Origin of the sequence: Winogradskyella eximia (assembly GCF_003386165.1) — a bacterium.
Lineage (GTDB): Bacteria > Bacteroidota > Bacteroidia > Flavobacteriales > Flavobacteriaceae > Winogradskyella > Winogradskyella eximia.
Map to the genome: position 1 here is coordinate 1 of NZ_QRDV01000010.1, position 57,671 is coordinate 57,671.

Here is a 57,671-nt window from a genome sequence, read left to right on the forward strand (position 1 = left end):
CACACGCTAAAAGAGCTGCAAAAAGTGCAATTAATTTATACAACGAAATAAGATTACATTTATCTTTAGACTATAAAACACCTAATATGGTATATCAATTATCAGCGTAAATTCAATTTTAACCTGTATCCATATTTCAGGACTAGATATTTTAAAAGAACTCACGAAACAAGAAATATTTTCAGCTACAACTATAAAGGATTTGGATACATTAATCATAAATAACACGGATAAATTTGTCTCATTATTTAATTAAAAAAATAAAATATGAATTTATCAGGTAAAACAGCAATCGTAACAGGTTCAAACACAGGTATTGGATATGAAACCGCCTTGGATTTGTTCAAAAAAGGAGCAAAAGTATATATTGCTTGTCGTAATCAAGACAAAGCACTTAAAGCTATCCAAAAAATGGAGATTAACGGAGGAACAGGCGAATTAGTTTATGAACAGTTAGATTTGGCAAGTTTGAGTTCTGTGAAAGCATTTGCGGACAATGTGATACAAGCTGAATCAAGTCTCGATTTGTTGATTAACAATGCAGGAATAATGATTCCACCACAATCAAAAACTGAAGATGGTTTTGAAACTCAGTTCGGAGTAAACTTCGTTGGTCATTTTGCCCTTACGGGTCATCTTTTTAATTTATTAGAATCAACAAAGGGTTCGAGAGTTGTCACATTAAGTAGTATTGCTCATAGAGGTGCTGCTATCGATTTTGATAATTTCCGATTAGAGAAAGAGTATAATAATTGGAGAGAGTACGGACAAAGCAAATTTGCAGATATCATTTTTGCGCTAGAATTTAACAAACGATTGAAACTAAATGGGAGTCAAATCACATCTTTAGCTGCACACCCAGGATTTAGTAAAACAGATTTACAAGTACACATGGATAAGGATATGCTTGCGTCACTTGAACTAATGACTGCCAAAGAAGGTGCTCAACCTACATTAGCCGCTTGCTTGCGTGAAGATGTAAAGGGAGGACAATATTGGGGACCAGATGGTCATAATGAACAAAAAGGAAAACCAGCTATAGCAAAAATTGATGCAGCAGCTTTAGATGAAACCTTAAATGCTAAGCTATGGGATTGGGCTAAAGAAACAACAAAAGCAGATTTTCCTTTTTAAATAGTTTATACAACTAAATTGTATGATAAAAAAGCGCTAATAACCCTAATACTATTAAAAATGCCTATTCCAACAAGGTTAAAAACAATAAGCGAACTTCATCGATTCAACAACATATCTTCACCTAAACATCCATTGATTAGTCTGATAGATTATAGCGAAATAAAACCAACACCTATAAACAATGAATTAAAATGGGTTCAAGAATTTTATACGATTTCAGTAAAACGAAATGTTGTTGGTAAATATCGTTATGGTCAAGAATCATATGATTTTGATGAGGGATTAATGACTTTTTTTTCACCAGAGCAAGTAATTTCAGTCCAATTGATAGAAGAAGATTTGAATAATAGACCTTCAGGATGGATTTTAGCAATCCATCCTGATTTTCTATTTGGCACTTCTCTAGCGAAAGACATAAAAAAATATACGTTTTTGAATTATTCCGTTCGGGAAGCGCTTTTTTTATCTGAAAAGGAAGAAAATACAATCTTTGAAATACTTCAAAATATAAAGAGCGAATATCAAGCGAACCTAGACCAGTTCAGTCAACAAATCATAATAAGTCAATTAGAATTATTACTTAACTATGCTGAGAGATTTTATCAGCGTCAATTTTTGACACGTAAAAAATCCAATCACCAAATATTGGATAAATTGGAAATTCTATTGGAAGAATATTTTAAAGAAGATAGTGTTTTTGACAAAGGCTTGCCTACTGTTCAAGAAGTATCACAAAACTTAAATCTTACAACAGATTATTTAAGTACTATGCTAAAAAATTTAACAGGACAAACAACACAACAACATATTCACAATAAATTAATTGAAAAAGCCAAGATAAAGTTATCTACCACAAATTTGTCTGTAAGTGAAATTGCGTATGAATTGGGTTATGAACATTCACAATCATTCAACAAATTATTTAAATCCAAGACCAATCAAACGCCATTGGAATTTAGAGCTTCATTCAATTGAAGAAAAAAAACGAACGCACAACAACGTATATAATTTATTGCAAGTTCTAGCCTACTGACGAAAATCCTCGCGGATTTTCTATTCAGTTTTTATTTGCTAAATTACGTGCTAAACCACGCAACAAACCATATACAAAACCGCTGTGTACAAGTACAAAACAATAAATTTAATTATTATGAAAAATAGAATTTTAATAATTCTAGGGCTATTACTTTTGATTCAAAAAACACAAAGCCAAGATATTAAAATCACACTAGGAAAAACTGATTTTGATAATGCGAGCGTTTTATTAACAAATGGCAAAACTCTGCTTGGTGAAGTTCAAGATTTTAAATCACCAAATACTATTGAAATTGTTGGTAACCCGTTTAGCTTTACAATGTCAGCAACAGAAGAACTTGAAAAAGACTTAAATCTAAATCGTAAACAAATAAAATTCAGAAAAAGCAAGGATGATCAATATCAACTAATTCCTGCTGACTCTATCGATACGGTCCACTTTTTTGACGATGAACTCAACAAAAACCTCGAATTTAAGAGATTACAAATTGTAAGAAGCATTAACGGTAAAATTAATGAAACTAAACGCACAATATTCTTACCTGTTTTCAAAAAAGATTCTATTAATTTATATGGATACCATTTATATTCAAGTGGACAATATGCAACTACAATTTTCTACCTAAATAATCCAAAAGATAATCTTGCGGTTGCACCATACGATATGAGATTTAACGAAATATTTTCTGCACGAAAAAAACTTATTGAACGAATTGTTAGTTCGTACAAATTTGTTTCTGGGAATTGCCCAACTTTTCATAATTGGCTCGATAAAAAGTTTTATTCCCAAACAAGTGAAATTAATAGAGACGATTACAAAAAACTTCAAAAAGAAATAAAAAAGGGTAAAAAAAGTTTCAAATCCAAAGAAAAAAAACTAGAATTTGAAAGAGAAAAATGGACCGAATTTTATATTAAATCTTTTTCACCTGCCATAAAAAAATATAAGGAATTGTGTAAGTGATGACACCAGCAAACAACAAACGTGTAAAATTAGTTGCTTATCGCATATTCTATCAGTGATCTAATAGCTAAATTAGTAACTGAGCCAAATTATCATTAATGCAAGAAACCAAGAGAATCATAAGAAAAAAAGACGAAAACTATTTAGTTTTCGTCTTTAGGTTTAATGAATTCTGACTGGTACTTTTCTAAGAATTGCTTTTGTCTTGCAAGCATTTGTTGTCGTACTTTGTCAATATCCATAAAGTCTTTTCCAAAACTACTTCCAAAAAAATCATCATTAAAAAAGCGTTTGCTAAAAAGTGAATCTTGAGAGAAAATATCATTAAACCCTTCATTTTCAAAATGCGAAAAATTTCTAAAAAATCTTGATTTAAAAGTTTGCATTATACTATCTCTATCTGAAGGTGATAAATTATCAAACTTACTTTCGGAAGACCACGAATAAATGCTATCGTACCTTATTAGGTTTCCGTTTTCATCAAATTCTTTATCAACTTTCCAACTGCCTTTAGGCTCTTCTACAATATTACTTTCTGAATTTTTTAATTCTTCTTTCTGTGCTTTACCTTCTTGTCCGTTGCAACTAATACAGAATAAAGCAAACATTAATGATAACATTTGTTTTTTCATCATTTGACGTTTTAAGTTAAACTATTTAAAAATTATGTTTTAAACAACCCACCAGTTTCAGTCAGCTTTATTAACTTATTTTGGTGAATCACTTCTAAATTTCGTACACCACTTTTATACCAAACACATTCTAAATAACTATCATTATTAACCAAGCCAAAAAATGAATCTTTTTTGGGAACGTATCTCAGAACTTCCATTTTTGGTGCAGAAATTTTACCTTTTACTTTTACCCAATCACCAGGTTTAAATTTTCTTGGCATAACCATATCTATTTAAACAATTACTATAAACCATAGAGCAACAAGGCTGAAAAAATCAGCCTCGTTACTAGTGTTTTCATAAAAAGTGGTACAATTATTTGATTTCGATGCTTCTTACTGGCTTATTCTTTGCGTCTTCTCTCTTTGGCAGAAGAATACTTAAAATACCATCTTTATAAGTTGCATTAATATCTTCATCATTTACCGTTTCTGGTAAAGTGAACGTTCTTTTAAACGAAGAATAACCAAACTCCCTTCTTGTATATTTTTCGTCCTTTTTTTCACTTTCCTCTTTAGTCTCTAAAGAAATCGATAAAATTTCATTATCAAGATCGAGATGAAAATCTGATTTATTTAAACCAGGAACTGCCATATCTACTATAAAGGCGTCCGCTGTTTCCTTAATATTTACTTTTGGCAGCGTTATTCCTGTATTAAAATTTGAAGTAAATACAGATGGGAGATCTCTATTAAAAATATCATCTAACCACGTGGATAAAGTTGGGAAATTTGCATTTGAATTTGTGTTTGCTAAACTTCCGTTTTTAGGAACATTTACTAAATTGCTCATAATTAAAAAATTTAAATTAAACATTATTTCAAATTTGAAATCTTTGATGATTTCGTTATTAAAGTTTGCAAAAAAAATACCAAAATTAATAACTCATATTTTTAAACCATAAATTCCTAATAAGCATTAAAATTTCTGTCATATTTAAGAATAATTGTCATATTTTTCACTAATTAAGTGTCATCTTGACATTTTTATGATAGAAAGATCACTATAAAAACGGTAGTAAAGCTTGGCCTAAATTAAGATTACAATTAAAAATAAATCAGACTTTATTTTTTATTAAAAAATATACTAAATCATGATACAAAACATTAAACATGAAGTTATTGAACAATTAGAAAAAGAAATTCTTTTTGGATTTTACAATGCAAATGATTTATTAGAGACTATAAGTGATATGTTTTATAATGAGGAAAATTTTGATGAAAATTGGCTTAAAGATGAAATTGACACAAGATTAAAAAAGCATCAAAAAGAAAGTTTGAATTGGGCAAAACCAACAGATTTTGATCGACTAGTACTTGCTTTTGACTCCCTTATTAAAGACAAAATTATTGCGCTTCATAAAGCAGGATACACCAGACAAGATGGCGAAGGTGACTGTGCTGAAATTATAGAAGAACTAAATAACAACGGCATAAAAGTACTGGGATATTGCTATTATCACACCCAAGATTTAGAAAGAGCAATTGGAGATGAGCCAACACTTTTTATTGGTTATGATAGCTACAACCATAATGATGAACTCGCCATGGATGTTGCCAATAAAATTGTAAAGACTTTAGAGACTAATGGATTTAAAGTTAATTGGAATGGTTCATTAGAGACTAGAATTCAAATTTCAGCCATAAATTGGCAAAAAACGGTTGATAATATAGATTATAACTATTCTAGAGTTTTAGATATTTTGCAACCCAACATACCAATTGAAGATGATACAATACTGAATAGAAAGCGAAAACCTTTCTGGAAATTTTGGTAGATAACTGTCTATCTTCAAAAGAATTAAAGCTATATTACTTCTAACCTAAAACCTTTACTAACAATTCTTTAAGCAAGTCGCCTTGAGGCACTGCATTAGATCCAACACCTTTACTTTTTACATCAAATTCACGTAAAACGCCAATTACATAACTCACTTTTTTCATTGGATAATTTCTGGCTGCTTCTAAATACTCATTTACAAAATAAGGATTCACTTTTAAAGCAGACGCCACACTTCTAGGGTTTTTATCAGACATACCATGAAGATGCAATAATTGAGAAAAGAAACCGAATAGCAGTGAAACCGTAACAACCATAGGATTGTCCTTAGGGTTATCTGCAAAATACTTAGCAATTTGATGCGCTTTTACCACATTACGTTGTCCTACAGCTTTGCGTAACTCAAAATTGTTATAATCTTTACTAATCCCAATATTTTCTTCAATATGCTCTGGAGTAATTTGTGTGCCTTCTGGTAAAACAATTTTAAGCTTACTGAGCTCATTATCAATTTTACCTAAATCAGTTCCCAAAAACTCTACTAACATTTGTGCTGCTTTTGGTGAGATATTATAGTTCTGTCCTGCTAAAACCCGTCTAATCCAATCAGAGACTTGGTTTTCGTACATTTTTTTGCTTTCATAAACTACACCAACTTTATTAATGGCCTTATATAAAGCTTTTCGTTTATCTAGTTTTTTGTACTTATAATTAATAACTAAAACTGTTGAAGGTTGCGGATTAGTAGCATATTGTGCCAATTTTTCAATGGTTCTGCTTAAATCTTGGGCTTCTTTTACAATCACAACCTGGCGTTCTGCCATCATTGGGTAACGCTTGGCATTGCTCACAATATCATCGATGGTTACATCTCTTCCGTATAATACCATTTGGTTAAAGCCCTTCTCAGCCTCGTCGAGCACGTTGTCTTCAATATAATCTGAAACTTTATCAATATAATAAGCCTCCTCACCCATTAAAAAATAGATAGGTTTAAGGTCGCCTTTTTTTATCGCAGCTACTAATTGTTTTACTTCGTCCAAAAAATATATAAGTTCTAAGTTAATACCATAATTTCAGAACCAAATTCTAAAAGTGAATTTAAATATTTGGAATTTGAAATTTGTTCTTTGGATATTGGGTCTATGTGCTTAAATTTGACTAAAATTAGCTATTTAAGTGTTCCAAGAACTCAACTTTCCAAAGTTTGAATACCGTTTCAAAAGTACAGAAAATAAAGTTTCTATTTTTGATGTCATTCGGAAAAAATTCATCATTCTTCAACCTGAAGAATGGGTAAGACAACATTGTGTTCATTATTTAATTAATGACAAAAAATTCCCTAAATCATTGATTAATGTTGAAAAAGAATTGACTATAAACGGATTAAAGAAACGATACGATATTGTGATTTTTAATTCGGATGGAAGTATTTTTTTAATTGTAGAATGTAAATCGCACAATATAAAAATTGACCAAACCACTTTCGATCAAATTGCACGTTATAACTTAGTACTAAATGCAACGTATTTAATGGTTACTAATGGTTTAAATCATTATTATTGTGAAATGGATATGGAAAATGAACGCTATTCTTTTTTAAAAACGATTCCAGATTATAAATCTAATTAAATGCTTCAAAATAAAGATCTTGCTGTTGTAATTTTAAACTGGAATGGAAAAGCATTACTTGAGCAATTTCTTCCTTCTGTTATAAAGTATTCTGCTGATGCCGTTATTTATATGGCTGATAATAGTTCTACTGATGATTCTGTTGCTTTTGTTACAAAACAATTTCCTACAGTAAAAATAATTCAGAATTCAGAAAACGGTGGCTATGCTAAAGGTTATAATGATGCACTTAAACATGTTACCGAGCCTCTACTCTGCTTACTTAATAGTGATATAGAGGTGACGGAAAATTGGCTTCAACCTATTATTTCTGAATTTAATCGTGATATTAATACAGCCATTATTCAACCTAAAATATTAGATTATAAAAACAAATCTTATTTTGAATATGCTGGTGCAGCTGGTGGCTTTATAGATAAGTTTGGGTATCCTTATTGTCGAGGACGCATTTTTGACACTATTGAAGAAGATAACAATCAATATAACGACACTACAACTATATTTTGGGCATCTGGAGCATGTTTATTTATTAAAAATTCAGTTTTTAAAGAATTAAAGGGATTTGATGAATCTTATTTTGCACATGTAGAAGAGATTGATTTGTGTTGGCGTGCATTTAATAAAAATTATAAAACAAAATATGTTGGTACCTCAACCATTTATCATGTAGGTGGTGCAACTTTGAGTAATACTAACCCAAAAAAAACTTATCTCAATTTTAGAAATAGTTTGTTTACACTAGTAAAAAACACAGACTCTAATTTAGTTTTCAAAATTTTGTTTAGAATGCTACTGGATGGTGTTGCTGCTATTCGTTTTTTGTTTCAGCTAAAACCTTTATTTTTAGTAGCCATCTTTAAGGCACATATGTCTTTTTACTACAATTTACCTCATCTTTTAAAGCAGCGTAAACAACTCAATCAACGCTCAAATTATTACGAATGCAACTCAATTGTTTGGTCTTATTTTATAAAAAAAAGAACTCAGTTTTAATTCTTTGTAAAACTGTTAAAATTTATGTTAATCCATGTTCAACGCGCTTTAGTTTTCCATAATTTTGCTATGTTATAATTAACAATTAAAACTAAAATTCAATTATGAAAAAATTAATGTTATTAAGTGTATTTTCATTGGTATTTTTGGCATCTTGCGTGTCTAAGAAAGAGCATGTTGCACTACAAGAAAAATATCAAGAAACTCAAGATTTACTAAATACTGCGACCGTTAAATTAAATAGCTGTCTATCTGATAAGGCTGCTTCTATGGCTCGTGTAGAAACCATGAAAGATCAATTGGCTGATTTAAGAAAGTCAAATCAAGATTTAATTGATACCAAAGGAGATTTAACTATTTTAACTAAAAAAGGATCTGAAAACCTTGAAAAGTCTTTAGAGAGCTTAAAAGAACGTGATTTAAAAATTACGAGATTGCAAGACGCTTTAACTAAAAAGGATAGCGTTACACTTGCTATTGTTACCAGTCTTAAGAAAGCTGTAGGTATTAACGATCCAGACATTGAAATTAACGTTGAAAAAGGTGTAGTATTTATTTCTATCGCAGATAAATTATTATTTCAAAGTGGAAGCTATAACGTAACTACTAGAGCTAATGAAATTTTAGCTAAAGTGGCTAAAGTTATTAATAGCAAACCAGACTTTGAAGCTATGGTAGAATCTCATACAGATAACGTACCTTATAATAAACCTCCATTATTAGACAACTGGGATTTAAGTGTAAAACGTGCAACATCAGTTGTTAGAGTTTTAGAAAGCTTAAATGTTAATCCGCAACAATTAATCGCTGCTGGTCGTAGTTCTTATGTACCATTGGTAGAAAATGATACTGCGGAAAATAAAGCAAAAAACAGACGTACTCGTATTGTTGTAATGCCTAAAATTGACCAATTCTACGAAATGGTTGAAAATGAAATGAAAAACTTATCTGAAGGAAAATAATCCTTTTAGATTTTTTAAATAAGAAAACCCAATGCAAATGCATTGGGTTTTTTACTTGTTATTATTTTTTTACTTCAAATTATCATAAGACTTCACTAATCTAATAAACTCTGCTCTGTAACCGTCTACATCTTTACCTCTACCTTTTTCAGCTAGTTCAATGACTTTAGTTGTCGTTGCATTGTTGTAATATTTAGAATTTCTTAATTGCATACCAAATAATGCCACAGCTGCAGTAAAATTACTATCTATTGATGCTGCTGTAATTGTATCTTTCTGAATATGGACCATTTCAATGCTAGTATCTTCTTTTGGCTTTTTATATCTAAACTTTACAGTAAATAGTTCATCATCATAATTTTCTGTAGCTTTTGATGTTGTGTATTTCAAATCTGGTTTATTTTTTAGATAATCACTTTTAATACCAAGCGGAATAATTTCATATAAAGCAGTTACTGTATGTCCACTACCTAATTCACCAGCATCTTTGGTGTCATCAACAAAATCGGCGTCAGCCATTAATCTATTTTCATAACCAATAAGGCGATAAGCTTGTACTTTTTTAGGATTAAATTCTACTTGAATTTTTACATCCTTAGCAATTGTATAAAGTGTTCCACCAAATTCTTTTCCAAAGACTTTCTGTGCTTCTTGCATATTATCAATATAAGCATGGTTTCCGTTGCCTTTATCTGCTAAGGTTTCTAATTTTGAATCTTTATAATTACCATAACCAAAGCCTAAAACGGATAAAAACACACCAGATTTACGTTTCTCTTCTATTAAAGATTGCATATCATCGTCACTTGAAGCACCTACGTTAAAATCGCCATCGGTTGCTAAAATCACACGGTTGTTTCCATTATTTTTAAAATGCTTTTCAGCTAGTTTATAGGCCAATTTAATTCCTGCACCTCCAGCTGTAGAACCTCCTGAATTTAAATGATCTAAAGCTTCTAATATTTTCTCTTTTTGGTCCCCAGAAGTTGGTTCTAAAACCACACCTGCAGCACCAGCATAGACTACTATGGATACTTTATCTTTTTCGCGCAATTGATTTACCAATAGTTTAAAAGCACTTTTTAGCAGTGGTAATTTATTCTGAGAACCCATGGAGCCAGATACATCTATTAAAAAAGTTAAATTGGAAGCAGGAAGGATATCATTAGCATATGTTTTTCCCTGAAGACCTATTCTAACCAATTGTGTTTCTTTATACCAAGGTGTTTCTACAACTTCTGTATTTATAGAAAACGGATGCTCATCTATAGGTTGTGGATAATTATAGTTAAAATAATTCACCATTTCTTCAAGTTTCACCGCATTTGGCGGAACAGTTTCTCCATTATTAATCATGCGTCTTACGTTAGAATAACTTGCTTTATCTACATCAATTGAAAATGTAGATAATGGAGTTTGACTTGAATACTTAAATGGATTTTCATGAATTTTAGCGTAGTGTTCTTGATTAACAGGATTGTGATTTCCTTTTTTTGTGGTAATTAGTATTACACCTCCAGCACCTCTGTTACCGTAAATAGAAGTCGCACCAGCATCTTTTAAAACAGACATTTTAGCAATATCTCTTTTTTTTAAACTTCGGAAATTTGCTTCATCTACTGGTACACCATCTATAATGAATAATGGCTCAACATCTTTAGTAAGTGAATTTCTGCCTCGAATGATAATTGTGGCGCTCTGACCTGGCTGACCAGAACCAGTAGCTACATTTACTCCTGCTGCTTGCCCTGATAAAATTTGAGAATAATTATCTTTTTTCTTAGTTTTTGTTTTTTCGGAATTAACAACTGAAACAGAACCTGTTGAAATCCTTCGATTATGAGTACCATAGCCAACTGTTACCACCTCGTCTAAAGTAGAATTATCAATTTGCATTATCACATCAATGACTAAGGCATCATTAACTTTTTTAGATATTTTTTTATATCCTAAGTAGCTAAATAGTAAAACATCGTCTGCACTAACCTTTATAGAATATTTACCTTCTAGATTGGTTAAAGTCCCTTGAGAAGTGCCTTTAATAATTACATTGACTCCTTGTAATGGTATACCGTCAAAATCTGCGGTTACAGTTCCTGTAATAGTTTTTTCTTGAGCCTGTATCTGCCAAGACGACAATACAAGACATAGCATAAGTACTAGATTTTTCATAATAGTTGATTTATAAGTTTGTGTAAACCTATAAACAAATACTATGATTTAAAATCTATAATGAGTAAAGCATGTCGTTGAATGAGTTAACGACCTAAAACTACTTTAATCGTTTTTTTACGTTGAATTTTACCATTTACTGTTTCAGAAAATTTATCTATTGTATAGATTTTCTTTGGAATTTCAAATTTATTTAATGTCTTTAAGTCCTGTATTACCTTGAGAATATCAGAAGTAGAATCTGTTGGATTTTCAACTATAAGAATTAGTTTTTCTCCAAGAGTAGCATCCTCTTCGCCTCCAATAATAAAACGTTGTTTAATAACGGGTTGTAACTTATCTTCAATTTGTTCTGGAAATAATTTTACACCTCCAGAATTGACAACATTATCAAAACGACCTAATAGTTCAAAACTTGTAGCAGATTTTAATTCTACTATATCATTAGTAATTAGTGTCTCTTTAACTAATTTTGGCGCCTTAATCACTAAACATTTTCTATCGTCTTGAGCAAAAGTTACATGCTCTAAGGCATTAAAAAACTGCTCTCTTTTTCCTGATTTAGATTCTAAAGCTCTTACGGCAACATGCGTTACGGTTTCAGTCATACCATATGTTTCATAGAACTTAGCATCACACTCTTTAATTTTTTCTATTAAAGGTTTTGTTACTTTAGATCCACCAACAATAATGGTTTTTATATTATGAATATAATTAATAGAATGCTTTAATTGCAATGGAATCATAGCACAGAAATCATACGTTTTCTCATAATCGAAAGCAGGATAAGCAGCTGGCTCAACAAAGTCTATTTCTAAACCCAAAACTAAAGCACGTATAAACATCATTTTACCTGCAATAAAATGACTCGGCAAACAATGTAAAGCCGTATTTCCTGGCTCTAAACCAAAGAAATTACCTGTTGCAATAGCAGAATTAACCATCGCTTGTTTCTTTAATTTTATTTGCTTTGGTTTCCCAGTAGATCCAGAAGTTGTAACATACAAATGATCTTCTTTATTTAACCAATCGATTAAAAAATCGCCTGTTACTTTTTCGTAGGCTTTGCCTTCTTTTATTAAACTATAAGCTACTTCCTTTAATTCATCATGATTAAAATGAAGTCCATTAAACTTAAAACGATTATGTACTTTGTCGTATGTTGGTGTCATATTACTACTCTATTATTTTATAATCTTCTTTTGGTGGCTCTGTTACTTTTCCAAATAATTTATCTTTCCAATTGCTCCATCCATATTTTTTTGAAAGGATGAATAACATTAAAGGATAAACAATAAGTACTGGTAATATAATTTGAATTGCGCCTAATTCGGGCTCAGAAGTATCTTTAAAAATGGCATCGGTTTGCAAAGCTGTCCAATCTGCTGTCACCAATAAAGAAGCTAAAAGATTATTACCTAAATGAAAACCTAAAGCTAATTCTAACCCTTCATCCATTAATGTCATAATACCTAACAGCAAGCCTGTACCAATATAGAAAATCATCATTTGCCAAAATCCTATTGCTGCTACCTCTGGATTTGCACTATGGGCAATACCAAATAAAACTGAAGTTAAAATTAATGGAAACCATTTATTCTTTACTAAAATGCCCACTTGTTGCATTAAATATCCCCTAAACAAATATTCTTCTAATGCTATTTGAAAAGGAAATAATAGAATACTAATTATAAAAAGCACCGCAAATTTAACAGGATTAAACTGAAATATAATATTTGATGAATCTATTGAATACATTACAAAAAAAGAACCGATTGTATAAAACGAAATCATTAAAAAGGAAAACAATACACGTTTAAAATCTACTTTTGATCGCGTTGTTGTTAATGATAATATACTGCGCTGGTGAACATATTTTACCAAAACAAACAAGAGTCCTAATAAAAAGGCAAAAGGCAAAAGATTCATTACTAAAGAAATATTTGCCGGAATCTTCTTCATTAATTCGTAAGCCATATCCAAATCTGCAGGATCAGCTATTAAATAATAAATAAAATTGCCAATAAATATACCTGCAATTAAAAAAGTAGTCAATATAAACATCCAAAGTTCGCGTTGCCCTTTGTAAGCTTGTTGTATGTAATTCATGCTTATAAATTAAATTTCCAATTCTCTAATAAATCGTAGTGCAAAGTACCATTTTTTACTTTTAGTGGCGAAAGAAAATTGTTAGTAAATAAACTTCCGGTCCCTAAACCTTGTGGCATTTTATTTTCCAATGTATAAGTCCATTGTGCTATAGCATTTAAGCCAATATTACTTTCTAGTGCACTTGTAATCCACCACTTAATGTTTAAGTTTTCCGCAAAATTAATCCATTCTGTACTTCCACTGAATCCGCCAACCAAACTTGGTTTTAAAATAATATACTGTGGTTTTAATATTTGAAGTAATTTTTGCTTCTTCTCTTTAGAAAAAACGCCAATCAATTCCTCATCGAGGGCAATTGGCAATGGTGTAATTTCACATAGCTTTGCCATAACGTCAAATTGATTTGGCTTTATGGGCTGTTCTATGGAATGTAACTGATATTCTGAAAGTCGTTTTAATTTTTCTAAAGCGTCTTCAGGTGAAAAAGCTCCATTAGCATCGACCCGTAATTCTATATCTGAAACAGAAAATTCTTTACGTATAGATTTTAAAATATCGAGTTCCGTTTGAAAGTCTATCGCACCAATTTTTAATTTAATACAATCAAAACCTCCATTAATTTTTTCTTTGATTTGAGTACGCATAAAATCTTCATCACCCATCCAAACCAAACCGTTAATAGGAATAGCATCTTTGCCATTAGTAAAATCTGAAGGAAATAATTGAAACTGATCTACGCTATTTAAAGATTTAAAAGCAGTTTCTAAGCCAAATTGAATACTTGGAAACTCCACAAGTTCTGCTAGCAATACATCTAAACCTAGATTTATATTATTGCAAGTCCATTTTAATTTCGCTTCATAATCTGGCCTATCGTCAATAGATAAGCCTCTTAAAATACCACACTCACCTACTCCCTTTTTATTTTCGTTTTCTAATTTAATAAACCATGTTTCCTTAGTGGTCATTACACCTCTAGATGTGCCACTTGGTTGTTTAAAATTAAGAATATATTTATGATAATTTGCTTTCATACAAGGCGCCAAAAACAGATAATAATTGCGGTTTACATTATGAGGTTAGATACAGTTCTTTTAACACATATTATTACTACTAACGACGTTTTTTTTTAGATCTATGCTTCTTTTTTCTACTAGAACTATTTGAATAATTTGATGAAGTAGCAGGAACCGCATCATCAAATGTATTTTTCACCTCTCTAAGATTCACACTTTTCCAGCCTTTATTATCTTTTTTATCTTCTGGTAATAAGCGTTCTACTAAATCTTTTCTACCTACTTTATTTAAGGTTTTTTTAATCCAATCTTTATTTTCCTTTTTATACCAAAAGAAGAATCGGTGTTGCTCTTCTTTTTCCTTCTTAGACTTCGGTGTTTTAGTAGGTTTTAAGGTGTATGGATGATAACCACTGTAATAAATCACAGTAGCAACCGTCATTGGTGTAGGTGTAAATCCTTGTACTTGTTCTAACTGAAAGCCCATATCTTTAGTTTCAGCTGCAAGATTTGCCATATCCTCTACTTCGCAAGCAGGATGATTTGAAATAAAGTAAGGAATCAATTGAAGATTCAGATTCTTCTTAATATTGATTTTATCGAAACGTTCTTTAAACTTATGAAAATACTTAAATGATGGTTTACGCATTAGCTTTAAAACAGGATCAGAAGTATGTTCTGGTGCTACTTTTAAACGTCCAGATATATGCTTAGTCATCACTTCTTCCGTGTAATCATCTAATTCTTTAGGGTCCGCATTTTTATTAAATTCTGGCACTAACATATCATGTCTAATACCACTACCAATAAATGATTTTTTAATTTTAGGATGCTTATCTACAGCCTGATATAATTCGGTTAAAGGTTTGTGAGACGTATCTAAATTACTACAAATTACAGGCGAAATACATGAAGGTGCCACGCATTTATCGCAAATAGATTGCACTTTCCCTTTCATCTTATACATATTGGCTGATGGTCCTCCAATATCTGACAAATAACCTTTAAAATCTGGCATATTTGCCACTTTATCAACCTCTCTTAAAACGGATTCTTGACTACGACTAGCTATAAATTTTCCTTGATGAGCAGAAATAGTACAAAAACTACAACCTCCAAAACATCCACGATGTATGTTAATTGAAAACTTAATCATTTCGAACGCAGGAATTGGTCCACGCTTATTATATTTTGGATGCGGTAATCTTGTGTAAGGTAAATCGAAAGAGGCATCAATTTCTTCTTCAAGCATAGTGGGAAACGGTGGATTAATTACCAATTTCCTATTATTTATACTTTGTAAAATTCTATTTGCATTTAACTTATTAGATTCTTGCTCAATTACTTTAAAATTAGACGCAAATTTCTTTTTATCACTCAAACAAACTTCATGAGATTGAATCTCTACATCATTCCAATTTTTATTCTTTGGAAGCGCTTCATCTTTATCTAATAAAAAGGCAGTTTGTTTAATTGTTTTTAAACTTGAGAATGGCACTCCTTTTTGCAATAATTCTACAACTTCTCTCAAGGGTTGTTCACCCATGCCATAGACCAACATATCTGCTTTAGAGGTTTCTAAAATGCTAGGCATTAGTTTATCACTCCAATAGTCATAATGTGTAACACGACGCAATGAGGCTTCAATTCCACCTATTAAAACAGGGACGTCTGGAAATTTCTCTTTTAAAATATTTGAATAAACAGAAGTCGCATAATCTGGTCTAAATCCTTTATCACCATTTGGTGTATAGGCATCTTTATCTCTACGTTTTTTACTTGCTGTATAATTGCTCACCATTGGGTCCATACAACCACCTGTGACTCCAAAAAATAATTTTGGTGTTCCAAGCTTCGTAAAATCTTGCAGATTATCGTTTACGCTAGGCTGTGGCACTATAGCAACCTTTAGTCCATAACTTTCTAAAATACGACCAATAACTGCTGGTCCAAAAGATGGATGATCTACATAAGCGTCACCACTAAACAGTATAACATCTAGCTCTTCCCAACCGCGAAGTTTCACTTCTTTGTTAGTAGTAGGTAACCAATCTGTAAGTTTATTAATTTTCATAGTGCTGCAAAGATACGCTTAAATTCGTTTTACAAATTTATAGTGAAATAACTGAACGATATTTTAATCGATAAATTACTTATTTGGTAGCATTAACATTTAAAGTCCAAATTAAAGCTTTCTCTTTCGTTGCTCTAAAAATGGTGTTATGCTGTTCATTTGGCTCATCAGAATATTTCCAAATTAATTTACTTGACGCACTCTTTCTTAATGTTTTAGCAAGGCTATTTGTATGAGTAGAAATATCTTTAGCATCTGAACCCGCAAACCAAAGTTTAGTTGTTTTAGATGGTTCGTTTTCCAAATACTTTTTTGCATTGCGTTCTAAATAATGGTTATTCCACCATAAGGAAGGATCCATAGCTATATAAAAATCAAAAATATTAGGGTCTACAAAAAAGGTTTCAATAACAAAAAGTCCTGCTAAAGATTCTCCAATTATACCTTTCTTATTAGTTGTTTTATATCTTTTATTTATTTCAGGCATTAACTCGTCTGTAATAAAAGCTCTAAATGTTTTTGCTCCATCTGTCAATGGACAATATTCTTCATCTTCCTTAACTTCAGAAAATCCTGATAAATCTTTACGTCTATCTATGTTTTCAATACCAACGAGAATCATAGGAGCAATTTCTTTGCTCTCAACTAATTTAGCAATTGTATTTGCTATATGAGGAAAATCTTCTTGAACTACTCCTCCATCTGGCATATACATAACTGGCAAAGCCTCATTATTTGTTTTATAATTTGGAGGTGTCCATACGTTTATAACTCTCGTTTCTTCTAGAAGATTAGATTCAATAGTAAAGTTATCATGTACTGGAATTGGGTCATTATATTGTGCATCTTGTTTACAACTCAGCATAATGATAGCGAATACTAAAACGGCTAAACTTCTATTCATTTTTTAATTTTTGATGGATTAATAACTAATTGTTACGACTTCGTTAAAAACTATAGTTCCATACTCTCACCTATTTCTAACAACATTAAATCTTTTCCTTTATCGAAAAATTTACGTTTGGCTTCGTCATGATTAATTTCAATATAACCAAAGGTATCAAAGTGATAGCCTAAGATCTTGTCGCATGCTATAAAATCACTTGCAAGGATAGCATCATCGATTCCCATCGTAAAATTATCTCCAATAGGTAAAATGGCTAAATCGAGTTCGGTTTGCATTGGAATGAGCTTCATATCCATGGTTAAAGCCGTATCTCCAGCAATGTAGATGGTTTTATGTTCACCTTCAATAATAAATCCGCCAGGTTGACCACCATAACTACCATCAGGAAATGAAGATGTGTGTATAGCATTAACGTATTTAAGATTCCCGAATTCAAAATCCCAAGAACCACCATGATTCATTGGATGACCTTCTAAATCTTTATTTTGGAAATAAGTTACAATCTCATAATTAGATACAATAACAGCTCCTGTGCGCTTAGCAATAACTTCAACATCTAAAATATGATCTTGATGTGCATGTGTCACCAAAATATAATCGGCCTTTAGTGTATTGATATCAATACCAGAAGCTTTTTCGTTTCCTGTAATAAAAGGATCGACTAAAATATAAATATCTTTAATTTGAATACCTAAACTGGCATGGCCGTAGAATGTAATCTTCATGTTTTAAAATTTTAAAAAGGAATAACAATGTTTAAAATTAATACAAAATATAACCAACTCCTAAAAGGAGTGCAAACAGAAAAGTTGAAAGTGCTAAAACCTTTAACTGATTATCAAAATCATTAGGTTCTACAGCTGCTTTTATCTTTTTAACATGAATTATTAAAGATATAAAAGCAATGATATACATAAAATTGTATGGCTCTACATAATATAATATTGAGAATATTACAGTAATTATCATCGCAATAATGATAAGAGCGAAATGATATTTTTTAGCACGTACTAAGCCTAATTTAACTGCTAATGTTATTTTCCCGGCATTAGTATCGGATTGGATATCTCGCATATTGTTTAAATTTAAAACACCTACACTAAGAAGACCTAATGCTATTGCCGGAAGAATAATGACATGATCTAAAGTATGCATGTAAAGAAAGTAACTTCCCATAGTACTAACTAATCCAAAAAATATAAAAACAAATAAATCACCTAATGCACGATAACCATAAGGCGAATCTCCCATGGTATAATTTAAAGCCGCAAATATTGAAAAACCTCCAAGCACTATAAAAAGCAATATGTATAAAAAATTACCTGTTCCAAAAGCTGTCCATAATAACGCCAATGTAAAAGCAATAATAATTAGCACATTAAGCTTTATGGCTTCATACATTTCTTCTGGTGTAATCTCACCACTTTGTATTGCTCGCTGAGGACCAACACGCTCTTCATTGTCTGTTCCCTTTACTCCATCACCATAATCATTGGCTAAATTAGATAATACTTGTAGGCTAATTGTGGTTAATATAGCCAATACTAAAACCCACAAATTAAAATGACCATTGTAATAAGCAAAACAACTTCCTAGAATTATTCCGGATACAGAAAGTGGTAATGTTCTTAAGCGCATGGCAGAAAGCCACGGTTTAATTTTCTTCATTTAAACTTAATTAAAGTACTATTTGATGCTTTTTCTATTTGCTAAAAAAATATGAAAGAGTTTTAGATTATGGAATCCATTTTTTAGGAAAATTAGGCTTTCTTTTTTCTAAAAAGGCATCTCGTCCCTCTTTGGCTTCATCAGTCATATAAGCCAATCGTGTGGCTTCACCTGCAAATACCTGCTGACCCACCATACCATCATCTGTAAGATTCATAGCAAACTTCAACATTTTAATAGATGTTGGTGATTTTGCTAATATTTCTTGAGCCCATTCATAAGCTGTAGATTCTAATTCTTCATGAGGTATAACAGCATTTACCATTCCCATGTCAAAAGCTTCTTGAGCAGAGTAATTTCTTCCTAAGAAAAATATTTCTCTTGCTTTTTTCTGACCCACCATTTTAGCTAAATAGGCAGAACCATAACCGCCATCAAAACTGGTAACATCTGCATCCGTTTGTTTAAAAATTGCATGCTCTTTACTCGCTAAAGTTAAATCACAAACCACGTGTAAACTATGTCCTCCACCAACAGCCCAACCTGGTACAACTGCAATAACCGCTTTTGGCATAAAACGAATAAGACGTTGAACTTCTAAAATATTTAAACGATGGTAACCATCTTCACCTACATAACCTTGGTGGCCTCTTGCTTTTTGGTCTCCACCAGAACAAAAACTCCAAATTCCATCTTTAGTAGAAGGCCCTTCTGCACTTAAAAGCACAACTCCAATATTTACATCTTCGCCTGCATCGTAAAATGCATCGTATAATTCTGATGTTGTTTTTGGTCTAAATGCATTTCTTATATCTGGTCTATTAAATGCTATCCTAGCGACACCATTAGACTTCATATAAGTGATGTCTTCATAGGTTTTGGCTGTTATCCATTTTGGTTCGTTCATTCTCATAAATTTAGCTAACAAAAATACAGATTTTTAAATTACTTTTTAGAAATAAAACATCTAAACATTAACTCTAAAACGTATAACTATCTCATTATCATTTTCATGTGACTAACCCAAAAATAATGTGTCTAATAATAGGTCTACTTGTTTTAAGACCAATAATTTAGTGAATTTAAATCTTATTAGAAATGAGTATTATTAATACAGACTTATCAACTCAAATTATCAAACAGACAAAATCTGAAGTTGGTACAGTACACTACTTTAACCATCTCGCTGTAATAGAGTTTAATGAAGGTACACATATTGATTTTACAGCTGTTAGAAAAACGCTTAACGATTTACTAGACTATTTTGGAAAGACTAAACCATTTGGCTTAATAGCAAACAGAATTAATTCTTATTCTATCTCATTATTAGACCTAAAAGATGCGAGACAAGCCTTACCTAATTTAGCGGCTTATGGCATAGTGAGTTATACAAATGCTACAAGAATGAATGCCGAAATTGAAAGTAGTTTTTGCGAATGGAATGACATCTGTTTTAACAACTTACATCAAAGCATTAATTCTATCTACGAAAAAGTAATTAACCAGTCTAAAAGAACTTTAAACTAACCTAATTCCATCTGATTCAATAGTAATCTGACGTTCTTTATATAACGTGCCAATTGCTTTTTTAAAGCTTTTTTTACTCATTTGAAGATGTTTTTTTATGTCTTCTGGGCTAGATTTATCATGAAGCGGTAAAAAACCTCCATTATCTTGAAGTTCAAATAAAATATGCTCAGCGTTAGGTTCTATATTTCTATAACCTATTTGATTTAAAGAAATATCTAATTTATTATCTGGTCGTACTTTTTTAATAATACCTTTTAATCGATCGCCTACACTAATATCTTTATAAATATCATCGTTAAAGACCAAACCAAGATGCATTTTATTGACAATAACATTCATTCCTAATTCTGATGGATGCGAAACAATTAAATCTACTTCATCAAATTGAGCAACGGTTAATTCTTTATTATCTAAAAAATGATTGGTTTTACTTGATGCTACTAAACGTTCAGTTTCATCATCTAAATAACAATGTACTAAATACCAACCACCAGCTTTCATTTTAAAAGCTTGTTCTCTAAAAGGACAAAACAATTCCTTTACTAAACCCCAATCTAAAAATGCACCATATTCAGTAACTTGGTTACAACGCAATAAAGCAAAATCTCCTTTAATAATATAAGGATGATCTGTAGTTGCTACAGGTCTTTCTTCATTGTCTAAATAAACAAACACTTCAATCTTATCTCCTATCTCAAAAACCTTAGGCACATAACGATTTGGTAAAAGAACTTCACCTTCATTACCATCACCTAAAAACAATCCTGGTTCTGTATCTCTTAAAATTTCTAAAGTATTGTATTCGCCTAAGTTTATCATGCGACAAAGATATTAATATTTTTTATTACTTACTTAACTTAATTGGTCATCTGTACATTAAAAAATGTCTCTTAAATAACCATTAATAAATACCATTTTTCAATTAAACTTACAAGCCATAAGAAGTACAAAATTCAGTCAATATATTCTATTCGTATTATATTTACTACATTAGCTTATAATCATTAAAGACTCACTTTTTTTCTTACAACCATGAAAAAACTCATATTTATATTATTCATCTCATTAGTCGTATTTCCATCTTGCAAGGAAAATGCAAAAAAGAATGACGAAGTTATTACAACTTACTATTTAATTAGACATGCAGAAAAAGACCGTTCTGATGCTTCTAATAAAAACCCAGAGTTAACAGAACAAGGTTTAAAACGTGCCGAAAACTGGGCCAAACATTTTGAAGAGGTGCAATTTGATGCTATTTATTCTACGGATTACAATAGAACAAAACAAACAGCAATGCCAACAGCAAAGGCAAATAATCTTGAACTCCAATATTATAATCCTTTTAAAATAAAAATTGAAAAATTTATTGAGACAACAAAAGGAGAAACTGTACTCGTAGTAGGTCACAGCAATACAACTCCACAATTTGTAAATAAAATATTGGAAGAGTCAAAATATGAAGACATTGCAGATGATAACAATGCTAATTTATATAAAGTGACATTATCTAAAAATGGTAAGACTTCAGAATTATCAAAGGTTGATATCAACTAATTTAACTTCTACATTCTCCAGTTCTATTTTAGATAAAAGTTTAAGTTGATTATCTTCAAAAGCTTTTCCAAGATTTTCAAGTGCAATAGATGTGTCTTCAGACTTATAATTATTGTAATCTACAAAACGTAAACTATTAATGTAGCGTTCATTATAGGCTTCTCTAAATCGCATTCCTACTCCATCAATTTCATTATAGGAATACGCCAAATAATCAACCTTAAATGTTTTTATATCAATCCAATAGATGAAAATATCTTCAAAATCTTCGCCTCCGCCTACAGCATCAAATGTTACTTTTATTTTATAGTAGTCTTTATCTTTAATCTTTTCGTTTTCTAAAAGTGTTTTGTGCACAGCATCGTCATTTAAACCATAAGGTAAAACTGAAAAATAATGTACTGAATTTACTGAAGCTTCGTATTTCTTTGCAATTGAATCTTCAAGTTTTACAAAAGTTTTATTGTTATATCGCTCAAAACCAACATTGCTTAACATATCAAAAATAGAATCGTTACCATCTACATTCAACCTCACTAACAGAAACTCATTGTATTTACGTAATGCTTGGTAATATGTATCCCTAAATTCGAACTTAAGACTAGATCTTTTAAAATTTTCACCACCAGAAACTTCAATTGATTTATTAATAATATCAGTAGCCGTTAGTGATTTTTCTATCGTTGAAACATCATTCTTTATCTCATTTGACTTTTCGTTTTTACAACTAAAAACTAATATAAGAGCTAAGAAAAGGACATAATTCTTCATAATAAACATCTATTTATTTTGTAAAGTCGCAAAACTAAACTTAAGATTACAGAAAGGTCTTAAATTGGTCTTAAAGTACTTTTTCTTAATACAACTTTACCTTTTGTATTTGCTTCTAAAAAATATCCTGATTACAAAAAAACTTCAATCTTACTTTCATATCTTTGCCAACCATGCAAAAAACGGTAAACATATTAAATAAGAAGGCAAAATTTCAGTACGAGATATTAGATAAATATACGGCTGGAATTGTACTTACCGGAACTGAGATTAAATCTATCAGAACTGGCAAGGCTTCTATTGCCGAAAGTTTCTGTGAATTTAATGATAGAGACGAACTCTTTGTCATTAATATGACGGTTGAAGAATATGCATATGGCAATTATAACAACCACAGACCAAAAGCAGAACGCAAACTACTTCTCAACAAAAAAGAGCTTAAAAAGTTAAAAAAGGAAATGGATGTAAAAGGTATTGCTATCATTCCTTTACGCCTGTATACCAACGAAAAAGGTCTTGCTAAATTAGTTATTGCTATCGGAAAAGGTAAAAAACTCTACGACAAACGCGAAACGATTAAAGATCGTGATAATAAACGTAATTTAGATAGAATTAAGAAAGATTTCCGATAGTACTTATTAGAAATGAACAAGTTTATAATTTTATTTGTTTTAGCATTAAACTGCAGCTTCGCTCAAGACAGCAACCATTTAGAAATTAATCAAGAGTTTAAAATAAACCAAATTGTATATTTATTTGGAGATAATGTAAAATTAAGAAACTCACCTTCTATTGATTCTGAAGTAGTTAAATTATTGACCATTGGCGAACCTCTAAAAATTATAGAAAAGAGTTCTGAAACTTTTATGTATAACGGCATAAACTCGCCATGGTATAAAGTAGAACACAACAACCAACAAGGTTATGTTGTAGGTGGATTAATTTCAATAGTAGAAAAGAAAGATGATAATGTTAGATTTCTATTTGCTACAGAAATGGTTGATGAGAAATTGTACATTATTACAAGAGCCCTTTTAAATCCTAACACCGAATATGTTGAAAACAAATCAGAATTTCTTGGAAGCAACTACGGTTTTACTATAAATTTTTATAATAATCGAGGCGTCAAAAGCATTGATAATATTCTATTTATTAATTACCTCCCAGAATCTTGTGGAGCAAATTCTGGCGGATACTACCTCTTTTTAGACAATGACAACCTATATAAAGCCATTGATGTTCTTTCTAGTGCTGATATTGGTTTTTGGGAATCAGAGAACTTAATCTTCCCAGATGATCCTAATGGTGAAGAAGGCAAAATAATTTATTTTCAAGAACATGGACAATATTCAGAAATGGATAATCCTGAAAATGGACATACTTGGGAAAAGTCGAGCATAACTAAAGTGAATTTAAAATGGGTTAACCATAAGCTTCAACCCAACCCAAAAACCATTATCGAAAATATCAATAAAGAATAGTTTTTAACTACGCTTTAATACTACAGAATATCGGTTTTTTGTGATTTTATTTAACTAAAAATCATAATTTTAAGATTCCTATAACTTCTACCATTCTATTTTTAGTCTAAGTTTGGTGCAACCATTTGCAATTAATTTGCGTCTATTATAAATAAGTAACACAAGATTTTTTCAACTTTAGGCACAAAATTTGTGAACAGAAGTAAAATTCTAATCAAACTTTATTTTCATCAATCAATCTCTATGACTAAAAAACTACTCAGTGTTTTTCTAATTGCTATAAGTACATTAGTGTCCGCACAAATCACCGGAAATATTACAGACAGTAATAACGAACCACTTCCATTTGTAAATATCTTAATTGAGAATACTTATAAAGGCACAACAAGCAATGATGATGGTTATTATGAACTTAACATCTCAACACCAAAAACCTATACTATTGTCTACAGTTATTTAGGCTATAAAACGGTAAAGAGGAATATAACTATAGATAAATTCCCTTATCAATTAGATGTTACTTTAGCTGAAGAATCTGTTTCCCTTAATGAAGTTGTTATAGATTCTGAAATCGATCCTGCAATAGCTATAATGCGCCAAGCCATTGCACAACGAAAAGCCAATCTCGAAAAAATAAATTCTTATAAGGCCGATTTCTATTCTAGAGGCTTAATTAAAATTAAGGATGCTCCCGAAAAATTATTAGGTCAAGAAGTTGGCGATTTAGGAGGTGCTTTAGATTCTACTAGAAGTGGCATTATCTATTTATCAGAAACCATTTCTAAAATCCAGTTTTTATCTCCAGATAAGCTAAAAGAGAAAATTACAGCTTCAAAAGTAAGTGGTAACGACAATGGTTTTAGCTTTAATGCAGCACAAGATGTTGATTTTAATTTCTATAATAATACTATAGAATTTGGTAACGAAATTATTACTCCAATAGCAAACAACGCTTTTGGGTATTACCGTTTCAAGCTCGATGGTGTGTTTTACGATGATAGAGGAAACCTAATCAATAAAATTAAAGTGACACCAAAGCGTAAAAACGATCCTGTATTTTCTGGATATATTTATATTGTAGAAGACCAATGGGATATTTATGCTTTAGAACTAGATATTACAGGAACTCAAGCACGAATTCCCATCGTAGATATCATCTCATTACAACAAAACTTTTCATATTCTGAAACTAATGACATTTGGGCTAAAATCTCTCAAAGTATGGATTTTAGATTTGGAATGTTTGGCATTAAAGGTGATGGACGATATACTGCCGTTTATAGTAATTACGAATTTAATACAGGCCTCACTAGAAAAGATTTTAGTAGAGAAATTGTAGCTTTTGAAAAAGAAGCCAACAAAAAAGATTCCATTTTCTGGCAAACCATTAGACCTGTGCCATTGACTTTAGAAGAGCGTACCGATTATATAAAAAAGGATAGTCTTCAAACACTGCGAGAATCTAAACCTTATTTAGATTCTTTAGATCGCGCTAACAATAAATTCAAATTAGGAAATCTACTAGGTTACACCTATCAAAATTCACATAAGGATTATCGCTTAGGATTTGATATTCCTTTAATAGGTGGTGTTCAATTTAACACGGTTCAAGGATATGCTGCAAATGCTAATGTGTTTTATGTTAAAAATTATGATGATTATAAACGTTTTTTTAGAGCTAGTAGTAATATTCAATATGGTTTTTCGGATGAACGTTTACGTGCTACAGGTTCGCTTTCTTATAAATTTAACAGCATAAATAATGCCTATTTAAGTTTAACCGGTGGAGTTTCTACAGAACAGTTTAACTCCTCTAAACCTATTTCTCCATTAATAAATTCAGTAAGCACTTTGTTTTTTGAAGATAATTACATGAAATTATACGATAGAAGTTTTGTTGCCCTTAATTATTCCGAAGAACTATTTAATGGTATTAGTCTGTTCGCTGGTCTAAGTTATGAAAGACGCAAGGCGCTCTTCAACACAACGGATCAAACCTTTAGAAATGAAGAAAATGATGTTTATACCAGTAATAATCCTCTAGACGAAACTGCTTTTGGCGTTGCTCCTTTTAAAACACATAATATTATTAAAGGAAGCGTTACGGCACGTATAAATTTTGGTCAAGAATACCTAAGTTATCCTGATGCTAAATACAATGTAAGTAGCGACGATTACCCAACACTGTATTTGGGTTACGAAAAAGGTTTTGGTGCCACAGATAGCAATTATAATTTTGATCAAATAAAAGCGAGAATACAGCAAGCCTTTAATATAAAAGACAAAGGCAAGTTTATGTACAACCTAAAAGCTGGGAAATTTTTTAATGCAGATGATATTGCTTTTATGGATTACCAACATTTTAATGGAAACCAAACACATGTTAGCACAGAGGGTAATTATACTAATGTATTTAATAATTTAGATTATTACTCCGCAAGTACAAATGATGCTTATTTTGAAGGACATGTAGAACATGATTTTAACGGCTTTTTACTCGGAAAAGTGCCACTACTTAATAAATTGAATTTTAATTTAGTAGTTGGTGCGCACTTGTTAGCAACACCAGATTCTAAGCCTTATCAAGAATATTCCGTAGGACTTGATAATATTGGTTGGGGAAAATGGAGATTACTAAGAATAGATTATTTACGCTCTTACCAAAGCGGATTTCAAAGTGATGCCATTGTATTTGGTTTAAAATTCTTTTAACTTTATAGAATGAAAAAAATCACATACATATTATTATTGTTTTCAATAGCTGTAATTGCTCAAGAAAAAAAAGACTATAGCAAAAATGTTACAACATTAGACAGTACTATAGCTACTTTATATTCGGTGATTTCTGGAGATAAAGGTGAGGCACGTAATTGGGAGTTGTTTAAACACCTTTTTAAAAAAGAGGCCAAACTTATTGCTACAGGAAAAAACAAAAAAGGAGAAAGTGTTTTGCGCTACATGTCACCAGATGATTATATTAAATCCTCCGGAAAATGGCTGGTAGATAATGGTTTTCATGAAGTAGAAATAAAACGAGAAACACAAACTTTTGGAAACATAGCTCACGTTTTTAGTACCTATGAAGCATTTAAGAGTAAAGACGAAGAACAACCTTTTATGCGTGGCATAAACAGTATTCAATTATTCAATGATGGAAAACGCTGGTGGATTGTTAACATTTATTGGATGCAAGAATCTCAAGAAAATCCGATTCCTGAAATGTATTTGCCTTCAAACTAATCATTAAATAGAATACATTTTGTCTATTCGAGTGAAATTGTTTTTTTAAACTCTTTTATATTGAGAATCATATTAGCGATGATACAAATTCTCGATACAATTTTAATGTGTTTAAATCATTCTAACAGACATCATTCATTCATAATAAGCCATAACTTATTTAAGTTCTAATATATTCGTGTTACTTTTAAGAACATTATACAAAACAATCAAAAGATGATAATCTCACCAAAATCAATTTCAACATTAGTAATAGCTTTAACAATTTCAATTATTAGTTACGCACAAGACACTAAAGAAAAAATAGGTCCTATTTTTAAAGATGGTGAAGCGCAGATTGTAGAAGCCTTTAGTGATTCGGATAAATGGATACGACACGATTTATGGGTAGAAACAGAATTTGATACCGATGGTGATGGCCAACCAGATCGTATGCACGTTGCTGTAACTCGACCAGAACAAACAGAAACTGAAGGTTTAAAACTGCCAATAATTTACGTCTCTAGTCCTTACTTTGCTGGTGTTGCGGGTGATGCTCCCGGAATTATGTGGGACGTTGATATCGAATTAGGTGAAACAGCAAAAGAACGTGTGCACCCAGAAGTTACGCGTCGTGGAAAACGTCCAATTATTTCAAACTCTCATATTAGAAAATGGGTGCCAAGAGGTTATATCGTTGTACATTCTTCTTCGCCAGGAACAGGATTATCTGACGGAGCACCAACTATTGGTGGGAAAAATGAATCGTTAGCACCAAAAACAGTCATCGATTGGTTGTGTGGACGTGCAAAAGGTTATACCGAAAGACAAGGCAGCAAAGAAGTAAAAGCATATTGGTCTACAGGAAAAGTTGGTATGACAGGTACATCTTATAACGGAACGTTACCTCTAGCAGCTGCAACCATTGGAGTTGAAGGTTTGGAAGCAATTATTCCTATTGCTCCAAACACCTCTTATTATCATTATTACCGTTCTAACGGTTTGGTACGTTCACCAGGTGGTTATTTAGGTGAAGATATTGATGTATTATATGATTTTGTACACAGTGGAAAAGAAGAAAATCGTGCTTATAACAACAGAACCATAAGAGATACCGAAATGAAAAATGGTATGGATAGAGAGACTGGTGATTATAACGATTTTTGGGCAGGAAGAGATTACCTTAATCAAATGGACAACATGAAAGCTGCGTTACTAATGTCGCATGGTTTTAATGATTGGAATGTGATGCCAGAACATAGCTACCGTATTTATAAAGCTGCCAAAGAGAAAGGATTACCAACTCAAATATACTATCATCAATTAGGACATGGTGGACCACCTCCTATGACTATGATGAACCGTTGGTTTACAAAGTATCTTCATGGCATTGATAATGGTGTCGAAAAAGAAGAAAACAAAGCTTATATCGTAAGAGAGAATGATGATAACCAACAACCTACAGCTTATAAAGATTATCCAAATCCTGAAGCTTCTGATGTCACATTTAACCTAACGGCAGGAGGAGTAATGTCTGGTGGTTTAACGCTTAATTCTGGTTCTAAAAAAGATGAAACTCTCTCTGACGATGCAGCAATTTCTGGTAGTGAACTTGCTAAAGTAGCCTACTCTAAAAATAGACTATTATATGTAACTCCTAAGTTAAAAAATGATCTTCATATTTCAGGTGTTACCAAAGTGAGTATCACGTTATCTAGCGATAAACCTGCTGCAAATCTTTCAGTTTGGTTAGTTTCTTTACCTTGGCAAGTAGGAGAAAAAATTACCGACAACATTATTACACGTGGTTGGGCAGATCCTAAAAATCATAAATCATTAACGGAAGAAGAATATTTAAAACCTGGACAATTTTATACCGTAAATTTCGATTTACAACCAGATGATCAAATCATTAAAGCCGGACAACAAATTGGTTTTATGATCTTTTCTAGTGATAAAGAATTTACCTTACACCCAAAAGCAGGCACAAAATTGACTATTAAATTAGATAAGACGACGTTGACTTTACCCGTTGTTGGTGGAAAAGAAGCTTTTACGAAGGCAACTAATTAGTATTGTTTTAGTTTTTGTTTCTATAATTGAAGTCGTTTAATTCTTATCCTCTAACATTGGTACAAATCTAAAATCGCCAAATTCATGTTTTTCAAATTCCTTTGGTCCTTTTCTAATAAATAAGGTCATTATCTGTACATCATCACCAACAGGTATAACTAAACGTCCACCAATAGCCAATTGACTTAACAACGGATTTGGTACAAAAGGTGCACCTGCAGTTACAATAATACTTTGAAATGGAGCCTCGTCTGGTAACCCTTTATAGCCATCACCAAAGATGAGTTTTTTTGCTCTGTAACCAATTTTTGGTAAAAACTTAGACGTCTTTTTAAACAATTCTTGCTGACGTTCAATACTAAAAACTTTAGCGCCAAGTTCTAAAAGCACAGCGGTTTGATAGCCACTACCTGTACCTATTTCTAAAATAGTATCACCAGGTTGCACTTGTAATAATTCGGATTGAAAAGCCACAGTATAAGGTTGAGAAATGGTTTGGTCTGCAGCAATAGGAAATGCTTTATCTTGGTAGGCATGGTCTATAAAACCAGAATCCATAAACAAATGTCTCGGAATTTTGCCAATGGCCTTTAAAACTCCTTTATCTTTTATTCCTTTTTTTTTCAGCGTATCAACAAGTTGCTGTCGCATTCCTTGATGCTTAAATGTATCTTTCAAAGCGTAGTTTAGTTTACGCTAAATTAATTTAAAGAAGCAGAAATTCAAAGAAAGAATTTAATCTTTATTTTATTATCAATTTCGCAGTATTTTATATTTTCTTTTTTCAATTTCTGAGCGAAAACGCCTATTTTTGTTAAAAACAGAAAAACATGCTAAAAGCTGGTGTTCTTGGTGCTGGTCACCTAGGTAAAATACATTTAAGGTTACTCAACCAATCTCATAAATATGATCTTGTCGGTTTTTACGATGCAGATGCTGAAAACGCTAAACGTGTCGTTGAAGAATTTGGTTATAAATATTTTGATTCTATTGACGATTTAATAGAAGCTGTAGATGTTGTTGATATTGTAACTCCTACCCTGTCGCATTACGATTGCGCAAAAAAAGCCATAAAAAAAGGAAAACATATTTTTATAGAAAAGCCTATTACTAATACTGTTGAGGAAGCCGAAACCATTAGAACTTTGGTTGCTGAACATGGTGTAAAAGGTCAAGTTGGCCATGTTGAGCGTTTTAATCCTGCATTTATTGGAGTTAAAGATCAGATAAAAAATCCGATGTTTATAGAATGTCATAGATTGGCTGAATTTAATCCTCGTGGTACAGATGTGCCTGTGGTTTTAGATTTAATGATTCACGATATTGATATTATTCTCAGTGTAGTAGATTCTACTGTAAAACAAATTTCAGCGAGTGGAGTTTCTGTAGTTAGTGATACTCCAGATATTGCCAATGCTCGTATTGAATTTAAAAATGGTTGTGTAGCTAATTTAACAGCAAGTAGAATTTCATTAAAGAATATGCGTAAAACACGCTTCTTTCAGAAAGATGCTTATATCTCTGTAGATTTTCTTGAAAAGAAATGTGAAGTGGTGAAAATGAAAGATGCTCCAGAACAACCTGGTGATTTTGATATGATACTTCAAAACGCAGAAGGCATTAAAAAACAAATCTATTTTGATAACCCTGAAATAGCAAACAACAATGCCATTTTAGACGAATTAGAGACTTTTGCTGATGCCATAAATAACAATACTAAGCCAATTGTAACACTACATGATGGCACAGAAGCGTTACGCGTTGCAAATATGATTATAAATCAATTTTAATGATTAAAAAAACTATAGTCCTTACCTTTTTCTGTTTTTACACTCTGTTTTCATTTAGTCAAGACAAAAATCAAAATCCCGATTTAATGACCTTGGTCAAGGACTTGATAAAAACTGAAAAAACAGGTCAAAATATGAAACAAGTTTGGTGGCTACCTAATATCTATTGGGAAGTTGCTTTAAAAGATAGTCCACTTGGATCTCAAGGTCTAATTGATGAGATTAATTCCATTTTTAAAGACTATTCTCTTTTTGTGATACTAGATGCAGAATTAACAGCATTTTCTGGTATTAATAAAAATGAAATTTCAAATTTAGAATTAAAAGTTAATGGTAAAACTTTAAAACCTCTAGAGTCTTATTCTGATGACATACAAGGAATGATTAATGCTCTAAGGCCTATGTTTAGTAAAATGCTTGGTGAAGTTGGTGAAAACATAGAGTTTTTTGTTTTTGACAATTCTTTTGAAAATGCCATTTCTCCATTAAAAGAATCTCAATTTAGTCTTAATTTTAATGATTCTAATTTTGAATATAACTTACCATTATCTTCCTTAGTAAGTGAAAAAATATGTCCCGTTGATAATAAAAGACACAATGGTAGCTGGAAGTATTGTCCATTTCATGGAGAAACATTAATACAAGACAATTAATCTAAAATTATTATCCTTTTAATAAATATTAAAGCATGAAAAATATAGCAGTTATAGGTGCAGGCACTATGGGAAATGGAATTGCACACACGTTTGCACAATCAGGATTTAATGTACAACTTATAGATATTAGTGAAGCATCTCTAAAACGAGGCATGGATACTATTTCTAGAAACTTAGATCGTATGGTTGCTAAAGAAAAAATTAGCGAAGCAGACAAATCTGAAACTTTAGGAAATATTAAAACATTTACGAGTACTGAAGAAGGTGTAAAAAATGCTGATTTAGTGGTCGAAGCAGCAACCGAAAATATCGATTTAAAGTTAAAAATCTTTAAACAACTAGATGAAGTTTGTGGAGAAAATACAATTCTATCTACAAACACCTCTTCTATCTCTATTACTCAAATTGCAGCATTAACGTCTAGACCTGAAAAAGTGATTGGCATGCATTTTATGAATCCTGTGCCAATTATGAAATTGGTAGAAATTATTAGAGGATACAGTACAAGTGACGAAGTGACTTCTACAATCATGGAATTATCTAAAACGTTGGGTAAAGTACCAACAGAAGTTAATGATTATCCTGGTTTTGTAGCTAACCGTATTTTAATGCCAATGATAAACGAATCTATAGAAACGCTCTATAATGGTGTTGCTGGTGTTGAAGAAATTGATACCGTAATGAAATTAGGAATGGCACATCCAATGGGACCATTGCAATTGGCAGATTTTATTGGTTTAGATGTTTGTTTATCTATTCTTAACGTAATGTACGATGGCTTTAAAAACCCTAAATATGCACCTTGCCCTTTATTAGTTAACATGGTTATGGCTGGTAAATTAGGTGTAAAATCGGGTGAAGGTTTTTATGATTATTCTGAAAGTAGAAAAGCAGAAAAAGTGGCCAAGCAGTTTATGAAGTAAACTATTTTAGTCTAAAATTTTGCTATGAAGTATCTAGTAATTTATTGTTTACTTAGTCTTGTCTTTTGGTCTTGTAAAGATCAATCAAAAGCTAATGAAACAATAAGTTCTAAATTAAAAGAGACTTCAATAGATACTTTATCAACTTTTCAAGAGAAAGCTAATTATAAAACTCGGTTAAAAGAAGATTCTACTTTTATAGCTAAAGGTTTTGATTTCCCTGTGGGCAAACCAAATGCTAATGGTTACTATAATGCTCAAAAGTTTAAAGAAAATAACCACTTAGGAGATGATTGGAATGGACTTGGTGGTGGAAATTCGGACTTAGGTGATCCTATTTATTCTATAGCAAATGGCTATATTAGTGAAGCTAAAGATTATAAAGGTGGTTGGGGAAATGTTATAAGAATTGTTCATTTTTATAACAATAAATTCTATGAGTCTCTTTATGCGCATTGCGATTCTATGTTGGTATCTCCCAATCAGTTTATCAAAAAAGGTGAGCAAATTGCTACTATTGGTAATTGCAATGGCACATATTATGCGCATCTGCATCTCGAAATTAGAAATGATGTTGACTTAGATATTGGTGATGGCTATTCAACAGACACAACTGGATACTTAAACCCTACCGATTTTATTAAAAAAAACAGAAACTAAAGTGGTAAAAATAATTCCGTTTAAAGCCGTAAAACCAACTAGAGCTATTGTTGGTCTTGTTGCTTCACGTCCTTATCAAAGTTATACTTTAGATGAACGTGAATCTAGAATGGCATATAATCCATATAGTTTTCTTCATGTTGTAAATCCTGGTTACAAATATGCTCAAGAAGTTACAGGAGAAGAACGTTACAAACTTGTAAAAAACCGCTATTTAGAATTTAAAGAAGAAGGTGTTTTTGTTAAGGATAAAAAACCTTCATTTTATGTGTACAAAATTGTCAATCGTCATGGGCAAGAATTCAGCGGAATCATTGCGGCAACAAGTGCTGAAGATTATGAGAATGACATTATAAAAAAGCACGAAGATACTATTGCCAAACGTGAAGAAACTTTTAAAACATATATTCAAACTGTAGGTTTTAATGCTGAGCCTGTTTTATTAACCTATCCAGATAATGCTGTTATTGCAAACATTATAAAAGAAACACAAAAAGGTTATGCAGAATTTGAATTCACCATGACCTATAAAGACACGCATTATTTATGGAAAATTGATGCCGAAGACATTATAAATACTATTCAAGAAGAATTCAAAAAAATGAAAACGGTTTATATTGCAGATGGTCATCATAGATCGGCTTCATCTTACCTTTTATACAAAGATGAAATGGTAAAAAACTCAAATCATAATGGCAGTGAATCTTACAACTTTTTTATGTCATTTTTAATTCCTGAATCTAATTTGGTAATTCACGAATTTAATAGACTTATTAAAGATCTCAATGGTTTAACCAAAGAAGAATTCCTAATTAAACTTGATGGATTTTATCGTATTGAAAATAGAGGTATAATACCTTACAATCCATCTAAACCGCATCATTTTAGTATGTATTTAGATGGTGAATTTTATTCTCTTTATTTAAGAAAAACGGCTTTTGAATTTAAAACTGCATTAGATGAACTAGATGCTCAATTATTGTATAAAACAATCCTTCAGCCTATTTTAAATATTAACGATTTAAGACACGATAACCGTATTTCTTACGTTAATGGTCGACACGAAATGGTTACCATAAAAAGTAGCGTAGATAGTGGCGAATTTAAAGTTGGTTTTGGGATGTGCCCATCTAATGTAGAACAGATGAAACAAATTGCAGATCAAGGCTTAACTATGCCACCAAAAAGCACCTATATTCTGCCAAAATTGAGAAGTGCAATTACAATTTATGAGTATTAGAACCAAAACTAGTAATATCTAAGGACATAATATTTCAAAATATAGAAACGAATCAATGAGTATTAAAACAAATTTAGAGGATATTAAAGCTACAATACCAGAACACGTCACTTTGGTCGCAGTATCTAAAACGAAACCTGTTTGTGATTTAATGGATGCCTATAATGCAGGACAACGCATTTTTGGTGAAAACAAAATCCAAGAAATGGCTGATAAATATGCAGAAATGCCAAAAGATATTGAATGGCATATGATTGGTCATGTTCAGCGAAACAAAGTGAAATATATGGCTGAATTTGTAAGTTTAATTCATGGTGTCGATAGCTTTAAATTATTAAAAGAAATAGATAAACAAGCCAAAAACCACGTTAGAATTATTAAGTGTTTACTTCAAATTAAAATTGCTGAAGAAGACAGCAAATTTGGAATGTCAGTTAGCGACGCCTCTACCCTTTTACAATCAGATGCCTTTTCTGAATTAAAAAACATAAAGGTTGTTGGCCTCATGGGAATGGCAACTTTTACAGATAATATGACACAAGTTGAAAATGAATTTAAATTCTTAAACAACACGTTTTCAGAACTTAAAAACACTAATCCTGACCTAGAAATTAAAAGTATGGGAATGAGTGGTGATTATCAATTAGCAATTGAATGTGGAAGTACAATGGTTCGCGTAGGAAGTAGTATCTTTGGTGCCAGAAATTATAATAATTAGTTGACTGATGCGTCTCAGTTTTCTTACTTTGACAAACCAATAACAATAAATAACGTAACGTTATATACGCAATACTAGACATAGAAACCACAGGTGGCAAGTACAATGAAGAAGGAATTACAGAAATTGCTATCTATCAATTTGATGGTCATAAAGTAACCGATCAATTTATTTCATTGGTTAATCCTGAACGAGATATTCAACCCTTTGTTGTTAATCTTACCGGTATAAATTCTAACATGCTTAAAAATGCACCAAAATTTTATGAGGTGGCTAAACGCATTGTAGAAATTACCGAAGACTGCATAATAGTAGCACATAATTCTTCTTTTGACTATAGAATTCTAAAAACCGAATTTAAACGTTTAGGCTTTCCTTTTAAAAGAAAAACACTTTGTACTGTTGAGCTTTCAAAACAACTTATTCCAGATATGGCATCGTATAGCTTAGGTAAGCTAACGCGTGCTTTGGGTATACCTATGAGCGATAGACACCGAGCAAATGGAGATGCCATGGCAACGGTGAAATTGTTTAAAATGCTACTCTCAAAGGATTTAGATAAAGTTATTGTTAAAGATGCCATTAAAGTAGAACAGAAATCTAAAATGGCTCCTAATCTTAATTCTATTATTGAAGAAATGCCTTCAGATACTGGCGTTTATTATATTCATAATAGCGAAGGAGACATTATTTATATTGGCAAAAGCAACAATATAAGAAAGCGAATTATTCAACATTTTACGGGTACAAATTCTAAGTCTAAAAAAATACAAAGATTAGTAAATACTGTAACTTACGAAAAAACAGGAAGCGAATTAGCGGCATTACTTAAAGAAAGTGCTGAAATAAAAAAGAACAAACCTATTTTTAATAGAGCATTAAGGAGAACTATATTTACGCATGCGCTCTACAGTTCAATTGATGATAATGGCTATATAAATTTATCCATTGACAAATCTAATAGAGAGGAAACACCTATTACAACATTTAGTACAAGAGCTAGTGGAAAGCATTTTTTGTTTAAAGCTGTTGAAGAATATAATTTATGTCAAAAGCTCACAGGTTTATACCAAACAAAAACCAGTTGCTTTAAATTTGATGTAAAAGAATGCCAAGGAGCTTGTATTAATGAAGAGCCTATAGACCTTTACAATAAAAAAGTTACAAGTCTTATTGAAAAATACACCTATAACAGTAAGAATATTCTAATTATTGATAAAGGAAGAGCCATTGAAGAAAAAAGTGTGTTTTTAATAGAAAATGGCATATTTAAAGGCATGGGATTCTTTGATTTAAATCATCAAATAAATAATAAAAAAATACTATCCTCTCTAATAACGCCTATGGATAATGATAGAGACACTCAACATATCATTCAGAGTTATATGCGGAGAAATAAAAGGCTTAAAATTATAGATTTAAATAATAATTAATGAAAATAAAGTTTTTAATAATTGCCATTTCTTTATCATGTTTTAGCTTCTCTCAAGATTACAATGCTACAATGTCAGTTCATAAAAATGAATTAAAACTTACTAGTTATGTAAAAGACTCAACTGCTAGTGCATTAGTTATTTACGACTATGGTAACAGCTATGTAGATAAAAACACATTTTGGTTAAGAACAGAAATTAAACAAAAAATTAAAATCCTAAGAACCAATGGTATTGAGAGAGGAGAATTTGAGATAAAACTTTATAAAGGAAAATCGTCAGAAGAAAAAATTAAATCAATAAAAGGTACAACTTATAATCTAGATAACGATAGGATTATAAAAACAGAGTTAACTGAAGATGCTATTTTTGAAGAGGAAAATGACGACTACAAACTAGTGAAATTTGTGTTACCAAATGTAAAAGTAGGCAGCATAATTACGGTAAGTTACGAAACTCAATCTCGTTTTATGACCAAGTTTCAACCTTGGTATTTTCAGGGGCAAGATCCCGTACTTTATAGCGAATATAACACCAGTATTCCAGGTAACTACGAGTATCATATTAAGCTTGTGGGTACACTACCATTTGATACACATGATAAAAGATTAGAAAAAAGATGTATTGAAGGGAGAGCAAATTCTTACGCAGATTGTGCAGTTTCAAAGTATGTAATGAAAGATATACCTGCATACAAACCTGAAGCTTTTACAACTACATCTTTAAATTACACTTCTAGAATTGAATACGAACTAAGTGTAATAAAAGGTTTTGATGGTAGTATTAATAAATATACTAAAAATTGGGACGTTGTAGACAGGGAACTGAAAACGGACAAAGATTTTGGAAAACAAATAGGAAAAAAAAGTCTTGTAAAAAACATCTTACCAAATTCAATCTCTATTATAGAAGATCACTTAACTAAAGCAAATGCCATCTATCAGTTTGTATTAAATAATTATAAATGGAATGGTAAATCTGAACGTTACGATGTCTCAGTTAAAAACTTAATCAAAGAAAAAGTGGGTAGTGTTTTCGAAATTAATTTATTATTAGAAAATCTATTAACAAGCGAAGGTTTTAAAACATTCCCTGTCTTAATGTCAACAAGAGGCAATGGTTTTGCTACAAAAATATATCCTGTTCTCTCCGATTTTAATTATGTTATTGTAAAAACAACCATACAGGGAAAAGACTATTTTTTGGATGCTACAGACCCTTACCATTCATTCGGAGAATTACCTTTTAGGTGTTTAAACCAATACGGACGATTGATTGATTTTGATAATGAAAGTCATTGGGAACCTATTAATGTGAATGGTTTTTCAGCAAGAACACATCGTGTAGAAGTTGTTTTATCTGAAGATGATTTAATTTCAGGAAATATAAAAAGTAATTTCACTTCTTACCATTCAAACAAATTTAAGCAGCAGTATGACGAAAATCCTGTTGATTACATTGACAATAAGGCGAATAACTATAACAACATAATCATTACTGACCATGAAGTCCTAGATTTTGATAAAACACAACCTAAATTTAGTGAAAGTATCGATTTTTCTATTGAACCAGAATATATTGGCAATAAAATTTATCTAAATCCATTTATAATAAAGTTTTTTGAAGAAAATCCTTTTAAGTTACAAGAAAGAACCTACCCTATAGATTTTGGATTTAAAGACATCTATACGTATAGTTTAAAAATAGATGTAAATGATAGTTTTAAAATTTTAGAAAATCCTACAAGCATGCAATATGCATTACCTGAAAACGCAGGAAGTTTAATATTTAATACAGAATCAAAAAACAACCAAATCGTTGTATATTTTAAAGTTAAATTTAATAATACCTTATATTCAAGAGAATTTTACCCTTATCTAAAAACCTTTATGGATAAGGTGGTAGAAATTCAAAATAATACAGTTATCGTTTTAGAAAAACAATAATTTTACTTTTCGTATTTTTAAGACATGGAATCAAATCAAAAACATAATTGGAAAACTATACTTCATGAAATAATTTATGAAGCCGACACACCAGCTGGAAAAAGGTTTGATGTACTATTATTAATCTTTATTTTACTTAGTATTTTACTTGTAATGCTAGAGAGTGTTGCTAGTATTGATAAGGAATATCACCAATTATTATATATTGGAGAATGGATTGTAACCATTTTATTTTCAATTGAATACATTTTAAGAATTGTAAGTGTAAAAAAACCAGTAAAATATATCTTTAGTTTTTTTGGTATTATTGACTTCTTATCAACCATTCCGATGTACCTCGCATTCTTATTTGGAGGAGCACAAGCATTAGTTACTTTAAGAGCCTTACGCTTACTTAGGGTTTTTAGAATTTTAAAACTTGCTCGTTATTTAGGTGCTTCTAATCAATTAAAAGATTCCATAATTGCTAGTAGAGTTAAGATTCTCGTTTTTCTATTTGCGGTAATGGTTTCCTCAATAATTTTTGGAACAATTATGTACCTAGTTGAAGGAGAGGTTAATGGTTTTGATAACATTCCAAAAAGCGTATACTGGTGTATTGTTACATTAACTACTGTAGGTTTTGGAGACATTGCTCCACAAACGCCTTTAGGGCAATTTATAACTACTTTCATTATGATTTTAGGTTATGGTATTATTGCTGTACCAACCGGAATTGTATCTGCAGAATACACTAAAAGCAGCCTTAAAGCTGATGAAGCAAATGCTAAAACAGTAACTCCTGACATTGAAGATTTACACATGAACTCGCAATGCTGTATAAACTGTTTAGATACTAAGCACCAAGATGGTGCAGAATATTGTCACAAATGTGGACATAAAATGCATCATGACTCATAATAAAACGCTTATTTCTATAGTTGGCCCTACAGCCATTGGTAAAACAGCTTTAAGTATTAAACTAGCTCAACATTTTAATACTGAAATAATTTCAGCTGATTCTAGACAATTTTTTAAGGAAATGTCTATTGGCACAGCAGTTCCGTCACAAGAGGAATTAAAAGGTGCTCCTCATCATTTTATTCAACATCAATCTATAAAAGATAATTTTAATGTTGGTGATTTTGAACGTGCTGCAATTTCAAAAATTAAAGAATTACATCAAATAAATTCTACGCTTGTAATGGTTGGTGGTTCTGGGTTGTATGTAAAGGCTGTAACAAAAGGTTTAGATTATTTCCCTGAAGTGGATTCTAGTATACGAACAAATCTTAATTTAGAATTTGAAAATGATGGTTTGGCTAATTTGCAGGAGCAACTAAAAAAATTAGATCCGCAAGCTTATAAATCCATTGCAATAGATAATCCGCAACGTGTTATTAGAGCTCTTGAAATTTGTATAGGTACAAAAAAACCGTACTCTTCATTTCTAACCAATCCTGAAAAACAACGTGATTTTAGAACAATCTCTATTGGATTAAATGCAGAACGCTCCATTATTTACGACAGAATTAATCAGCGTGTTGATATAATGATTGAAAATGGCCTATTAGAAGAAGCTGAATCCTTATTTCCATACAAACACCTTAATGCCTTAAATACAGTTGGCTACAAAGAACTATTCGCATATTTTGAAGGTAACTCTACATTAGATTTTGCAATTTCTGAAATTAAGAAAAATACAAGGCGCTTTGCTAAACGACAATTGACCTGGTTTAGAAAAGATGATTCTATAAAATGGTTTGATTTTGAAACTGATACTAAAGAAATTATAAAATATATTGAGAGCTATAAATAAGCTTATTCAATATTCAAATAATATCTTAAAAAAAATCCAGCTCAAAGAACTGGATTTTAAAACTATATAGAATTTACTAATTATTTATCGGTATTTATGACTAATCTAAAACCTTCGCCATGAATGTTTAAAATTTCAACATTAGGATCTGGTTTTAAGTATTTACGCAATTTTGCAATATAAACATCCATACTTCGAGACGTAAAATAGTTATCATCTCTCCATATTTTTGTCAATGCTAACTCTCTTGGCATTAAGTCATTTTCATGTAAAGCTAATAGGCGTAATAACTCGTTTTCTTTTGGTGATAATTTAGTAGGATCACCTCCGTCAAACTTTAAAAAACGTAATTTAGAGTTAAGATCAAAACGACCAATCTTAAATTCAAATTGTTTACTGTCTGCTACAGAATCTGTTGCCTTACGTTGAATAATAGCCTTAATTTTCATTAATAATACTTCACTATCAAACGGCTTGTTAAGATAATCATCTGCTCCAACCTTATAACCTTTAAGTACATCTTCTTTCATTGCCTTAGCAGTTAGGAAAATAATTGGCACATCTGTATTCTTTTCTCTTATTTCTTTAGCTAAAGTAAATCCATCCTTATATGGCATCATTACGTCTAAAATACATAGATCATAATCATCTTTTTTAAACTTTTCGAAGCCTTCCATACCATTTTTAGCATGTACAACGTCGTAATCGTTCATCATTAAATAATCTTTTAAAACGGTTCCAAAATTTGGATCGTCTTCTACCAAAAGTATTTTTTTATTTTGCTCTTCCATAATTCGTTTTTTATGATATTAACGGCATCTTTATAATAAAAGTACTGCCTTTTCCTTTTTCACTTTCTACTGATATATGACCTTGATGGTCTTCTACTATTCTTTTTACATAAGCCAAACCAAGCCCATGTCCCTTTACATTATGCACATTTCCTGTATGCTCTCTATAAAACTTTTCAAACACACGTTTCGCAACAGCTTTAGTCATTCCATTACCTTGATCAGATATTTTTAAAATAATATTATTACCAACATTTTCGGTATACACATCTATTTTTGGTGCCTCATCCGAATATTTAATAGCATTATCTAATATATTCACAATCACATTGGTGAAGTGCGTTTCATTTGCTAATACAGATGATTTATCTGCATTTAAATGTGTTTTTACATAACCTTGTCTATCTTCTACTATTAACTCTACATGTGTAATAGCATCTTCTATTAAGTCGTGTAACTCATAACGTTCCTTACTAATGTTCAGTTCATTTTTATCTAATTTAGAAATACGTAATACATTTTCTACCTGTGCATGCATTCGTTTATTCTCTTCTTTTATCATTCCTAAATAACGCAGAACCTTTTCTTGGTCATTGAGTATTTTAGGATTTTTAATAGAGTCTAAAGCCAAATTAATAGTTGCTATTGGTGTTTTAAATTCATGTGTCATGTTATTAATAAAGTCCGTCTTAATCTGTGAAATCTGACGTTGTCTAATTAATTGATAAATGGCACTTCCATAAGCAATAATTATAATACTTGTAAATACTATTGAAAGTACAATCATCTTTATAATGGATGAGAATAGGTATTTTTTTCTTTCCGGAAACTCTACCCATAAATTATAGCTACTTTCATTATTATTATCTAAAAAAACCGGTACACCTCTAAAATCATTTTCTTTGTTGAAATTTTCAGTTTGTACTTTAGTCGCTAAATCATTATCATAAATCGCAAATTCAAAATCTAAATCTATGCCTTCATTTTTTAATTCTCTCCTTAATATGGTTTCAACCTGTTGGGCTGAAATTCTTAAATAAACAGGTTTGTCCTTTAATAAAGTTTTAAATGTATCTTCATACATTTGTTTATCTAGAGCTGTTAAAGAAGAATATTCTTTTAATCTTGTTTCAGGATCTATTCGTCTATTTCCATCAATTTTTACATTATTATAAGTATCAGTTACACGAGCACTGAATAGCTTACTCACACTAAAACTATCTGCATCAATCTCATCGAACATTGATGGCACCTTGTAAAGCTCTTCAAAAACAGTATTAAAATGAACTATTTTTTTATCATTAATATCATCTTCAGTAGCTATAAATAATTCTTTTATAATAGAAGAACTGGCTTTATTCTCATTATTTAAATAAGGTCGAAGCTTCTGAAGATAATCTCTATACTCACTCTCGGCAATAGAATTAGAGGTTAAACTTAAAGCTCTTGTAACACTTAAAGTAAAATTCTTCTTTTCATTCTCTATACTATTGTTTATAAAAAATGACTGCACAAAAATGATACCTATTAAAGATAAACTCATTAAGACTATCAATAATATAAATAGCTTTTTACTCATTAGCCAAATTTAACATTTTAACATTTAGTACAAATTAGGTTTAACCTAACGTTAACAAAAGAAAACTATAAATTATACTTTTATTTTTTTGAGGATCTCTTTATGGATTTTAAAGACTTGTTTCTTAGCGTCTTCTAGATCATTGTTTAAAATAACAAAGTCAGACTTCTTAATCTTTTCAGCATCAGACAGCTGATTTTTAATAATTGATTTTACCTTTTCTTCTGAAGAGTTATCACGTTTTATAACGCGTTGTATTCTCAATGCTTCGTCTGCAACAACGGTTATGATGTAATTGTATTGGTTTTCAAGATTATTTTCAAATATTATTGCAGCTTCCTTTATCACATAATCTGCATTTTGTTTTTTAAGCCATCGCTTAAAATGCGCTGCTACTTTTGGATGCACAATAGCATTCATTTTTGAAAGTACCGACCTATCATTAAAAATTTGTGAAGCTAAGTATGGTCTATTTAACGTACCATCTTTATATGCGTCGCTACCAAACAAATCTATTAGTTTTCGTCTAATAACTTTAGATCTATTCATTAATGCCTTAGCCTCTGCATCTGCAATATAAACAGGCACACCAATAGACTGAAAACATTTTAAAATTGTTGTTTTACCACTTCCTATTCCTCCTGTTAATCCTACTACTACCATTTATAATTTAATGAAGTCTATTCGTTTTTGTTTAATATTTATATGTTTTACAAAATCTGGTTTATTAACCACTTTAGGTACTAAATAAGTTTGATTCTCTTCCAATTCAGCATAATCACACTCTACTTTAAAGTCTGAAGCGTTTACTGCATTATAATTTTCTAAATCTACGTAATAAGAAATACTTACTGTTTTTGGAAAATAATTAATGGTAACATTATTGGGTTGATGAGTTATGGTTAAAGGTATATCTACAGTTCCTTCTGTAAAACGAGCTACTTCGGCAGATACCATAATTGATTTCGGAAATATTTCGATATTCTGATAATCTGATATATCTAATTTTAAACTTTTATTAATCTTGCTGTTAATATCCTTTAAAACCAAATCTTCAGTAGTTATGGTATTAATTTTATTGACTTCAGAAGCTGCACCTACAATTTTCACACTATCTGTATCAAATTTAAAGTCTCCTTTTAAATCATAACCAACAGCATAATTAATAGTCTGTTTTAAAGTTATCGGAACCTTTTTTGAAGCGCGTTTAGAATATGAAATTAGAAGCGTATCTGGTAAAACAGAAACCAAATCATAGGAATTCCCTAATTGACTTTCAATAAGAAATTTATGTTTTTGTACATCAAATATAAAATGATTTGATTTTACCGTAACATCCTTTTTAGCGTTTACTTGAAGTACTTTAGAATTTTTGAACATTAGAGGCACTAAAGCAAAACCTTTAGCTTCAACATACGCAATGATGTAATTGGATGAGTCATTTTTTAATAAAATTTCGTCTTCAAAACCAACCAAATTTACTTTAAGCTTTATAGTTTGTTTATAGTCATTTGATAACTTAGATATAATTAAAAATACAAATGAAATGGCAAAGAACAGACTAAAACGTTTTACGCTTCTCTTTTTTAACTGGTCTATTATGTTCATTTTCTTCTTTGAATTCATTTATATTTTAAAAAATAAATGAGGAAATGATTCTTCAGGATTTTTACCCAATACAACTAATGTAAATGTTGATTTTAAAAATCCATAACCATAGCCAAAAAACTGAATAATTATAGCTAACAGCGCTTGAAATGCAACGCTTAAACTTCGATTAGAAATTAATGCCAAAACAAAAGCTAAAATAAGATAGAAACTATATAAATATAACGGCAAATTAATATGAAACATTGCCATTACTATTGAAGCTATAAACCCTAAACTAAACAAAGTAGGAAACCAATACACCACACTTTTAGAACTAGGATGCCATTGATTTAGAATTGGCCTTACCATACCAAATTTATTAACTTGCTTGTAAAACTTAGACCAAGAGACACGACGCTTATGATATACAAAAGCACTTTGAATTAAAGTAGTTTTAAAACCTAATTTATGTAAGCGCAGCGATAAATCTGGATCTTCTCCTGGATGAATTTTACCAAACCCACCAGAAGCCAAAAAGGCTTTTTTAGATAATCCCATATTAAAACTTCTAGGCTGAAAATCTTCAACCTTTTGTTTTCCTCCTCGTATTCCACCTGTAGTAATAAATGAAGTCATCGCAAAGTTTATTGCCTTTTGGAGATTAGTAAAAGAGCTATGCGCAGCATCTGGTCCTCCAAAACAATCATAATACGTTGTCTCCAAAAATTTATCAACTTCTATTAAATAATTAGAAGGTAGTAAAACATCTGAATCTAAAATTATATAATAGTTTCCCTTCGCTTTTTGCATACCATAATTTCTTGAATCACCTGGACCTGAATTAGGCTTAAAGTAGTAAGAAATATTGAGTTGATCCATAAACTGTTCTACAACATGTTCTGAAGTTTCTGTAGAGCCATCTTCAATAATTACAATTTCGTAGTTGTATTGACCTTCAAAATTTAAAAAACTTTCTAAGAGTTCTTTAATTTCATCTGGTCTATTATAAACAGGAATAATAAAAGAAAAAGTAATAGTCTTCATATCACAAAGGTAAATAAACCAAATACAACTTTTAACAGATATTATAGCTTAAATTGAATTCGTTTCTAATGGAAAAAAATTAAAATGGGATGAGCTAAAATGTAAAGTATAAAGCAAAAAAAAGCCGCTAAAAATAGCGGCTTTTAAAAATTATATTAGTTGTAAGCCTATTGCTTAATCACTCTAATAGTTTCAGTTACATTACCAATAGTTACTTTAACAAAGTAAGCACCAGTTTGTAAGCTAGACATGTTAATATCGCTATCAACAGTATTAGGTGTTACCCTTAATACTTCTTGACCTAGCATATTATACATTGTTACTTGCTCTATTGTATTTTGAGCATTTAATGTTAATGTATTTTTAACTGGATTTGGATAGTATGTAAATGCTGCTTCGTTCTCAACATCTCCAACACTTAAAGAAGCACTATATGCTGAAATTGAAAACGGTTCGATTTCATCACCACCATATTCCCAAACTCTAACATAAATTGTTTCTCCACCTGTTAAACCTGTTAATTCAAGTTGAGAATAACCATCTCCAAAGCCTGGTACACCATCATCGTCACATCCTATAGAATTAAACGAACCACAAGTACCTGTAAAAGCTTCTATTACAGAATCAAAACCTGTACCACCTGATGAATCATCACCAACTTGAATAGTCACATCTCCACTTGCAGGTACCACGATAGAATACCATACTCCAGCACCATCAGTACCACAAGAAGCAGCTTCTGCATCAGCCGATGCGCCAAAAACAGTTCCGTCTATGGCATTATCAGCAAATACTCCTCCTGGTGTTAAAGCCGTAGCACCTGAGCAATCATCATTAGATGGAGGTGTTGGTGGTGTTGTATAACTTACAACTACCCAACTACTATAATCTCCACCACAGTCTGAACGCACATAAAAGTCATAAGCCGTTTCTGGCGTTAGACCTGTAATTGAAGCCATCATATCCGTTGTAGAAGTACCGGTAGTTGGTTCTGTTGAAGGAGACGTTAAGTTAGCATACTCCCAAGTAGTTTCAGAATCACCCATACCCCAAGTAAAATCTGCTGTCATATCAGATATTGTACTCATTACGTTTGTAGGCTCAAGACAAGAAGGAATTTCTCTTACTTTAAATTTACCTACATGGAAATCGTAATCAGTAGAACCAACAGTTCCGTTTGATGCCCAAATTGCAAATTGTGTGTCACCTGAGTAAGTTGTTAAGTCCTGTACAAATTCTGTTCCTGTAAGAACTGGTTCATTACCTGTATTCCAAGTGGTTAAATTAACCCAAGTTACACCACCATCAGTTGTTACTAATAGTTGTACTTCATCATCATCTCCCATAGCATCTGCAGTATCTCCATCATTGTAGTTTGTTACTGCGACATTCATTTCTAGTTGGTAAGGACCTCCAGATGATAAATCAAATACTGGTGATATTAACCAATCTCTTATTGCAAAAGTACCATAGATATTTATTCTATTACTATAAATACCTGCACCATAAAAATTATCATCAGGACCAAAAGCATCAGTTTTCCATGAAGATGAACCTAGATCTGTAGGACCTGTAGCAACTTCACCATTAGAAGCCTCTTCCCAACATGTATCTGGTACATTAACTGACATATCTGCTGTATAATCAGGAACAATTGCTGTACATGCAGTTGTAAACGCAAAAGGACCTACCCATATAGAAGCACCATTTGCTCCACAATCAGCTCTTACATAAAATTCATATTCATTATTAGAAGCTAACCCTGTTGCCATATATGGATTACTAACTCCTGTAGCAGTTGGTGTACCCGTTACAGTACCTGCAGCTGTGATATCAACTAATTCAACATCCCACAACACTTCAGTAGAACCAATAGTCCATTCTAAATCTGCCGAATCTGCTGTTATATTAGCAGCATTTAATGCTGTTGGTTCTGGACATAACACTGTTGTAGTGAATGCTAAAGGTCCAATCCAAGCGGATACTCCACTAGCACCACAATCTGCTTGTACATAAAATTCATAATCATTATCTGGAGTTAAACCTGTTGCCATATAAGGATTAGTAACTCCTGTAGCTGTAGGTGTTCCTGTAGGTGTTCCTGCAGTTGTAATATCAACTATTTCAATATTCCATGAAGTAGCACTACCGTTCTCTGTCCAACCTAATTCAGCTGAATCACTAGAAACATTTGCTACAGTTAAACTTGATGGATCAAAACAAGAAGGTGCCTCTACAAATGATACATCATCAATTGCTATATCATTTTCGTAATTTGGATTAGAAGCAGTATCTTGAATAAATCTAGCTATTATATCTCCTGTTATAGTAAGTGTAGATAAATCAATTATTACATGCTCCCACTCATCAATATCACCAGTATTATCTGTATAAACTACATTCCATGCAGCTCCATCCCAAACTTCTACTGTCAGCGTATTAGAATTTACTCCTCCAGCAACAAAATGATAAACATAAAAATCTAAAGCTGGCGTTGTAAGACCACTAACATCTACTGAAGGAGATGTTAAAGTTGCATCAGCAGTTACAGTTGCTGTTGAAGCATCTACAAATGCGAAATAGCCAGCACCAGTTGTATGGTCTGAATAAGCATTTCCAAATGTTGGCACTGTAGCAAAGCTCCAATCTTTTGAAGTTGATGAAGCACTTGACCAACAATTTGGTATTGCTCCTGCATTTTCAAAATCTTCTGAGTAAGGTGCTGTAAAAGAGTTACATTCAGTTGTAAAAGCAAAAGGACCAGCCCACGCACTTACATCACCACCACCACAATCTGCTCTTACATAATATTCATAATCATTACTATCAGTTAATCCCATAATAGTATAAGGGTTTGTAACTCCAGTCTCTGTAGGTGTCATTGTTTGAGCACCAGCAGCAGTTACATCTACTATTTCAATATCCCAAAGAGTTGTACCACCAACAGCTGTCCATCCTAAATCAGCTGATGTTGTAGTAATACCTGTAGCTGTTAATGTAGAAGGATCTGGACATGAAACTGTAGTTGAGAACGCTATCGGTCCAACCCAATTTGAAGTTCCGTCTACACCACAATTTGCTCTTACATAATATTCGTAGTCATTATCCGCAGTTAATCCCATTACAGTGTAAGGGTTTGTAACTCCAGTCTCTGTAGGTGTCATTGTTTGAGCACCAGCAGCAGTTACATCTACTATTTCAATATCCCAAGCTGTTGCCGTGCTACTTTCTGTCCATGATAAATCAGCAGAACTAGAAGTCATATTAGCTACCATCAAAGCTATCGGATCTGCACAAGCAGGAGGTGTTTCTGAAGTTATGGTTGGAGACGATAAACAAAATCCCCACTCATAACCATCTAAATCATCATAAGAAAAACGATATTGAAAACCTGACAACTGTGTTGCAGTATAACCAGCAATGTTTATTACTGATGAAGTGTAAGCCACTGTAGCTGCACAATTTTGAAAATCTGCAACAACAGTAGTATTTCCATCGAATGTTTCTACCACAGACCAAGTCATCGCATCAGCATCATAAACTTCAATAGTCAATACATCTTCAAGTTCATAATAAATGATATCTCCACTTACAGATATCCAAGTCTCACCTGCTACACTAGCAGCCGTTAAGTCAATAATTGGTGACGTTGCTTGAATATCATCAAATGAGCCATTCCCTGCTGCGTCATCGTCAAAGCCAAAAGTAGCATCCACGGTTGGGTCACTTAATAAGCCTGCAGCTGTATAAGTACCAGATATGGTCCAATCAGCACTAGGCCAACCTGCAGCTTCATTTAATGTTTGTGCCATACCGCTGTATGAAAACACCAACGCTATTGCCATTAAAAATTTTAATGTAATTTTCTTCATAAAAATTCATGTTTAAGTTAGTAATTCTTTAAAAATATGTTAATTATTTGCAACTATATTAGGTTTAACTTTCAAATCGTTTAAAAGTAAAAAATACCGATAAGAAACGTTAAAGTCATTCTTTAAAATACAAATTATTTTTAACTACTTAAATGTTCAAAATTCCTTAAATTCATAAGAAAAAAAAAGCCGTTACATAATAATGTAACGGCTATAAATTTAATACTTGTTGAAGATATTATTGATTATCTACAAAGGTCTCCATAACGGCATCACTGACACCCATATTACTAAATCCTCCATCATTATATAAATTCTGAAGCGTTACTCGTTTTGTTAAATCACTAAATAGTGTCACTGTATAATTTGCACAATCCATTGCAGTTGCATTACCTAAAGGCGACATTTTATCTGCATAAGCTATAAATCCATCAAAACCTTTTACACCTGAACCCGCTGTAGTTGGTGTTGGTGATTGCGAAATGATATTAACTCGTACTTTTTTATCTCTACCAAAAAAATAGCCAAAACTACGCGCAACACTTTCTAAATACGCTTTATTATCTGCCATATCATTATAATCTGGAAAGACACGTTGAGACGCCATATATGTTAAAGCCACAATACTTCCCCATTCATTCATAGCATCTGCTTTATAAAGCGTTTGCATAACTTTATGAAAAGACATCGCAGAAACGTCCGTTCCTTTTTGTGTCCAAGTATAATTTTGATTTGTATAATGATTTCCTTTTCTAACATTAATTGACATGCCTATGGAATGCAATACAAAATCAATTTTACCTCCTAATATCTCCATAGATTGTATTACCAAATTTTGAAGATCTTCTTCAGAAGTCGCATCTGCAGCAATAATCTGTGAGCCTGTTATCTTCGCTAATTCATCAATCTGTCCCATTCGCATTGCAACAGGTGCATTGGTTAGTACAAATGTGCCTCCCTCTTCATGAACACGTACAGCAGTTTTCCAAGCAATAGAATTTTCATCTAAAGCTCCAAATATGATTCCTTTTTTTCCTTTTAGTAAATTGTAAGACATGTGTTTGTGGTTAATCGGTTTTTATATAAGTTGGTTATCCTAATAATCTCAAAGTTAACAAAACTTTGGATTTTAAAAATTCAGTGGTTAATTCAGTAATTGCTTAGCATGAGCCATGGCAGAATCTGTAATTGTTAAGCCACCTAACATTTGAGCAATCTCAACAATACGTTCTTCTTCGTTTAGTTTCTTAAGTTGTGTATGAGTTACGTCCTTAGTATCTGTTTTAAATACTTTAAAATGCGAGTTTCCTTTGGCTGCAATCTGAGGCAAATGTGTAATGGTAAAAACCTGCATCTTATTACTCATGTGTTTCATAATTTCTCCCATTTTGTTCGAAATTTCTCCAGAAACACCTGTATCAATTTCATCAAACATAATAGATGGTAACTGAATATATTCAGCCAAAATAGATTTTATAGCTAACATTATACGAGATAATTCTCCACCTGAGGCAGATTTTTTGAGCTCATTGTAACTAGATCCCTTATTTGCCATAAATAGAAACTGTAAGTTGTCTTTTCCGTTTTTTACAAAATGGTCAGTAACTTCTAACTCTACCTTAAACTTGGCATTTGGCATGCCTAAATCTGAAAGAATAGTTTCTAATTTTGAAACGAAAACTGGAATAATTTTCTTCCTTTTATTATGAATTTTTGAAGCTATCTGATTAAGCTTCTCTTCTAATTTTAAAATCTCTTTTTCTTTGAGAAGTATGGTTTCGTCTAGACTTTCAGTGTTATCAATCTTTAATTTTAAATCATTTCTAATTCCTATTAAATCGTTAACTTCTGAAACAGCATGTTTTTGAAATAAATTATTTACAATTTGAATTTTACTTCCAATACGTTCTAATTCTTGTGGATCTGAAGATAGATTATCTTCAAGATTATCTAATTCAATTAAAACATCATCGAGTTCAATACCTACGCTAATAATGCGTTCTTTTAAAGCCTCATAAGATTTACCAAAACTAGCTATTTTAGTTAACTCTTGTTTTGCTGTATTTAATTGATCTATCGCTCCAATTTCTTCTGTGCTAAGTATTGATTTTACACTACTTAGCTTCTCTCCTATAATCTCAACATTATTAAGTTCTTCGTATTGAGATTCTAAATCTTCGAGATTAATTTTCTCTAAATTTATTTCATTCAACTCCTTGGATAAAAACAAATTATAATCGTATTCTTTTATCAATTCAGCCTTAGAAATCTTTAATGCTTCTAAAGATTTCTGAAGTGACTTATACTCCACTAATCCTTTAGAAAAGTCTTCTAAATTCCCTTTATTTTCAGCCAAACCATCAATAACTTTAAATTGATAATCGTCTTGAGTTAATTGTTGCGTTTGATGTTGTGAATGAATATCTATAAGATAACTGCTCAAAGCCACCAGACTTTCTAAAGTCACAGGAGTATCGTTAATAAAGGCTCTTGATTTCCCTGAAGGTAAAATTTCGCGTCGTATAATGGTTTGCACATCATAATCTAAATCTAAGGATGTGAATAATGCTTTTAGATCGTAGTTAGCAATATCAAAAGTAGCTTCAATAATACATTTATCACCCGTATTTTTTACCTGACTTAAATCTGCTCGTTTACCTAAAACTAAGGATAAACCACCTAATAAAATGGATTTTCCAGCACCTGTTTCTCCAGTAATAATAGTTAAACCATTATTAAAAGCTACACTTAACTCATCTATAAGTGCGTAATTTTTTATGTGAAGTGATGTTAACAAGGATCTAAAATTTGAAATACAAAATTAAGTGATTTTGTCTTTTAAAAATGAAAACGAGAAAGAATAAATATAATATTTACTATTACTAAAGAATACCCCTTAAGCCAAGCAATTATATAAAGAAGCGCATCTTAAAACCTAACTAAAAAGTACAATGTGAAAAAACTAATATCTAATATTTCTCCATTTTTGAGAATACATTGGAGCTATTCTATTCAAAATTTCTGTTGCTTCTGCAATATTAACACTTGGTCCTCCAGAAAGAATATCCATAATTTCGTCGGCTTTTGCATCAAAAAACACACGCATTAAAAAGGAATTAGGTCTTACTCTATGTACTTTTTGCAATTCATTTAGTACAGTAATAATTTTATTTTTCCCGTCTTTGGTGTTTTCATTCATAATGTCTAATCCGCCAATATGATAGTTATACATAGCAGACCTCATATCCTTGTAAGATGGTGACATTAAGTTATCAATTAATGCAAAGCGAGATTGTAAACCATCTTCTAATTTCCATCCTTGACCATTAAGTTGTTGAGAATAACTAGCAATTGTTTGTGCTTGTTTAAAATATTTATCCCCTCCTTTAAGTTCAAAAGTATCTGCATCAATACCTAAAATCATATACACATGAAAGGCTAACACAGAGACTAAATTAGATTCAAATTGACTTTCATTAAATATTAAATTCTGAAACTCTAAATATTGAAAATTAAAATCCTTATCGTTATAATTATAAACTGGAGAATTATAAGAAGAATTAAAAACAGGTCTAGATGAAGACACTTGTAATGTTGCAGAAAACAAATCGTTACTATAGTCCTTTATATTAATCACCATACTGCAATTAATACGCTCTTTTGGGCTAAACGCTTCGTTAGTCCATTTAGTATTATTAACAAACTCTGTAAGTTGCTTCTCTAATGTTTTAAAAACCACATTATTTTCGTTTCCTGTTTGTTGAGCAATAACATTTACGGTACAGTTTAACTCTTGTGCAATTACTAAAGTTGAAAATAAAAAAGCAAATAAAAGAAATAGGTTACGCATGGTTTTGTTTTAATATAAGTTGCATTAAATCTTCAGCTACTTCTGATTTAGATTTTAATTCGTTTTCAATAATTGTGTTAGAAGATGTTATAAATGTAACTTTATTTGTGGACACACCAAAACCCGCTCCTTTATCTTGTAATGAGTTGAGCACAATAAGATCTAAATTCTTAGATACCAATTTTCCTTTAGCATGCTCTAATTCATTATTAGTTTCTAGAGCAAAACCCACTAAAAACTGATTGGTTTTAATCTCGCCTAATGATTTTAAAATATCTTTTGTTTTTTCTAACTCTATAGTAAACGTAGAATCTTTCTTTTTTATTTTCTGATTCGCAACATTCTTTGGTCTATAATCTGCAACAGCGGCAGAAAGAATAGCGATATCTGAAGTTTTAAAATGCAAATGAACCTCATTATACATCTCTTCTGCACTAACCACAGGTTTTACCGTTACAAAATTATGTGTTATTTTTTGATGTGTAGGACCTGTAACTAAAATTACCTCAGCACCTAAATTTGAAGCCGCCTTAGCTATTTCGAATCCCATTTTACCACTAGAATGATTTCCTATAAAACGCACAGGATCTAATGCTTCGTAAGTAGGACCAGCTGTAATTAATACACGTTGCCCTTTTAATGGTAATTGATCTAAAATATCTTTCTCAATAAAGCTAACAATGTCTTCTGGTTCTGCCATTCTACCTTCACCAACTAATCCACTAGCAAGTTCTCCTGTTCCTGCAGGTATTAACTTATTGCCAAAAGACGTTAATTTACGGAATGATTCTTTTGTTGATTGGTGCTTGTACATATCCAAATCCATTGCAGGCGCAAAATATATAGGACATTTGGCAGATAAATATGTTGCTAAAAGAATATTATCACAAACTCCATTGGCCATTTTTGCCATAGTATTGGCTGTGGCTGGAGCAATAACAAAGTAATCTCCCCAAAGGCCTAAATCTACATGATTATTCCAAACGTGGCTATCATCTTCTTCATCCACAAAGGAAGAGTAAACAGGATTTTTAGAGAGTGTAGAAAGTGTAAGTGGTGTTACAAAATCCTTAGAAGCAGGCGTCATAACGACTTTAACGTTAGCGCCTGCTTTAATAAATAATCGTACTAAGTTAGCAGATTTGTATGCGGCAATACCAGCAGTAATGCCCAATAAAATATTTTTATCCTTTAGAATAGACATCCTAAGGCTTATGGCTGAGGATCATCAGTATTTCTGTGATAAATCTTATCATCTAACCACTCTTGTACAGCTAAAGCGTGTGGCTTAGGTAATTTCTCGTAAAACTTAGATACTTCAATCTGTTCTTTGTTTTCAAAAATCTCCTCAAGACTATCGTTGTAAGTGGCAAACTCTTCTAGTTTATCAATTAACTCACGTCTAATATCTGTATTAATTTGTTCTGCACGTCTAGAAATTACTGAAATAGCTTCATAGATATTATCTGTTGAAGCATCAATTTCGTTTCTGTTATAAGTAATTGTACTTACTGGTGCGTCTGTCTTTTTTAAATCCATCGTTATAATGTTTAACTTTTAGTAGTAAACGTATTTAATTCTTGTTGTAATTCTTCTTTTAATATGTTAGCCTCTTCCAAATATACTGAGTTTGGATAAGACTTATTAAGCGCTTGGTAATAATCTAACGCTTCTTTTAAACGTTCTTCTTTTTTATAATCTACACTTAGAATTGCTAATTTATATGCAGAATTAAATCTGTAATAAAAAGCATCACCTCTTAATGTAGCACCTGGAAATTCTAATAAGAAATTATTAAATGACTTTATTGACGCCACATAATCTCCAGTATAACCACCAATTAAATTGTATTGCTTAGCAATTTCGAATGCTTTTTTCTCTAATTTAAAATCTAATTCTTTAACCAAAGTATTCGCTTCAGCTAAATATTTTGAATTAGGATACTCATTCACAAATAACTGCAATTTCTCTATCGCTTCTACTGTTTCTTTTTGCTCCTTAGAATACACAGGTGAATTATAATAATAACCTTTTGCTGCATAAAACGCAGCTTCTTCAGCCTTTTCACTCTGAGGATAAATATCTGTAAATTTATCTAAGTGATAACTTGCAATGTAATAATCACCTAAATGATAAGAACACATGGCATGTATGTAGGTTAATTTTTCAGCTTGTGGTTTCCCTCTATATTTCTGAAGGATTTGCTCCGACAGTCTAAAAGATTTCTTCCACTTTCCAGCGTCGAATAATTCAGATGCCATTTCAAATTTTGCAGCAGTATCTTCAGATTTTAATGTTTTCTGAAAATCACTACACGAAATAAATAGAATACTGATCAGTAGTATGTAAAGTCCTCTCTTCATAAATTTTAAACAGAATGCAAAAGTAAACATTATTAACGGATTTAAAAAACAATTATTATGTGCTAAATTAACTGTTGTTTTTAGCCTAAAAATCAATTTATATAAAGTTTAACTTTTACCTAAAGATTTTAATTCAACTTTAATAGCTTCTTTTAACTCATCTGTGGCTTCTACAAGTGGTAATCGCACATGTGGTTTTGATATATTTAATGCCGATAAAACCGCTTTTATTCCTGCAGGATTGTTTTCAGAAAAAATCATTCCTGTAACAGGCATTAATTTAAAATGGATATCGTAAGCTTCTTTTGCCTTGCGAGCAATACCTAATCTTATCATTTCTGAAAACTCTTTTGGTAAAGCTTGTCCAATTACAGAAATAACACCAGAGCCTCCAGCTAACGCAACACCTAATGCTAAATCATCATCTCCAGATAAGATTAAAAAATCTTTAGGTTTGGTTCTTAATAATTCTAAATATTGGTGCACATTATTTCCTGCTTCTTTCACAGCCACAATATTATCGAAATCTTTTGCTAACCTAAATGTTGTTGTTGGTAACATGTTAGATGATGTTCTACCAGGAACATTATATAAAATAATTGGTAATGGAGAATCTTCTGCTATCGCTTTAAAATGTTGGTAAATACCTTCTTGTGTAGGCTTACTATAATAAGGTGATACCGATAAAATACCATCTATTGCAGAAAAATCAGTAGTTTGTATTTCTTTAACAACCGCTAAAGTGTTATTACCTCCTATACCTAAAACCAATGGTAATCTTCCATTATTTACTTTAGCTATAAACGACACCAATTCCTTTTTCTCTTCAGGTGTAACTGTAACACTTTCTCCTGTTGTACCACTTATTACTAAGTAATCTGTACCATTTTCAATATTATATTCTACTAATCGCTCTAAAGCGTCAAAATCGATGCTTAAATCTGATTTAAATGGTGTGATTAACGCAACACCTGTTCCTATAAATTTGGTCATTATAATTTTTTTAGAATGTTTAAATATTTTTTCAATTCTTGTTTAAAAATATTAATGTCTTTTAAATCGACATCAATAATTAGATCGTATAAGCGTTCATCGGTTGTAGATATGCCTACTTTGAAATTCGCATGCGATGCTGCTGTAATCTGATCTAATTGTAACACAGAGTTTTTATAGAAACAAATCAGCATATCAAAAGGTTCTGTTACAAAAGCTTCTAAATCTGGATTTTTCATTTTGCCTTTCCATCCAAAATCCTTTGGACTAAAATGCGCATTCCATTGGTTATATTCTAACTTATCATCCATAGTAAAAGCTACTATTTTATGCTTTGGAGAAATTAATCCCAATGCTTTAAAATAAACTCTAAACACTTCAAACTCATGAAATTCATTTGCATTAAGTAAAACTGCAACCGTTTTAATTTTATTATTGTTTACGGTAGATTTACGTTCTGTCAACAATTTGTTGACATATTTTCGATTAGATTTTTCTTTAAATGCTTTTAAAATCATTTATCTTTCGCCTTTGTGCAAATTTAGTAAAAGCGCTAACATTTTATTATAAACTCTTTATAAGTTATTCAATGACTATTAAACAAACTTTAAAACTCTGCTTTTTGTTGCTCATTTTTTCATGTGCATCATCAAAAATATCAAAGATTGAAGG

55 protein-coding genes (1 of these 55 running past the window's edge) are annotated in these 57,671 nt (G+C 31.4%); 25 read left to right on the top strand and 30 right to left on the bottom strand.

Annotated elements, in window-relative coordinates; translation table 11 throughout:
- The first annotated feature begins 267 nt into the window (after positions 1-267).
- From DFQ10_RS16990 to DFQ10_RS17000, 3 genes are all read left to right on the top strand, one after another.
- Positions 268-1,134, top strand: a complete 867-nt coding sequence (locus DFQ10_RS16990; RefSeq protein WP_115818647.1) for an oxidoreductase — start codon at positions 268-270, stop codon at positions 1,132-1,134.
- Positions 1,135-1,194: 60 nt separating this feature from the next.
- Positions 1,195-2,112, top strand: a complete 918-nt coding sequence (locus tag DFQ10_RS16995; protein WP_115818782.1) for a helix-turn-helix domain-containing protein — start codon at positions 1,195-1,197, stop codon at positions 2,110-2,112.
- A gap of 175 nt (positions 2,113-2,287) precedes the next feature.
- Positions 2,288-3,136: a hypothetical protein gene (locus tag DFQ10_RS17000; RefSeq protein ID WP_115818648.1), complete on the top strand. Its 849-nt coding sequence runs from the start codon at positions 2,288-2,290 to the stop codon at positions 3,134-3,136.
- A 143-nt stretch (positions 3,137-3,279) separates the two neighbouring features.
- Here the strand turns inward: DFQ10_RS17000 and DFQ10_RS17005 are convergent, their stop codons facing one another.
- The 3 genes from DFQ10_RS17005 to DFQ10_RS17015 form a co-directional block, all read right to left on the bottom strand.
- Positions 3,280-3,771, bottom strand: coding sequence for a hypothetical protein (locus DFQ10_RS17005; protein ID WP_147299242.1), 492 nt, complete (start codon positions 3,769-3,771; stop codon positions 3,280-3,282).
- Positions 3,772-3,800: 29 nt separating this feature from the next.
- A complete protein-coding gene (locus tag DFQ10_RS17010) occupies positions 3,801-4,031 on the bottom strand; it encodes a hypothetical protein (RefSeq protein ID WP_115818783.1) in 231 nt (76 codons plus the stop codon).
- Between the two features lie 94 nt (positions 4,032-4,125).
- Positions 4,126-4,602: an Hsp20/alpha crystallin family protein gene (locus tag DFQ10_RS17015; RefSeq protein WP_115818784.1), complete on the bottom strand. Its 477-nt coding sequence runs from the start codon at positions 4,600-4,602 to the stop codon at positions 4,126-4,128.
- A gap of 301 nt (positions 4,603-4,903) precedes the next feature.
- Here DFQ10_RS17015 and DFQ10_RS17020 point away from each other — a divergent pair, with 301 nt between their 5' ends.
- Positions 4,904-5,587, top strand: coding sequence for a DUF6891 domain-containing protein (locus DFQ10_RS17020; RefSeq protein ID WP_115818650.1), 684 nt, complete (start codon positions 4,904-4,906; stop codon positions 5,585-5,587).
- A gap of 40 nt (positions 5,588-5,627) precedes the next feature.
- On the opposite strand, the gene holA is transcribed toward DFQ10_RS17020, so the two are convergent.
- Positions 5,628-6,632 carry a DNA polymerase III subunit delta gene (gene holA, locus DFQ10_RS17025; RefSeq protein ID WP_115818651.1) on the bottom strand — a complete coding sequence of 335 codons (1,005 nt, stop codon included), beginning with the start codon at positions 6,630-6,632 and terminating at the stop codon, positions 5,628-5,630.
- A gap of 136 nt (positions 6,633-6,768) precedes the next feature.
- Here holA and DFQ10_RS17030 point away from each other — a divergent pair, with 136 nt between their 5' ends.
- The 3 genes from DFQ10_RS17030 to DFQ10_RS17040 all read left to right on the top strand — a co-directional run bounded on the left by DFQ10_RS17030 (position 6,769) and on the right by DFQ10_RS17040 (position 9,176).
- Complete coding sequence (locus DFQ10_RS17030; RefSeq protein WP_115818652.1) at positions 6,769-7,221, top strand: type I restriction enzyme HsdR N-terminal domain-containing protein; 453 nt, start codon at positions 6,769-6,771, stop codon at positions 7,219-7,221.
- The gene (locus DFQ10_RS17035) at positions 7,222-8,214 is read left to right on the top strand and encodes a glycosyltransferase family 2 protein (RefSeq protein WP_115818653.1); all 993 of its coding nucleotides are present in this window, start codon (positions 7,222-7,224) and stop codon (positions 8,212-8,214) included.
- Positions 8,215-8,318: 104 nt separating this feature from the next.
- A complete protein-coding gene (locus tag DFQ10_RS17040) occupies positions 8,319-9,176 on the top strand; it encodes an OmpA/MotB family protein (RefSeq protein ID WP_115818654.1) in 858 nt (285 codons plus the stop codon).
- A gap of 69 nt (positions 9,177-9,245) precedes the next feature.
- Here DFQ10_RS17040 and DFQ10_RS17045 read toward each other — a convergent pair whose 3' ends face one another.
- From DFQ10_RS17045 to DFQ10_RS17085, 9 genes are all read right to left on the bottom strand, one after another.
- Positions 9,246-11,348: a VWA domain-containing protein gene (locus tag DFQ10_RS17045; protein ID WP_115818655.1), complete on the bottom strand. Its 2,103-nt coding sequence runs from the start codon at positions 11,346-11,348 to the stop codon at positions 9,246-9,248.
- Positions 11,349-11,434: 86 nt separating this feature from the next.
- Positions 11,435-12,520: an AMP-binding protein gene (locus tag DFQ10_RS17050; protein WP_115818656.1), complete on the bottom strand. Its 1,086-nt coding sequence runs from the start codon at positions 12,518-12,520 to the stop codon at positions 11,435-11,437.
- A 4-nt stretch (positions 12,521-12,524) separates the two neighbouring features.
- A complete protein-coding gene (locus tag DFQ10_RS17055) occupies positions 12,525-13,457 on the bottom strand; it encodes a CPBP family intramembrane glutamic endopeptidase (RefSeq protein WP_115818657.1) in 933 nt (310 codons plus the stop codon).
- 2 nt (positions 13,458-13,459) lie between these two features.
- Entirely contained in the window at positions 13,460-14,494 is a 1,035-nt protein-coding gene (locus DFQ10_RS17060) for an o-succinylbenzoate synthase (RefSeq protein ID WP_115818658.1), read from the bottom strand.
- Positions 14,495-14,573: 79 nt separating this feature from the next.
- Positions 14,574-16,550 carry a YgiQ family radical SAM protein gene (locus DFQ10_RS17065; RefSeq protein WP_115818659.1) on the bottom strand — a complete coding sequence of 659 codons (1,977 nt, stop codon included), beginning with the start codon at positions 16,548-16,550 and terminating at the stop codon, positions 14,574-14,576.
- A gap of 79 nt (positions 16,551-16,629) precedes the next feature.
- Positions 16,630-17,454, bottom strand: a complete 825-nt coding sequence (locus DFQ10_RS17070; protein WP_115818660.1) for an alpha/beta hydrolase — start codon at positions 17,452-17,454, stop codon at positions 16,630-16,632.
- 50 nt (positions 17,455-17,504) lie between these two features.
- On the bottom strand, positions 17,505-18,182 hold the full coding sequence (locus DFQ10_RS17075) for a metal-dependent hydrolase (RefSeq protein WP_115818661.1): 678 nt from the start codon (positions 18,180-18,182) through the stop codon (positions 17,505-17,507).
- A 37-nt stretch (positions 18,183-18,219) separates the two neighbouring features.
- Positions 18,220-19,125 carry a 1,4-dihydroxy-2-naphthoate octaprenyltransferase gene (gene menA / locus DFQ10_RS17080; RefSeq protein WP_115818662.1) on the bottom strand — a complete coding sequence of 302 codons (906 nt, stop codon included), beginning with the start codon at positions 19,123-19,125 and terminating at the stop codon, positions 18,220-18,222.
- Between the two features lie 67 nt (positions 19,126-19,192).
- On the bottom strand, positions 19,193-20,032 hold the full coding sequence (locus tag DFQ10_RS17085) for a 1,4-dihydroxy-2-naphthoyl-CoA synthase (protein ID WP_115818663.1): 840 nt from the start codon (positions 20,030-20,032) through the stop codon (positions 19,193-19,195).
- Positions 20,033-20,223: 191 nt separating this feature from the next.
- Here DFQ10_RS17085 and DFQ10_RS17090 point away from each other — a divergent pair, with 191 nt between their 5' ends.
- Complete coding sequence (locus DFQ10_RS17090) at positions 20,224-20,652, top strand: hypothetical protein (RefSeq protein WP_115818664.1); 429 nt, start codon at positions 20,224-20,226, stop codon at positions 20,650-20,652.
- Here the strand turns inward: DFQ10_RS17090 and DFQ10_RS17095 are convergent.
- Positions 20,644-21,474 (bottom strand): CvfB family protein, encoded by an 831-nt coding sequence (locus DFQ10_RS17095; RefSeq protein WP_115818665.1) that lies wholly within the window; start codon positions 21,472-21,474, stop codon positions 20,644-20,646. The two genes, DFQ10_RS17090 and DFQ10_RS17095, sit on opposite strands and share 9 nt — an antisense overlap.
- A gap of 213 nt (positions 21,475-21,687) precedes the next feature.
- On the opposite strand from DFQ10_RS17095, the gene DFQ10_RS17100 reads away from it, so the two are divergent.
- The gene (locus DFQ10_RS17100) at positions 21,688-22,209 is read left to right on the top strand and encodes a SixA phosphatase family protein (protein ID WP_115818666.1); all 522 of its coding nucleotides are present in this window, start codon (positions 21,688-21,690) and stop codon (positions 22,207-22,209) included.
- Here DFQ10_RS17100 and DFQ10_RS17105 read toward each other — a convergent pair.
- Positions 22,189-22,980, bottom strand: a complete 792-nt coding sequence (locus DFQ10_RS17105) for a DUF6503 family protein (RefSeq protein ID WP_115818785.1) — start codon at positions 22,978-22,980, stop codon at positions 22,189-22,191. The genes DFQ10_RS17100 and DFQ10_RS17105 overlap by 21 nt on opposite strands.
- 173 nt (positions 22,981-23,153) lie before the next feature.
- On the opposite strand from DFQ10_RS17105, the gene smpB reads away from it, so the two are divergent.
- The 5 genes from smpB (at position 23,154) to DFQ10_RS17130 (ending at position 29,753) form a co-directional block, all read left to right on the top strand.
- Positions 23,154-23,612, top strand: coding sequence for an SsrA-binding protein SmpB (smpB, locus tag DFQ10_RS17110; RefSeq protein ID WP_115818667.1), 459 nt, complete (start codon positions 23,154-23,156; stop codon positions 23,610-23,612).
- A 12-nt stretch (positions 23,613-23,624) separates the two neighbouring features.
- Complete coding sequence (locus DFQ10_RS17115; RefSeq protein WP_115818668.1) at positions 23,625-24,461, top strand: SH3 domain-containing protein; 837 nt, start codon at positions 23,625-23,627, stop codon at positions 24,459-24,461.
- A gap of 243 nt (positions 24,462-24,704) precedes the next feature.
- A complete protein-coding gene (locus tag DFQ10_RS17120; protein WP_115818669.1) occupies positions 24,705-27,173 on the top strand; it encodes a DUF5686 and carboxypeptidase regulatory-like domain-containing protein in 2,469 nt (822 codons plus the stop codon).
- Between the two features lie 9 nt (positions 27,174-27,182).
- Positions 27,183-27,701 (top strand): hypothetical protein, encoded by a 519-nt coding sequence (locus DFQ10_RS17125; RefSeq protein WP_115818670.1) that lies wholly within the window; start codon positions 27,183-27,185, stop codon positions 27,699-27,701.
- Positions 27,702-27,917: 216 nt separating this feature from the next.
- Positions 27,918-29,753, top strand: coding sequence for a Xaa-Pro dipeptidyl-peptidase (locus DFQ10_RS17130; RefSeq protein WP_115818671.1), 1,836 nt, complete (start codon positions 27,918-27,920; stop codon positions 29,751-29,753).
- Positions 29,754-29,789: 36 nt separating this feature from the next.
- Here DFQ10_RS17130 and DFQ10_RS17135 read toward each other — a convergent pair whose 3' ends face one another.
- Positions 29,790-30,431 (bottom strand): protein-L-isoaspartate(D-aspartate) O-methyltransferase, encoded by a 642-nt coding sequence (locus tag DFQ10_RS17135; protein ID WP_115818672.1) that lies wholly within the window; start codon positions 30,429-30,431, stop codon positions 29,790-29,792.
- 152 nt (positions 30,432-30,583) lie between these two features.
- Here DFQ10_RS17135 and DFQ10_RS17140 point away from each other — a divergent pair, with 152 nt between their 5' ends.
- The 10 genes from DFQ10_RS17140 to miaA all read left to right on the top strand — a co-directional run bounded on the left by DFQ10_RS17140 (position 30,584) and on the right by miaA (position 40,917).
- The gene (locus DFQ10_RS17140; protein ID WP_115818673.1) at positions 30,584-31,543 is read left to right on the top strand and encodes a Gfo/Idh/MocA family protein; all 960 of its coding nucleotides are present in this window, start codon (positions 30,584-30,586) and stop codon (positions 31,541-31,543) included.
- 134 nt (positions 31,544-31,677) lie between these two features.
- Positions 31,678-32,196, top strand: a complete 519-nt coding sequence (locus DFQ10_RS17145; RefSeq protein ID WP_147299243.1) for a hypothetical protein — start codon at positions 31,678-31,680, stop codon at positions 32,194-32,196.
- Between the two features lie 35 nt (positions 32,197-32,231).
- On the top strand, positions 32,232-33,122 hold the full coding sequence (locus DFQ10_RS17150; protein ID WP_115818675.1) for a 3-hydroxyacyl-CoA dehydrogenase family protein: 891 nt from the start codon (positions 32,232-32,234) through the stop codon (positions 33,120-33,122).
- Between the two features lie 24 nt (positions 33,123-33,146).
- The gene (locus DFQ10_RS17155) at positions 33,147-33,782 is read left to right on the top strand and encodes a M23 family metallopeptidase (RefSeq protein ID WP_115818676.1); all 636 of its coding nucleotides are present in this window, start codon (positions 33,147-33,149) and stop codon (positions 33,780-33,782) included.
- 1 nt (position 33,783) lies between these two features.
- Positions 33,784-35,022: a DUF1015 domain-containing protein gene (locus tag DFQ10_RS17160; RefSeq protein ID WP_115818677.1), complete on the top strand. Its 1,239-nt coding sequence runs from the start codon at positions 33,784-33,786 to the stop codon at positions 35,020-35,022.
- A gap of 55 nt (positions 35,023-35,077) precedes the next feature.
- Positions 35,078-35,740, top strand: coding sequence for a YggS family pyridoxal phosphate-dependent enzyme (locus DFQ10_RS17165; RefSeq protein WP_115818678.1), 663 nt, complete (start codon positions 35,078-35,080; stop codon positions 35,738-35,740).
- A gap of 62 nt (positions 35,741-35,802) precedes the next feature.
- The gene (locus DFQ10_RS17170) at positions 35,803-37,173 is read left to right on the top strand and encodes an exonuclease domain-containing protein (RefSeq protein WP_115818679.1); all 1,371 of its coding nucleotides are present in this window, start codon (positions 35,803-35,805) and stop codon (positions 37,171-37,173) included.
- Positions 37,173-39,119: a DUF3857 domain-containing protein gene (locus DFQ10_RS17175; protein ID WP_115818680.1), complete on the top strand. Its 1,947-nt coding sequence runs from the start codon at positions 37,173-37,175 to the stop codon at positions 39,117-39,119. The genes DFQ10_RS17170 and DFQ10_RS17175 overlap by 1 nt, the downstream gene beginning before the upstream one ends.
- A 24-nt stretch (positions 39,120-39,143) precedes the next feature.
- Positions 39,144-40,019: an ion transporter gene (locus DFQ10_RS17180; RefSeq protein WP_115818681.1), complete on the top strand. Its 876-nt coding sequence runs from the start codon at positions 39,144-39,146 to the stop codon at positions 40,017-40,019.
- Positions 40,009-40,917: a tRNA (adenosine(37)-N6)-dimethylallyltransferase MiaA gene (gene miaA, locus DFQ10_RS17185; protein ID WP_115818682.1), complete on the top strand. Its 909-nt coding sequence runs from the start codon at positions 40,009-40,011 to the stop codon at positions 40,915-40,917. Before DFQ10_RS17180 ends, miaA begins: the two co-directional genes overlap by 11 nt.
- Positions 40,918-40,997: 80 nt before the next feature.
- Here miaA and DFQ10_RS17190 read toward each other — a convergent pair whose 3' ends face one another.
- From DFQ10_RS17190 to DFQ10_RS17255, 14 genes are all read right to left on the bottom strand, one after another.
- Positions 40,998-41,708 carry a response regulator transcription factor gene (locus tag DFQ10_RS17190; RefSeq protein ID WP_115818683.1) on the bottom strand — a complete coding sequence of 237 codons (711 nt, stop codon included), beginning with the start codon at positions 41,706-41,708 and terminating at the stop codon, positions 40,998-41,000.
- 10 nt (positions 41,709-41,718) lie between these two features.
- Positions 41,719-43,287, bottom strand: coding sequence for a sensor histidine kinase (locus tag DFQ10_RS17195; protein WP_245940760.1), 1,569 nt, complete (start codon positions 43,285-43,287; stop codon positions 41,719-41,721).
- Between the two features lie 72 nt (positions 43,288-43,359).
- Complete coding sequence (gene coaE / locus DFQ10_RS17200) at positions 43,360-43,950, bottom strand: dephospho-CoA kinase (protein ID WP_115818685.1); 591 nt, start codon at positions 43,948-43,950, stop codon at positions 43,360-43,362.
- Entirely contained in the window at positions 43,951-44,895 is a 945-nt protein-coding gene (locus DFQ10_RS17205) for a CdaR family protein (protein ID WP_181897664.1), read from the bottom strand.
- Positions 44,896-44,913: 18 nt separating this feature from the next.
- The gene (locus tag DFQ10_RS17210; protein ID WP_115818687.1) at positions 44,914-45,921 is read right to left on the bottom strand and encodes a glycosyltransferase; all 1,008 of its coding nucleotides are present in this window, start codon (positions 45,919-45,921) and stop codon (positions 44,914-44,916) included.
- Positions 45,922-46,088: 167 nt separating this feature from the next.
- Complete coding sequence (locus DFQ10_RS17215; protein WP_115818688.1) at positions 46,089-49,793, bottom strand: fibronectin type III domain-containing protein; 3,705 nt, start codon at positions 49,791-49,793, stop codon at positions 46,089-46,091.
- A 238-nt stretch (positions 49,794-50,031) separates the two neighbouring features.
- Positions 50,032-50,850, bottom strand: coding sequence for an enoyl-ACP reductase FabI (locus DFQ10_RS17220; protein WP_115818689.1), 819 nt, complete (start codon positions 50,848-50,850; stop codon positions 50,032-50,034).
- Positions 50,851-50,937: 87 nt separating this feature from the next.
- On the bottom strand, positions 50,938-52,590 hold the full coding sequence (gene recN, locus DFQ10_RS17225; RefSeq protein ID WP_115818690.1) for a DNA repair protein RecN: 1,653 nt from the start codon (positions 52,588-52,590) through the stop codon (positions 50,938-50,940).
- Between the two features lie 165 nt (positions 52,591-52,755).
- Positions 52,756-53,643, bottom strand: a complete 888-nt coding sequence (gene porD, locus DFQ10_RS17230; protein WP_115818691.1) for a type IX secretion system protein PorD — start codon at positions 53,641-53,643, stop codon at positions 52,756-52,758.
- Positions 53,636-54,847 carry a bifunctional phosphopantothenoylcysteine decarboxylase/phosphopantothenate--cysteine ligase CoaBC gene (coaBC, locus tag DFQ10_RS17235; RefSeq protein ID WP_115818692.1) on the bottom strand — a complete coding sequence of 404 codons (1,212 nt, stop codon included), beginning with the start codon at positions 54,845-54,847 and terminating at the stop codon, positions 53,636-53,638. The genes porD and coaBC overlap by 8 nt, the downstream gene beginning before the upstream one ends.
- An 8-nt stretch (positions 54,848-54,855) precedes the next feature.
- Complete coding sequence (locus tag DFQ10_RS17240) at positions 54,856-55,182, bottom strand: DNA-directed RNA polymerase subunit omega (protein WP_115818693.1); 327 nt, start codon at positions 55,180-55,182, stop codon at positions 54,856-54,858.
- 11 nt (positions 55,183-55,193) lie between these two features.
- A complete protein-coding gene (locus tag DFQ10_RS17245; protein ID WP_245940761.1) occupies positions 55,194-56,006 on the bottom strand; it encodes an outer membrane protein assembly factor BamD in 813 nt (270 codons plus the stop codon).
- Positions 56,007-56,114: 108 nt separating this feature from the next.
- Positions 56,115-56,999: a 4-hydroxy-tetrahydrodipicolinate synthase gene (gene dapA / locus DFQ10_RS17250; protein ID WP_115818695.1), complete on the bottom strand. Its 885-nt coding sequence runs from the start codon at positions 56,997-56,999 to the stop codon at positions 56,115-56,117.
- Positions 56,999-57,517, bottom strand: coding sequence for a DUF6913 domain-containing protein (locus DFQ10_RS17255; RefSeq protein WP_115818696.1), 519 nt, complete (start codon positions 57,515-57,517; stop codon positions 56,999-57,001). Before DFQ10_RS17255 ends, dapA begins: the two co-directional genes overlap by 1 nt.
- A gap of 71 nt (positions 57,518-57,588) precedes the next feature.
- Between DFQ10_RS17255 and DFQ10_RS17260 the strand changes: the two genes are divergently transcribed.
- A protein-coding gene (locus tag DFQ10_RS17260) for a 5'-nucleotidase C-terminal domain-containing protein (RefSeq protein ID WP_115818697.1) crosses the window boundary here: on the top strand, positions 57,589-57,671 show its 5' portion. It continues 676 nt past the right edge of the window; only the first 83 of its 759 coding nucleotides appear in the window; it begins with the start codon at positions 57,589-57,591; its stop codon lies beyond the right edge, outside the window.

Coding starts and splice junctions, on each gene's coding strand:
- DFQ10_RS17010 (WP_115818783.1), bottom strand. CDS start 4,031: ATGCCAAGAAAATTTAAACCTGGTGATTGGGTAAAAGTAAAAGGTAAA.
- DFQ10_RS17050 (WP_115818656.1), bottom strand. CDS start 12,520: ATGACACCAACATACGACAAAGTACATAATCGTTTTAAGTTTAATGGA.
- smpB (WP_115818667.1), top strand. CDS start 23,154: ATGCAAAAAACGGTAAACATATTAAATAAGAAGGCAAAATTTCAGTAC.
- DFQ10_RS17150 (WP_115818675.1), top strand. CDS start 32,232: ATGAAAAATATAGCAGTTATAGGTGCAGGCACTATGGGAAATGGAATT.
- DFQ10_RS17245 (WP_245940761.1), bottom strand. CDS start 56,006: ATGAAGAGAGGACTTTACATACTACTGATCAGTATTCTATTTATTTCG.
- DFQ10_RS17120 (WP_115818669.1), top strand. CDS start 24,705: ATGACTAAAAAACTACTCAGTGTTTTTCTAATTGCTATAAGTACATTA.
- DFQ10_RS17065 (WP_115818659.1), bottom strand. CDS start 16,550: ATGAAAATTAATAAACTTACAGATTGGTTACCTACTACTAACAAAGAA.
- DFQ10_RS17035 (WP_115818653.1), top strand. CDS start 7,222: ATGCTTCAAAATAAAGATCTTGCTGTTGTAATTTTAAACTGGAATGGA.
- DFQ10_RS17210 (WP_115818687.1), bottom strand. CDS start 45,921: ATGAAGACTATTACTTTTTCTTTTATTATTCCTGTTTATAATAGACCA.
- DFQ10_RS17045 (WP_115818655.1), bottom strand. CDS start 11,348: ATGAAAAATCTAGTACTTATGCTATGTCTTGTATTGTCGTCTTGGCAG.
- DFQ10_RS17145 (WP_147299243.1), top strand. CDS start 31,678: ATGAAACAAGTTTGGTGGCTACCTAATATCTATTGGGAAGTTGCTTTA.
- DFQ10_RS16995 (WP_115818782.1), top strand. CDS start 1,195: ATGCCTATTCCAACAAGGTTAAAAACAATAAGCGAACTTCATCGATTC.
- DFQ10_RS17075 (WP_115818661.1), bottom strand. CDS start 18,182: ATGAAGATTACATTCTACGGCCATGCCAGTTTAGGTATTCAAATTAAA.
- DFQ10_RS17240 (WP_115818693.1), bottom strand. CDS start 55,182: ATGGATTTAAAAAAGACAGACGCACCAGTAAGTACAATTACTTATAAC.
- DFQ10_RS17070 (WP_115818660.1), bottom strand. CDS start 17,454: ATGAATAGAAGTTTAGCCGTTTTAGTATTCGCTATCATTATGCTGAGT.
- DFQ10_RS17175 (WP_115818680.1), top strand. CDS start 37,173: ATGAAAATAAAGTTTTTAATAATTGCCATTTCTTTATCATGTTTTAGC.
- menA (WP_115818662.1), bottom strand. CDS start 19,125: ATGAAGAAAATTAAACCGTGGCTTTCTGCCATGCGCTTAAGAACATTA.
- DFQ10_RS17060 (WP_115818658.1), bottom strand. CDS start 14,494: ATGAAAGCAAATTATCATAAATATATTCTTAATTTTAAACAACCAAGT.
- DFQ10_RS17180 (WP_115818681.1), top strand. CDS start 39,144: ATGGAATCAAATCAAAAACATAATTGGAAAACTATACTTCATGAAATA.
- DFQ10_RS17215 (WP_115818688.1), bottom strand. CDS start 49,793: ATGAAGAAAATTACATTAAAATTTTTAATGGCAATAGCGTTGGTGTTT.
- DFQ10_RS17205 (WP_181897664.1), bottom strand. CDS start 44,895: ATGAACATAATAGACCAGTTAAAAAAGAGAAGCGTAAAACGTTTTAGT.
- DFQ10_RS17130 (WP_115818671.1), top strand. CDS start 27,918: ATGATAATCTCACCAAAATCAATTTCAACATTAGTAATAGCTTTAACA.
- DFQ10_RS17255 (WP_115818696.1), bottom strand. CDS start 57,517: ATGATTTTAAAAGCATTTAAAGAAAAATCTAATCGAAAATATGTCAAC.
- dapA (WP_115818695.1), bottom strand. CDS start 56,999: ATGACCAAATTTATAGGAACAGGTGTTGCGTTAATCACACCATTTAAA.
- DFQ10_RS17095 (WP_115818665.1), bottom strand. CDS start 21,474: ATGATAAACTTAGGCGAATACAATACTTTAGAAATTTTAAGAGATACA.
- DFQ10_RS17085 (WP_115818663.1), bottom strand. CDS start 20,032: ATGAACGAACCAAAATGGATAACAGCCAAAACCTATGAAGACATCACT.
- coaBC (WP_115818692.1), bottom strand. CDS start 54,847: ATGTCTATTCTAAAGGATAAAAATATTTTATTGGGCATTACTGCTGGT.
- DFQ10_RS17005 (WP_147299242.1), bottom strand. CDS start 3,771: ATGATGAAAAAACAAATGTTATCATTAATGTTTGCTTTATTCTGTATT.
- DFQ10_RS17115 (WP_115818668.1), top strand. CDS start 23,625: ATGAACAAGTTTATAATTTTATTTGTTTTAGCATTAAACTGCAGCTTC.
- DFQ10_RS17015 (WP_115818784.1), bottom strand. CDS start 4,602: ATGAGCAATTTAGTAAATGTTCCTAAAAACGGAAGTTTAGCAAACACA.
- DFQ10_RS17125 (WP_115818670.1), top strand. CDS start 27,183: ATGAAAAAAATCACATACATATTATTATTGTTTTCAATAGCTGTAATT.
- DFQ10_RS17020 (WP_115818650.1), top strand. CDS start 4,904: ATGATACAAAACATTAAACATGAAGTTATTGAACAATTAGAAAAAGAA.
- DFQ10_RS17155 (WP_115818676.1), top strand. CDS start 33,147: ATGAAGTATCTAGTAATTTATTGTTTACTTAGTCTTGTCTTTTGGTCT.
- miaA (WP_115818682.1), top strand. CDS start 40,009: ATGACTCATAATAAAACGCTTATTTCTATAGTTGGCCCTACAGCCATT.
- DFQ10_RS17190 (WP_115818683.1), bottom strand. CDS start 41,708: ATGGAAGAGCAAAATAAAAAAATACTTTTGGTAGAAGACGATCCAAAT.
- DFQ10_RS17090 (WP_115818664.1), top strand. CDS start 20,224: ATGAGTATTATTAATACAGACTTATCAACTCAAATTATCAAACAGACA.
- DFQ10_RS17100 (WP_115818666.1), top strand. CDS start 21,688: ATGAAAAAACTCATATTTATATTATTCATCTCATTAGTCGTATTTCCA.
- DFQ10_RS17165 (WP_115818678.1), top strand. CDS start 35,078: ATGAGTATTAAAACAAATTTAGAGGATATTAAAGCTACAATACCAGAA.
- DFQ10_RS17220 (WP_115818689.1), bottom strand. CDS start 50,850: ATGTCTTACAATTTACTAAAAGGAAAAAAAGGAATCATATTTGGAGCT.
- DFQ10_RS17055 (WP_115818657.1), bottom strand. CDS start 13,457: ATGAATTACATACAACAAGCTTACAAAGGGCAACGCGAACTTTGGATG.
- coaE (WP_115818685.1), bottom strand. CDS start 43,950: ATGGTAGTAGTAGGATTAACAGGAGGAATAGGAAGTGGTAAAACAACA.
- DFQ10_RS17040 (WP_115818654.1), top strand. CDS start 8,319: ATGAAAAAATTAATGTTATTAAGTGTATTTTCATTGGTATTTTTGGCA.
- DFQ10_RS17195 (WP_245940760.1), bottom strand. CDS start 43,287: ATGAGTAAAAAGCTATTTATATTATTGATAGTCTTAATGAGTTTATCT.
- DFQ10_RS17105 (WP_115818785.1), bottom strand. CDS start 22,980: ATGAAGAATTATGTCCTTTTCTTAGCTCTTATATTAGTTTTTAGTTGT.
- DFQ10_RS17000 (WP_115818648.1), top strand. CDS start 2,288: ATGAAAAATAGAATTTTAATAATTCTAGGGCTATTACTTTTGATTCAA.
- DFQ10_RS16990 (WP_115818647.1), top strand. CDS start 268: ATGAATTTATCAGGTAAAACAGCAATCGTAACAGGTTCAAACACAGGT.
- porD (WP_115818691.1), bottom strand. CDS start 53,643: ATGCGTAACCTATTTCTTTTATTTGCTTTTTTATTTTCAACTTTAGTA.
- DFQ10_RS17140 (WP_115818673.1), top strand. CDS start 30,584: ATGCTAAAAGCTGGTGTTCTTGGTGCTGGTCACCTAGGTAAAATACAT.